At 38.0% G+C, this 57,671-nt stretch carries 45 protein-coding genes and 3 pseudogenes (2 of these 48 cut by a window edge); 25 read left to right on the top strand and 23 right to left on the bottom strand.

Annotation, left to right across the window (positions count from 1 at the left end):
* The 4 genes from Q1B07_RS06760 to Q1B07_RS06775 form a co-directional block, all read left to right on the top strand.
* Window positions 1–1,313: the 3' portion of an ATP-dependent helicase gene (locus Q1B07_RS06760; protein ID WP_299089778.1), read on the top strand. The gene continues 607 nt to the left of window position 1, outside the view; 1,313 of the gene's 1,920 nt are visible here — the last part of the coding sequence; its start codon lies beyond the left edge, outside the window; it ends in the stop codon at window positions 1,311–1,313.
* Window positions 1,314–1,435: 122 nt separating this feature from the next.
* Complete coding sequence (gene hsdR / locus Q1B07_RS06765; RefSeq protein ID WP_299089777.1) at window positions 1,436–3,787, top strand: EcoAI/FtnUII family type I restriction enzme subunit R; 2,352 nt, start codon at window positions 1,436–1,438, stop codon at window positions 3,785–3,787.
* Window positions 3,788–3,808: 21 nt separating this feature from the next.
* Entirely contained in the window at window positions 3,809–5,236 is a 1,428-nt protein-coding gene (locus tag Q1B07_RS06770; RefSeq protein WP_299089776.1) for a class I SAM-dependent DNA methyltransferase, read from the top strand.
* The gene (locus Q1B07_RS06775; protein ID WP_299089775.1) at window positions 5,233–6,528 is read left to right on the top strand and encodes a restriction endonuclease subunit S; all 1,296 of its coding nucleotides are present in this window, start codon (window positions 5,233–5,235) and stop codon (window positions 6,526–6,528) included. The genes Q1B07_RS06770 and Q1B07_RS06775 overlap by 4 nt, the downstream gene beginning before the upstream one ends.
* A 243-nt stretch (window positions 6,529–6,771) precedes the next feature.
* Here Q1B07_RS06775 and Q1B07_RS06780 read toward each other — a convergent pair whose 3' ends face one another.
* The 4 genes and pseudogenes from Q1B07_RS06780 to Q1B07_RS06795 all read right to left on the bottom strand — a co-directional run.
* Window positions 6,772–7,341: a permease gene (locus Q1B07_RS06780; RefSeq protein ID WP_299089773.1), complete on the bottom strand. Its 570-nt coding sequence runs from the start codon at window positions 7,339–7,341 to the stop codon at window positions 6,772–6,774.
* A 108-nt stretch (window positions 7,342–7,449) separates the two neighbouring features.
* Window positions 7,450–8,046 carry a TetR/AcrR family transcriptional regulator gene (locus Q1B07_RS06785; RefSeq protein ID WP_299089772.1) on the bottom strand — a complete coding sequence of 199 codons (597 nt, stop codon included), beginning with the start codon at window positions 8,044–8,046 and terminating at the stop codon, window positions 7,450–7,452.
* Window positions 8,047–8,065: 19 nt separating this feature from the next.
* Entirely contained in the window at window positions 8,066–8,779 is a 714-nt protein-coding gene (locus Q1B07_RS06790) for an MBL fold metallo-hydrolase (RefSeq protein ID WP_299089770.1), read from the bottom strand.
* Between the two features lie 214 nt (window positions 8,780–8,993).
* Window positions 8,994–9,143 (bottom strand): annotated as a pseudogene (locus Q1B07_RS06795) (SDR family oxidoreductase); the annotation flags it as partial.
* 449 nt (window positions 9,144–9,592) lie between these two features.
* On the opposite strand from Q1B07_RS06795, the gene Q1B07_RS06800 reads away from it, so the two are divergent.
* Window positions 9,593–11,092 (top strand): malate:quinone oxidoreductase, encoded by a 1,500-nt coding sequence (locus tag Q1B07_RS06800; protein WP_299089768.1) that lies wholly within the window; start codon window positions 9,593–9,595, stop codon window positions 11,090–11,092.
* A 185-nt stretch (window positions 11,093–11,277) separates the two neighbouring features.
* Here the strand turns inward: Q1B07_RS06800 and Q1B07_RS06805 are convergent, their stop codons facing one another.
* The 4 genes and pseudogenes from Q1B07_RS06805 to ahpC form a co-directional block, all read right to left on the bottom strand.
* Entirely contained in the window at window positions 11,278–11,877 is a 600-nt protein-coding gene (locus Q1B07_RS06805) for a hypothetical protein (protein ID WP_299089766.1), read from the bottom strand.
* A 480-nt stretch (window positions 11,878–12,357) separates the two neighbouring features.
* Window positions 12,358–13,086 (bottom strand): annotated as a pseudogene (locus Q1B07_RS06810) (YetF domain-containing protein).
* A gap of 123 nt (window positions 13,087–13,209) precedes the next feature.
* The gene (gene ahpF, locus Q1B07_RS06815; protein ID WP_299089765.1) at window positions 13,210–14,739 is read right to left on the bottom strand and encodes an alkyl hydroperoxide reductase subunit F; all 1,530 of its coding nucleotides are present in this window, start codon (window positions 14,737–14,739) and stop codon (window positions 13,210–13,212) included.
* Window positions 14,740–14,753: 14 nt separating this feature from the next.
* The gene (gene ahpC, locus Q1B07_RS06820) at window positions 14,754–15,317 is read right to left on the bottom strand and encodes an alkyl hydroperoxide reductase subunit C (RefSeq protein WP_299089762.1); all 564 of its coding nucleotides are present in this window, start codon (window positions 15,315–15,317) and stop codon (window positions 14,754–14,756) included.
* 595 nt (window positions 15,318–15,912) lie between these two features.
* On the opposite strand from ahpC, the gene Q1B07_RS06825 reads away from it, so the two are divergent.
* The 9 genes from Q1B07_RS06825 to Q1B07_RS06865 all read left to right on the top strand — a co-directional run bounded on the left by Q1B07_RS06825 (window position 15,913) and on the right by Q1B07_RS06865 (window position 25,319).
* On the top strand, window positions 15,913–16,215 hold the full coding sequence (locus Q1B07_RS06825; protein ID WP_299089761.1) for an urease subunit gamma: 303 nt from the start codon (window positions 15,913–15,915) through the stop codon (window positions 16,213–16,215).
* A gap of 15 nt (window positions 16,216–16,230) precedes the next feature.
* Window positions 16,231–16,551, top strand: a complete 321-nt coding sequence (locus tag Q1B07_RS06830) for an urease subunit beta (RefSeq protein WP_299089851.1) — start codon at window positions 16,231–16,233, stop codon at window positions 16,549–16,551.
* A complete protein-coding gene (gene ureC / locus Q1B07_RS06835; RefSeq protein WP_299089760.1) occupies window positions 16,552–18,261 on the top strand; it encodes an urease subunit alpha in 1,710 nt (569 codons plus the stop codon).
* 12 nt (window positions 18,262–18,273) lie between these two features.
* Window positions 18,274–18,720: an urease accessory protein UreE gene (gene ureE / locus Q1B07_RS06840; RefSeq protein ID WP_299089759.1), complete on the top strand. Its 447-nt coding sequence runs from the start codon at window positions 18,274–18,276 to the stop codon at window positions 18,718–18,720.
* Window positions 18,713–19,399 (top strand): urease accessory protein UreF, encoded by a 687-nt coding sequence (locus Q1B07_RS06845; RefSeq protein ID WP_299089758.1) that lies wholly within the window; start codon window positions 18,713–18,715, stop codon window positions 19,397–19,399. The genes ureE and Q1B07_RS06845 overlap by 8 nt, the downstream gene beginning before the upstream one ends.
* Before the next feature lie 26 nt (window positions 19,400–19,425).
* Window positions 19,426–20,040 (top strand): urease accessory protein UreG, encoded by a 615-nt coding sequence (gene ureG, locus Q1B07_RS06850; protein WP_299089756.1) that lies wholly within the window; start codon window positions 19,426–19,428, stop codon window positions 20,038–20,040.
* Window positions 20,037–20,852 (top strand): urease accessory protein UreD, encoded by an 816-nt coding sequence (locus tag Q1B07_RS06855; RefSeq protein WP_299089753.1) that lies wholly within the window; start codon window positions 20,037–20,039, stop codon window positions 20,850–20,852. The genes ureG and Q1B07_RS06855 overlap by 4 nt, the downstream gene beginning before the upstream one ends.
* 333 nt (window positions 20,853–21,185) lie before the next feature.
* Entirely contained in the window at window positions 21,186–24,383 is a 3,198-nt protein-coding gene (locus tag Q1B07_RS06860; RefSeq protein WP_299089751.1) for a DEAD/DEAH box helicase, read from the top strand.
* 210 nt (window positions 24,384–24,593) lie between these two features.
* Window positions 24,594–25,319 carry a DsbA family oxidoreductase gene (locus Q1B07_RS06865; protein ID WP_299089749.1) on the top strand — a complete coding sequence of 242 codons (726 nt, stop codon included), beginning with the start codon at window positions 24,594–24,596 and terminating at the stop codon, window positions 25,317–25,319.
* Between the two features lie 162 nt (window positions 25,320–25,481).
* Here Q1B07_RS06865 and gnd read toward each other — a convergent pair whose 3' ends face one another.
* The 6 genes from gnd to Q1B07_RS06895 form a co-directional block, all read right to left on the bottom strand.
* Window positions 25,482–26,885, bottom strand: a complete 1,404-nt coding sequence (gene gnd, locus Q1B07_RS06870) for a decarboxylating NADP(+)-dependent phosphogluconate dehydrogenase (protein WP_299089850.1) — start codon at window positions 26,883–26,885, stop codon at window positions 25,482–25,484.
* Window positions 26,886–26,973: 88 nt separating this feature from the next.
* On the bottom strand, window positions 26,974–28,320 hold the full coding sequence (locus Q1B07_RS06875; protein ID WP_299089747.1) for a GntP family permease: 1,347 nt from the start codon (window positions 28,318–28,320) through the stop codon (window positions 26,974–26,976).
* Between the two features lie 18 nt (window positions 28,321–28,338).
* Window positions 28,339–29,883, bottom strand: a complete 1,545-nt coding sequence (gene gntK / locus Q1B07_RS06880) for a gluconokinase (RefSeq protein WP_299089745.1) — start codon at window positions 29,881–29,883, stop codon at window positions 28,339–28,341.
* A complete protein-coding gene (locus Q1B07_RS06885; protein ID WP_299089743.1) occupies window positions 29,876–30,607 on the bottom strand; it encodes a GntR family transcriptional regulator in 732 nt (243 codons plus the stop codon). The genes gntK and Q1B07_RS06885 overlap by 8 nt, the downstream gene beginning before the upstream one ends.
* 199 nt (window positions 30,608–30,806) lie before the next feature.
* The gene (locus Q1B07_RS06890) at window positions 30,807–32,327 is read right to left on the bottom strand and encodes a BCCT family transporter (RefSeq protein ID WP_299089742.1); all 1,521 of its coding nucleotides are present in this window, start codon (window positions 32,325–32,327) and stop codon (window positions 30,807–30,809) included.
* Between the two features lie 54 nt (window positions 32,328–32,381).
* Window positions 32,382–33,053, bottom strand: a complete 672-nt coding sequence (locus Q1B07_RS06895; RefSeq protein WP_299089740.1) for a hypothetical protein — start codon at window positions 33,051–33,053, stop codon at window positions 32,382–32,384.
* Between the two features lie 196 nt (window positions 33,054–33,249).
* Here Q1B07_RS06895 and Q1B07_RS06900 point away from each other — a divergent pair, with 196 nt between their 5' ends.
* The 3 genes from Q1B07_RS06900 to Q1B07_RS06910 all read left to right on the top strand — a co-directional run bounded on the left by Q1B07_RS06900 (window position 33,250) and on the right by Q1B07_RS06910 (window position 36,612).
* The gene (locus tag Q1B07_RS06900) at window positions 33,250–34,443 is read left to right on the top strand and encodes a sugar diacid recognition domain-containing protein (protein ID WP_299089739.1); all 1,194 of its coding nucleotides are present in this window, start codon (window positions 33,250–33,252) and stop codon (window positions 34,441–34,443) included.
* A gap of 153 nt (window positions 34,444–34,596) precedes the next feature.
* Window positions 34,597–35,739, top strand: a complete 1,143-nt coding sequence (locus Q1B07_RS06905; RefSeq protein WP_299089738.1) for a glycerate kinase — start codon at window positions 34,597–34,599, stop codon at window positions 35,737–35,739.
* 201 nt (window positions 35,740–35,940) lie between these two features.
* A complete protein-coding gene (locus Q1B07_RS06910) occupies window positions 35,941–36,612 on the top strand; it encodes a YdeI/OmpD-associated family protein (protein WP_299089737.1) in 672 nt (223 codons plus the stop codon).
* Window positions 36,613–36,665: 53 nt separating this feature from the next.
* Here the strand turns inward: Q1B07_RS06910 and Q1B07_RS06915 are convergent, their stop codons facing one another.
* The 4 genes from Q1B07_RS06915 to Q1B07_RS06930 all read right to left on the bottom strand — a co-directional run bounded on the left by Q1B07_RS06915 (window position 36,666) and on the right by Q1B07_RS06930 (window position 41,152).
* A complete protein-coding gene (locus Q1B07_RS06915) occupies window positions 36,666–38,606 on the bottom strand; it encodes an ABC transporter permease (protein WP_299089734.1) in 1,941 nt (646 codons plus the stop codon).
* Window positions 38,596–39,357, bottom strand: a complete 762-nt coding sequence (locus tag Q1B07_RS06920; protein WP_299089731.1) for an ABC transporter ATP-binding protein — start codon at window positions 39,355–39,357, stop codon at window positions 38,596–38,598. The genes Q1B07_RS06915 and Q1B07_RS06920 overlap by 11 nt, the downstream gene beginning before the upstream one ends.
* Before the next feature lie 102 nt (window positions 39,358–39,459).
* Entirely contained in the window at window positions 39,460–40,464 is a 1,005-nt protein-coding gene (locus Q1B07_RS06925) for a sensor histidine kinase (protein ID WP_299089727.1), read from the bottom strand.
* Complete coding sequence (locus tag Q1B07_RS06930) at window positions 40,457–41,152, bottom strand: response regulator transcription factor (RefSeq protein WP_299089725.1); 696 nt, start codon at window positions 41,150–41,152, stop codon at window positions 40,457–40,459. Before Q1B07_RS06930 ends, Q1B07_RS06925 begins: the two co-directional genes overlap by 8 nt.
* Window positions 41,153–41,283: 131 nt before the next feature.
* Here Q1B07_RS06930 and Q1B07_RS06935 point away from each other — a divergent pair, with 131 nt between their 5' ends.
* The gene (locus tag Q1B07_RS06935; protein ID WP_299089723.1) at window positions 41,284–41,706 is read left to right on the top strand and encodes a DUF1801 domain-containing protein; all 423 of its coding nucleotides are present in this window, start codon (window positions 41,284–41,286) and stop codon (window positions 41,704–41,706) included.
* A 272-nt stretch (window positions 41,707–41,978) separates the two neighbouring features.
* Here Q1B07_RS06935 and Q1B07_RS06940 read toward each other — a convergent pair whose 3' ends face one another.
* Window positions 41,979–43,415, bottom strand: coding sequence for a Na+/H+ antiporter NhaC family protein (locus Q1B07_RS06940; RefSeq protein ID WP_299089849.1), 1,437 nt, complete (start codon window positions 43,413–43,415; stop codon window positions 41,979–41,981).
* A gap of 145 nt (window positions 43,416–43,560) precedes the next feature.
* Window positions 43,561–45,084, bottom strand: a complete 1,524-nt coding sequence (locus Q1B07_RS06945; protein ID WP_299089721.1) for a DHA2 family efflux MFS transporter permease subunit — start codon at window positions 45,082–45,084, stop codon at window positions 43,561–43,563.
* 253 nt (window positions 45,085–45,337) lie between these two features.
* On the opposite strand from Q1B07_RS06945, the gene Q1B07_RS27025 reads away from it, so the two are divergent.
* Together Q1B07_RS27025 and Q1B07_RS27030 are read left to right on the top strand one after the other, a co-directional pair.
* Complete coding sequence (locus tag Q1B07_RS27025) at window positions 45,338–45,502, top strand: DUF488 family protein (protein ID WP_366945153.1); 165 nt, start codon at window positions 45,338–45,340, stop codon at window positions 45,500–45,502.
* Window positions 45,465–45,698 (top strand): annotated as a pseudogene (locus Q1B07_RS27030) (DUF488 family protein). Before Q1B07_RS27025 ends, Q1B07_RS27030 begins: the two are co-directional and overlap by 38 nt.
* A 199-nt stretch (window positions 45,699–45,897) precedes the next feature.
* Here the strand turns inward: Q1B07_RS27030 and Q1B07_RS06955 are convergent.
* A complete protein-coding gene (locus Q1B07_RS06955) occupies window positions 45,898–47,391 on the bottom strand; it encodes a peptide MFS transporter (RefSeq protein WP_299089718.1) in 1,494 nt (497 codons plus the stop codon).
* 358 nt (window positions 47,392–47,749) lie between these two features.
* On the opposite strand from Q1B07_RS06955, the gene Q1B07_RS06960 reads away from it, so the two are divergent.
* The 5 genes from Q1B07_RS06960 (at window position 47,750) to Q1B07_RS06980 (ending at window position 55,719) form a co-directional block, all read left to right on the top strand.
* On the top strand, window positions 47,750–48,589 hold the full coding sequence (locus Q1B07_RS06960) for an oxidoreductase (protein ID WP_299089717.1): 840 nt from the start codon (window positions 47,750–47,752) through the stop codon (window positions 48,587–48,589).
* 731 nt (window positions 48,590–49,320) lie between these two features.
* Window positions 49,321–50,505, top strand: a complete 1,185-nt coding sequence (locus tag Q1B07_RS06965) for a ParM/StbA family protein (RefSeq protein WP_299089716.1) — start codon at window positions 49,321–49,323, stop codon at window positions 50,503–50,505.
* A 9-nt stretch (window positions 50,506–50,514) separates the two neighbouring features.
* Window positions 50,515–51,129, top strand: coding sequence for a hypothetical protein (locus Q1B07_RS06970; protein WP_299089715.1), 615 nt, complete (start codon window positions 50,515–50,517; stop codon window positions 51,127–51,129).
* A gap of 806 nt (window positions 51,130–51,935) precedes the next feature.
* Window positions 51,936–53,684: an ABC transporter transmembrane domain-containing protein gene (locus tag Q1B07_RS06975; protein ID WP_299091311.1), complete on the top strand. Its 1,749-nt coding sequence runs from the start codon at window positions 51,936–51,938 to the stop codon at window positions 53,682–53,684.
* Window position 53,685: 1 nt separating this feature from the next.
* Window positions 53,686–55,719 carry an ABC transporter ATP-binding protein gene (locus tag Q1B07_RS06980; RefSeq protein WP_299091309.1) on the top strand — a complete coding sequence of 678 codons (2,034 nt, stop codon included), beginning with the start codon at window positions 53,686–53,688 and terminating at the stop codon, window positions 55,717–55,719.
* A 345-nt stretch (window positions 55,720–56,064) separates the two neighbouring features.
* On the opposite strand, the gene Q1B07_RS06985 is transcribed toward Q1B07_RS06980, so the two are convergent.
* Together Q1B07_RS06985 and Q1B07_RS06990 are read right to left on the bottom strand one after the other, a co-directional pair.
* Window positions 56,065–57,351, bottom strand: coding sequence for an MFS transporter (locus Q1B07_RS06985; RefSeq protein ID WP_299091307.1), 1,287 nt, complete (start codon window positions 57,349–57,351; stop codon window positions 56,065–56,067).
* A gap of 83 nt (window positions 57,352–57,434) precedes the next feature.
* Window positions 57,435–57,671: the end of an N-acetyltransferase gene (locus tag Q1B07_RS06990; protein WP_299091305.1), read on the bottom strand. Its footprint extends 267 nt past the window's final position; 237 of the gene's 504 nt are visible here — the last part of the coding sequence; its start codon lies beyond the right edge, outside the window — the gene reads right to left on this strand; its stop codon occupies window positions 57,435–57,437.

Raw genomic sequence — 57,671 nt, forward strand, 5'->3', positions numbered from 1 at the left:
AGACATATATGTTATTTAAGAAGTTTCCTTTTATTGCAAAACATTATCGAACGATTTACCCTTATATCTCAATAGATGAATTTCAAGACACAAATTTTGCACAGTATCAAATGATTAAGCAACTTACTAAAGATAAACACAATAATTTGTTTATCGTAGCAGACGATGACCAACTTATTTACCAATGGAATGGTGCAAGTCATAAAAGGCTTCAAGAATTTAAAGAGGACTATGGAGCAGATTTAATACAACTCACCGATAATTTTAGGTGTCCATCTATAGTTGTGGAAGTAGCAAATAACCTAATTAAACATAATAAAGGACGCTTAAACAGTAAAGAGCCTATACGTGCTACAAAAGATGTTGAAGAAAATTCAGATGTATTACGATTAGAGAGCTTTTATACCTTTGAAGATGAAGTTGAATGGATAGTGAATGATATTAAGGAACGAAAGGCAGCTAACCAAGAAGGTACATCATATTCAGTGATAGCTCGTTCCAATAAGCTATTAAATGCAGTCTATGAAAAATTAAAAAGTAACGAAGTACCTGTGGTTATATCAAAAAGAAAAAATGAATTTGAGAGTCCTCTATTGTATTGGATGCATAGTTTACTACGACTAGCCAATAAGAGAAATGATACAAGATATTTAAATGAAGTGGTGAGCTCCTTTGAATTTTTCACAAAATTTCACATTGATATTGAGGAAATTATAGCTTGGAGTGATTCAAGGGATGGAGACTATCTAAAGGGATTTTATAACTGTATAACACCCTTTGATATAGAAAAACAATTTTTAGAGACCTTTAGACTAGATTTAGTTGAGGGGAAGAGCTTTATTGATTTTATCGAACAATCAATGAACTGGCTAGAAAAACGAATTGATAATACTGACGAGGAACTTAAACTTCTATATGATGAAGAACGTGAAGTATGGAATCAATTTATGGGGAACTTTTATTATAAGTATGGAAACACCCCTGTTACTTTAAGCACATTTTTACAAGAATTAGATTTATCTTCTAAACAGAAAGAGCCTGATTTAAGTTATGTACAATGTTTAACCATTCATTCGGCTAAGGGTAAGGAATTTAATCATGTTTATTTATTAGGTTTAGTTGAAGATGAACTTCCATCATATATGAGTAAGAAAAAGGGGAATAACAGTCTAGAAATTGAAGAAGAAAGACGTGGCTGTTTTGTAGCTATTACAAGAACAGTTGAGACTCTCACATTAACTTTTTCTGAAAGATACAATGGTTGGTCAAAAGAACCATCAAGATTTTTAAAAGAAATGGGTGTTTTAAAATAGGTAGTCATTACTTGCTGCCTATTTTTTTGGTATATAAATTCCAATTGAGCCCATTTACTTATATAATCTAATTAACAGTATAATGTTGTGGGTTTATTTTTTTCGAATGGGGTGATGAACTAATGAATAAGAGAGAGTTATCAGAACGTGATATATGTTCAAAATATATTACGCCTGCTCTAACTGAAGCGGGATGGGACCTTCAAAAACAAATTAGAGAAGAAGTTACATTTACAGATGGTAGAATTATTGTTCGAAAGAAAATGGTCACAAGAGGAGAACGGAAAAGGGCCGATTACATCTTATATTATAAGCCTAATTTACCTATTGCAATTATTGAGGCAAAAGATAACAAACACAGTATTGGTTCGGGAATGCAACAGGCATTAAACTATGCTGAGATTTTAGATATCCCATTTGTATTCTCCTCTAATGGTGATGGCTTCCTTGAACATGATAGAACAAAAGATTCAGGCAAAATAGAGCAAGAACTTTCCCTAGCAGAGTTCCCTTCACCTGAAGAGTTATGGAAACGGTATAAACAATGGAAAGGTATAGACCAAGGAGCCGAAGAAACAATTACTCAGGATTATTACTTTGACCAAGGTGGAAAAAGTCCACGTTATTATCAACGCATCGCTATAAATAGAACTGTAGAGGCAATTGCTACTGGTCAAGATAGAATATTATTGGTTATGGCGACTGGAACTGGAAAGACATATACTGCTTTTCAAATTATATATAGACTATGGAAGTCCAAATCTAAGCGACGAATTTTATTCCTTGCTGATAGAAATATATTGGTTGACCAAACAATGGCAAATGATTTCAAACATTTTGGCGATAAAATGACAAAGATAAAAAATAGAAATATTGATAAAGCACATGAGATTTATTTAGCCTTATACCAAGGGATATCAGGAAAAGAAGAACTGAAAAATGTGTATAAAGAGTTTTCTAGGGATTTTTTTGACCTTATTGTAGTAGACGAGTGTCACCGTGGAAGTGCCAAAGAGGAATCGGCTTGGCGTGAAATTTTAGAATACTTTAAGCCTGCAACTCAAATAGGGCTAACTGCTACACCAAAAGAGACAAAAGAAGTTTCTAATATAGAGTATTTTGGTGACCCATTATATACTTATTCATTGAAGCAAGGCATAGAGGATGGTTTTTTGGCCCCATATAAAGTCATCAGAGTATCGATTGATAAGGATATAGACGGATATAGGCCAACAAAAGGGAAAACCGATAAACATGGGCAGATAATTGAGGATAGGGAATATAACATTAAAGATTATGATAAAAATCTTGTTTTAGAAAAAAGAACAGAGCTTGTTGCTAAAGTTGTTTCTGATTACTTGAAAAAGAATAAAAGTCGTTTTGCTAAAACAATATTCTTCTGTGTAGATATTGACCATGCAGAGCGTATGAGACAGGCATTAGTAAACGAAAATGCTGATTTAGTATCAAGTAATCCTAAATATGTTATGCGAATTACGGGTGACAATGAAGAAGGAAAAGCAGAATTAGATAATTTCATTGACCCTGCTTCTACCTATCCTGTTTTAGTTACAACAAGTAAGTTAATGACAACGGGTGTAGATGCACAAACATGCCAGTATATCGTCTTGGATTCTAATATTTCAAGTATGATTGAATTTAAGCAAATTGTTGGTCGTGGTACTCGTATTAGAGAGGATTACGGAAAACAGTATTTCACAATTATTGATTTTAGAGGAGTTACTAAATTATTTGCTGATAAAGAGTTCGATGGGGAACCTGAAAATATTAAAACAACAGGCGGAAATATACCACCAGAAGATGATGAAAATCCTGGTGGAGATGAAGGTAGTGATGATGGAGGAACCACTGGTGGAGGAACAGGAACTGGTGGAGGAGTAATTATAGAGCCAAGGGCAAAGTATTACATTAATGATGTTGAAGTAAAAGTTCTTAATCAGAGAGTACAGTATTATGATAAGGATGGTAAATTAATTACGGAATCCCTGGTAGACTATACTAAGAAAAACGTAAAAAAAGAGTTTACTACCTTGGATAGTTTTTTAAATCGGTGGAATTCCGCGGAAAAGAAAGAAGCCTTATTAACAGAACTTCAGGAACAGGGCATACTCTTTGAAGAATTAAAAGAAGAGGTCGGAAAAGATTTAGACCCATTTGATTTAATATGCCATATTGCATTTGATATGCCTGCTCTTACTAGAAAAGAAAGAGCAAATAATGTAAAAAAGCGTAATTACTTTACTAAATATGGTGAAGGAGCTAGAACTGTACTAGAGACATTACTTGCAAAGTATGCTGATGAAGGTTTAGAAAACTTAGAAAGTCTTGAAGTATTAAAGCTTCCAGATTTACAAAAGTACGGTTCACCACTTGAGATAGTTAAGAAGTTTGGTGGAAAAAAGCAATTTTTACAAGCGATTAAAGAACTAGAAAATGAAATTTATACTGCCTAGAATTGAGAGGAGAAATATGATATGTCTATATCATCTGTAATTAAGTCAGTACAAGATATTATGAGGAAAGATGCTGGTGTTGATGGTGACGCACAGCGGATTTCCCAGTTAGTTTGGATGGTGTTCTTAAAAGTATTTGATGCTAAAGAGGAAGAATGGGAGCTACTGTATGACGATTATGAGCCAATTGTTCCAGAGGACTTAAAATGGAGAAATTGGGCTGCAAATGAAGAAGGGATTACTGGGGATGAGTTACTAGACTTTGTAAATAACAAACTCTTTAAGGAACTTAAAGAAATGGAACTCGATGAGAATAGTAGTCCAAAAGCATTTATCGTTAGGGCAGTTTTTGAGGACTCATATAATTACATGAAATCTGGTACTCTTATGAGACAAGTAATAAATAAATTAAATGAAATAGATTTTACCTCACAAAAAGACAGGCATATGTTTAATGATATATATGAAACTATATTGAAGGACCTTCAAAGTGCTGGGAATTCAGGGGAATATTACACTCCACGACCAGTTACACAGTTCATTGTTGATATGGTAAACCCTCAACTTGGTGAAAAAGTTTTAGATTTTGCCTGTGGCACAGGAGGATATCTAACAAGCTCATTGGAACATTTAAGAAAACAGATTAAAAGTGTTGAAGATAATCGTATACTACAAGAAACAATTATGGGGATTGAGAAAAAACAGTTACCTCATCTCCTAGCAGTAACTAATATGATTCTTCATGATATAGATGTTCCAAACATAAGGCATGATAATTCATTAACAAAGAATGTTAGGGATTACAAGCCTTCAGAAAAAGTCGATGTTATTGTTACCAATCCTCCATTTGGTGGAATAGAAGAAGATGGTATTGAAATAAATTTTCCACAACAATTCAGAACTAAAGAAACAGCTGACCTTTTTATTGTATTACTTATGTATCTATTAAAAGAAAATGGTAGAGCAGGAATTGTTCTTCCTGATGGATTTTTGTTTAGTGAGGGTATCAAAACTACAATAAAGCAAAAGCTTTTAGAAGAATTTAATTTGCACACTATCGTTAGACTACCAAAAGGAGTTTTCTCTCCTTATACAGACATCAATACCAACTTACTATTTTTAGAAAAAGGTAAATCAACTACTGAAACCTGGTTCTTTGAGCACCCACTACCAAAAGGATATAAAAATTATACGAAGACCAAACCAATAAGATATGAAGAGTTTGCGTTAGAAAAAGAGTGGTGGAAAAAGAGAGAAGAAAATGAATTTGCATGGAAAGTCTCAATTGATGAAATAAAGAAAAATAATTATAACTTAGATTTTAAACATCCAAATAAACAAGATGATGAAGAAATAAAAGATACTAAAGAATTATTTATGGATTTATTAAAGCTGCAAAAACAGTCGCTTGGACTTTTAGAAGATATGCAAAAGGATTTAGGATTATGAGAAAATTTTTAATTGGAGATATTTTAACAAGGGTGAAAGATGTTGTATTAATTGAAGATGATAAGCAGTATAAAAGGGTAACAATAAGATTATATCATCAAGGTGTAAATTTACGAGATATTGAAAAAGGTGAAAATATAGGTACAAAGAGGCAATACTTGGTAAAACCAGGTCAATTTATAATGTCGAGAATTGATGCTCGAAATGGGGCTTTTGGAATTATACCAGAAGAGCTAAATGATGCAATAATAACAAATGATTTTTTGACTTTTAAGGTAAATAGTGAAGTTGTTAATATTGAATATTTTAACCTACTTTCCAAAACAAAAGATTTTCTTTCTTATTGTATAAATGGTAGTACAGGAACTACTAATCGAAAAAGATTAAAGGAAGATTTATTTCTTAATTTTGAGATTGAGCTACCAAGTAAAGAAGAGCAAGATTCCATCATTCACAAATATAATAATATAAGTACTAAACATAGATTACTTAGTGAAAACTTCAGGGAACAAAAAATATTACTGGAGAGACTAAGAACAAGTTATAAAATAGACGCTATAAATGGTAAGTATACTAAAAAAGGTGAAAGCCATGAATCCTCGATAGGTCTTCTAGAAGAGATTAAGAAAGAAAAAAATAGATTAATTGAGAGTGGAACAATAAAAAAGGAAAAACCTCTTCTACCAATTGAAATCAGTGAGCAAGAATATGACCTACCAGAAGGATGGACTTATGCAAGATTAGGTGATTTATTAAACCCTATTAATGGTAAGGCTTTTAAGCCCTCTGATTGGTCTGAAGAAGGATTGCCAATAATTAGAATACAAAATTTAAATAATCCAGATGCACCTTTTAACAGATGTAATTTTTCAGTGGATTCCAAGTATCATGTTAAGAAGGGTGATTTATTAATAGGATGGTCTGGAACACCAGGTACATCATTTGGTGCATTTATCTGGGATAGGGAAGATGCTCTATTAAATCAGCATATATTTAAAGGTGTTATATATGGTGATTTAGTTGACAAATACTTTATGCAATATGCAATAAATTCAAAGTTAAATGAGATGATATCTAAAGCTCATGGTGGAGTTGGACTTAAGCATATAACAAAAGGTAAATTTATGAATTTAGTAATTCCTTTACCTCCTTTAAAACAACAATTAGAGGTTGTAAGGATGATAAAAAAAGCTGAGTATATGTTCGAGCAGCTAGAACAAAACCTTATAAAATCTGAAGGATTGGGGAATTTGTTATTAAATTCTCTCCTTAGTTTAGAACAAAAAAGGTAGAGGTACGCCACCTCTACTTTTCTATGAGAATTAAAGTATTTCTAGCTTTAAATTTCTAGAAAATTACTTTTTTCTACTCTATCCAACGTTACGGTGAACCGTACCATAAGTAATTAAGATTTTTGGAAATATGAAGAAACTCAATATAATGATAAAAAATTTTCTAGGCAATAGTAGAAAAAGCTGAAATACACATGACTTTATTTTAAGAATAAAAACTGTATATTTCAGCTTTTTAAGTAATCATCCCCCCAACACACTCGTCACAAGTGATAGAGTTAACAAAACAGCCATAAGTCCACTTGCTGCAATCGCATGCTTTCTTTGCTTTCCTTTAGCTTTTGGAACAAGGGAGCGATGGTATAGGATAGAGCCGAAAATGATAAGGGCAAGCTCGAAAACGATGATGATCATTGGAAATGTCCATAATCCTAATCCAAGCAGCGGAAAGTTTCCGGCAGCTCCAGGGAGGATGGCCATATCTGCTCGATGAACGATTAGATCAAGAAGCCAATGGCTGAAAACGACCGATGAAATGGCAATGCCTCCTCGTTTTCCCCATATGCGCCAAGCAATTAAACCAGCAATGATCGACATGATGAGTGCACTTATGAAAGAATGAGTATAATGTGCATGTATGATCACTGCGCCATATCCGCCGCCATCGACTGGCTCTAAGCTTTCAATTCCAGCGATTAACAATGGAACAAACACAACATCTAATAATTGCGTACTTAACATAAGTGCCCATAAAGGAACTTCAGGTGTCTTTGCTTTTACGGCAGCTGCTACTCCAAAATGGCCTGCAAACATATTAGTTCATCTCTTTTTCAATGGAGGTCCGAATTTTGCCATCAAACACGCCGCAAACCACTGTAAAGAGAAGCATAAATAGGATAAAACTCATTTTTTATCACTCCATTATTTAGGATGATTTTCTATACTTTGCGACTTCATTTTATGAATGCCTGCAAGAAATGTATTAATGAGCAGGCTGATGCTGACATCAAGATCGATTGGGATGCCAAAGCCATTCTTTTGTTCAAGAGAAGCAAAGCCGTGTAAAATGCTGCGAAGCCCTCTGGATGCATGAATTGCTTCTTCATCCTCGAGTTCATAAGCATGTAACACTTGAACAACGAGGTCAACAATTTTTGAACTAATACGATTAAATTCAATATCGTGTACATCAGCATTTGCCCAAAGAGTTGCTTCATATAAACCGGGATGAGCACGTGCAAAGCTCATATACGCTTTACTGATTGCATGAACAGCTTCATCCTTTGATCGTCCAATCGCAGCTTGTGATAACCGTTTATATAATTCCTCTAATCCATAAAGAGCTAAAGCCCTTTGCAAGCCCTGTAGGCCATCTACATGATTGTATAAAGAAGGGGGGCGAATCTTTAATTTTTTTGCTAGTGTTGCTAACGTTAAAGCGTGTACTCCGTCGGTGTCAACTATTTCTGTTGCTGCAGCTAAAATGGTGTTTAAATCTAATCCTGCTTTAGGTGACATTTTCGATCCTCCAATTTGTTCAACTAATTGTTTCCTCAAGCTTAGAAATGGCGAGTTCAATTATACTTGCAGGCTGCTTGATCATTTTTCCATGTCCTACCGCAAGAAGGGTTGGGTTTTGTTTTTTAATCTTCATCGCACTTTTTAGTGCATCCTCCTTATTCCAAGTCGCCATGGCAGGGAAAGGAAATAAAATTTGGAAATGCCCTGAAACGGCAACTCCCCCTCGAGTCTGAAAAGCATCTCCAGCAATGATTGCTTTCGTACGTTCATCAATAAAAGACATTGAGCCAGGAGTATGGCCTGGTGTACTGATCGCTTTTAATGAGCCAATTCGATCTCCTTCTTGAAGCAATACATCTGGTTGCGTTTTTATCTCTCCAGGCTTAAGAACTCCACCTTTTATAGGTGTTTTATTTTCATTTTCATCTAAAGTGCGATCTCCTCTTAACAAACGTTCGTCTCGTTTGGACATATAAACCTTTGCGTCAGGGAGCATCTCCTTTAGTTTATCCAATGAGCCGATATGATCCCCGTGTGCATGTGTCAAAACAATTCGTGTTAGAGGCTTCCCAATTTTTTGAGCTGCTTCAAGTATTGATTTATAGCTATTCGGCAGAGCAGTATCTACCAATGTCAGTTCATTTTCTTCTTCCACAAAGTAACAATTAACTGGAAAAAGTGTCGGGTAAAAATTTAATTGATGAATAAAACCTTCTTTAACAACCTTCATTTTTTTGCCACCTCTTTTAACTAATAACGTTAGTTTTATTTTAACTAATGTTATTAGTTTCAGCAAGCAAAAGTTTAGTGTAAAAGAATCTCTAATCCCTTTTAGACCACATCTCATTTAGATTCAATATGGAGTGTATGCAGTACCGTATCCATCAGTAAACAAGGCACTCAATAAAAAAACCACCAATCCAGTGGTCTTTCATCTAATATACTTAATAAGCCGTCCAACCGCCATCTACAGCAATTACTTGACCATTCACAAAGCTTGCTTCATCTGATCCTAAAAAGATGGCCAACTGGGCAATTTCTTCTGGTTGTCCAACTCGCGGATTAATCTTTAAACCTAATGCTTGGCGGCTTGCAATAAAGAGTCCGCCCTTACAAACGGAATCAATCCTCAGCTTTTTTGTGCCTATCAAGCGAATGCCATTATTGGCATCATTATCGATTGGTATAAACATGATTTTGCTTATAGTGCAAGCTATTTAAATAATCAGCTCGTTCAAATCTTAAAAATGAAAATAAACACTGAATAGGTTCACTAATAACCGTAAAACAAGGCAAAGAAATGAAGGTTTATCCTTATTTTTTTGCCTTGGTGGAAAGACTTCTCACTTTTTTACAAGCCTTAAATAGTTTATAATTATCAGATAATAGTAGAAATTTTGATGAATAAATCATTATAATAGATATGGTATGGTTTTTTATTGAGTCAGAGAAGGTATGTTTCTGGGTGGCGCCTTGCTTTTGGTGACACCAAAGCAGGAGCACCTGCTCTTTTTTGCAAATATAGGGGATAAGGAAGGGTAAAATGAGCAACATACAGAACAAAACAGACGTTATCTTAATTGGTGCCGGAGTCATGAGCGCGACTTTGGGATCATTACTGAAAGAGTTAGCACCGGAATGGGAAATGAAAGTATTTGAGAAGCTCGCAACTCCAGGAGAAGAAAGCTCCAATGAGTGGAATAATGCAGGAACGGGCCATGCTGCACTGTGCGAGCTTAACTATACATCCGAAAAAGCAGACGGATCTATAGACATTAGCAAAGCGATTAAAATTAATGAACAGTTTCAGCTTTCAAGACAATTTTGGTCTTATCTAGTAAATAGTAATCTAATTCGTAATCCGCAGGACTTTATTATGCCAATCCCTCATATGAGTCTAGTACAGGGGGAAAGCAATGTAGCTTTTTTGAAAAAACGTTTTGAAGCGCTGTCAAACAATCCTTTGTTTCAGGGGATGGAGTTTTCTGATGATCCTGAAAAACTGAAGGAATGGGTGCCGCTTATCATGGAGGGCCGTACAGCAAATGAACCGATTGCGGCAACCAAAATCGACTCTGGAACGGACGTCAATTTTGGTGCTTTAACACGCATGTTGTTTGACCACTTAAGAAGTAAAAACGTTGAAATTAACTACAAGCATAGTGTGAAAGATCTTAAACGTACTAGCGATGGCTTGTGGGAAGTGAAAGTGCATAATATGGATAGCGGGCAAACGGAATATCATACTGCTAAATTCGTCTTTATCGGAGGCGGGGGCGGAAGTCTGCCTTTACTACAAAAAACCGGTATTCCTGAGTCGAAACATATTGGGGGATTCCCGGTAAGCGGACTATTTATGGTATGTAACAATCCGGAAGTTGTAGAGCAGCATCATGCAAAAGTATACGGTAAAGCGAAGGTTGGTGCGCCTCCAATGTCTGTTCCGCATCTTGATACAAGATTTATAGATAATAAAAAATCCTTGCTGTTTGGACCGTTTGCCGGTTTCTCACCAAAGTTCTTAAAAACGGGATCGTATTTTGATTTGATAGGTTCTATTAAACCGAATAATCTCCTCACGATGTTAGCGGCAGGGGTAAAAGAAATGGCATTAACAAAATACTTGATTCAGCAGGTTCTTTTATCGAATGAAAAGCGTATGGAAGAATTACGCGAGTTTATTCCAACTGCCAAAAGCGAAGATTGGAGTATAGTGGTAGCCGGCCAACGTGTGCAGGTTATCAAAGATACGGAGGCAGGGAAAGGAACACTTCAATTTGGTACGGAAGTGGTTAGTGCTGCTGATGGCTCGGTAGCTGCATTACTCGGTGCTTCTCCAGGTGCTTCTACGGCCGTTCACGTTATGCTTGAGGTCTTAGAAAAATGCTTCCCAGAACGTATGATGGAGTGGCAACCGAAAATAATGGATATGATTCCTTCTTATGGCGTGTCACTCTCGGAAAACCCGGAGCTTTTCCAAAAAATTCATGCTTCAACAGCTCAAACACTTGGTTTAAGCGAAAAAGAACCAGTCTTTAATTAATTATTTGAATGAAGAGGCAAAGGTAGTAAATGAAAAAGTTTGTAAATAATAGAATAGCATTAAAAAGTAAACGTAGAACCTTTGATCTAACGCTGGATTGAAGGTTCTTTTTTTGCTTCATTCCATAAACGAATAGAAGGGTCGCTACCTAGGTAACGATCCTCTACTATTTAGAGATTTATGCTTTAAGCTAATCTTTTTACGATGTTTTCTAATTCCTTTGTTAAGGTACCATTTTTGTATTTTTCGATAAAACAGCTATATAAAACTTGGATGAGATCTTTTACAGTGAATGTTATATCCGGTTCTATGGCTGCCAAATCACTTAAAATGATTTCAAGCCTTAGCGCTTTTTTCCTTTTAATCGTACAGTCGATCCTCTTTTCTCCTTGAATCTCTCTTTGAAGATGCAGGATTTCTTGTTCACCTCTGTAATGGTAGACTTTGATAGGCTGCGGAATTCTTGAGTGTAACTCTCTGAATAAGCCGTAAAGGTTTTTTCGGTTGTTTGCCAGATAGAGAAAATCATCAAGAAGAATGCTGATCAGATTTGTTTGGGTAAATGGTTTGTCGATCACTTCAGAAATGTCTTCACAAAATAACTCACCTCTAAGAAATTCTGAAGCAGGAACAGAAATTGTATAGGTTAGGTCAGTGTTAGAAGTAAACCTTCGTGATACATTATGAATGAATTTGTCTAAAAGTCCTTTAGGATGATAGTTGAGTTCATCAAGTTCTTCTTCATAGATTGTATATATATGTTGATTAGAATAGGTCTTGCTCATCATCTCTCCCTACTTTCTAAATGATTCTATCAATTTGTTATATTGCTAGTCTATTCGAGAGAGGGAAGAGGTAGAACGTTTAAACGAATAAGTTTTTGTATAAACTAGTAGAAAAAAGGATGGGAGAGCAAGATGTCTACTAAAAAGAGAGGTAAGAAAAATAGTCTCGAGGGAATCGATAAAAAAGTAATCAAGCAATTTGCCTATGCAGCGAAAAAATCAAAGACCGTGTCTGCTTTTAAGGCAAGATAATAAGAAAAGCGTAAGGCGCTTAGCATTCGGCGACAAGCATAAGTCAAATCGGAATAGAAGGTGTTCTTTACCTTCAATTCCGATTTGACTAGACCCTAGAGCCGATGGCGCCTGGAACTGGACACCAAACTAAGTACAAATTTTATACTTTCTTAACTTACTAGCAAAAGTAAAAAATTGAGGCTTAATTTTCACCTGTATGATAGGGAAACTGGTGCCTCAATTTTTTTACTTATATAAAAACACATTCAATTTGTCGTTGTTATCAATTGTCGCTAGCAGAACATTTTTTATCTCTGTTTGATATAAACTCTCTATATTGGAAACCAGCCAGCTTTCATTCTTTTGAGTTTCTTTTAACTCCTTTTTCATTATTTTTCCTTCCTTAATGATTGTCTTTGGCAAATGAAAAGCATTCGTTTTGATTTGTCATGATTCATGTGTGACCGGCATATATTTTGGATCTAGAAAAATAGACATTTTCCCTTCCGCTTCCCAAAACGCTAAGGCGACCTTTTTTACATCTTCTATTTTTTCTTTCCGTAATTCTTCTAATAAAACATCAATTGATATTCTTGCATGCATTAATCCTTTATAATCAATTTCTCCGTTTTGAATGAGGGTGATCGGTTTATGATTTACCCAGTTTCGAACCAAAGGCCATTTTAGAATTAATAATATGCCGGCAAGGTATAAAATGACCAAAACACTTGTGGTAATCATTGACCCTTTTAATCCTAGTTCTTCGTCTGATAAAGGATGGGCGATAATGTTTCCAATGACTAAAGCAATAACGAAATCAAGGAGTCTTAATTGGGAAATCGCACGCTGGCCTAACACTTTCGCAACAATGACTAAAAAGAAAAATGAAACGACAGCTCGCAGGGCCCATTCCAATGCAGTAAGTGTTGGCTGACCATGAAAAAAATCCAAGTAAAACACATCCTTTGTCCCCATAAACTACCTTTAGTTTTCCAATTTTCATTTTTAATAACCGGCAATCAAAAATTAATTTTAGAAAAAAAGAAAGTCACTTTACTACCCGACAAATAGCAAAGTGACTTTTTAACATATTATCGATTAATTTCGAATGAGATAGTCGAATGCACCTAAGGCTGCATTTGCGCCTGAACCCATTGAAATAATGATTTGCTTATAAGGATTATTTGTACAGTCTCCAGCAGCAAACACGCCAGGGATGTTTGTTGCTCCATGATTGTCTACTACAATCTCACCGGTTCTCGTACGTTCAACAGTATCTGATAACCAATCTGTATTTGGTACAAGACCGATTTGAACAAACACACCTTGCAATTCAATATGATGTTCTTGTTCTGTTTCGCGGTCAACATAGGTAATACCGTTCACTTTGTCGGTGCCGGTAATTTCTTTTGTTTGAGCGTTCTTGATGACTGTTACATTTGGAAGGCTGTAAAGACGGTCTTGCAGGACAGAATCAGCCTTTAGCTCCGGCATAAATTCAAGAACTGTTACATGTTTAACAATTCCTGCAAGGTCAATAGCCGCTTCAATACCGGAATTGCCGCCGCCAATAACGGCTACGTGTTTTCCTGCAAACAATGGACCATCACAGTGAGGGCAGTATGCGACCCCTTTATTCTTAAATTCAGCCTCGCCTGGCACTCCAACATTACGCCAACGAGCACCTGTGGAAAGGATGACGGTTTTACTCTTAAGAACAGCACCGTTTTCCAATTCAATCTCGATAAGGTCATTCTTTTCTAAGCGTTTCGCACGCTGCAGGTTCATGACATCAATGTCGTACTCTTTCACATGTTCTTCAAGACTTGCTGCGAGTTTTGGACCTTCTGTATATTTCGTACCGATAAAGTTCTCAATGCCCAGCGTGTCCATAATTTGACCGCCAAAGCGTTCAGCAACAATCCCAGTACGAATGCCCTTACGTGCTGCATAGATAGCTGCACTTGCACCGGCTGGTCCGCCGCCAACAACAAGCACATCAAATGGATCCTTATCAGCAAATTCTGATGCATCTGGAGTACTGCCTACTTTAGCAAGGATTTCTTCCAGTGACATACGGCCGCTGCCAAATGATTCTCCATTTAGAAACACGGTTGGTACAGCCATGATGCCTTTGCTTTCAACCTCATCTTTAAACGCTGCACCATCAATCATCGTATGTGTGATGCCAGGGTTAAGAATGCTCATCAGGTTTAGTGCTTGTACAACATCAGGGCAGTTGTGGCAGCTTAGGCTGATGTAAGATTCAAAGTGATATTCACCTTGAATGCTTTTAATTTGATCAATGACCTTTTGTTCAACCTTTGGAGCTCTTCCGCTCACTTGCAGTAAAGCCAGCACTAGTGAAGTAAATTCGTGTCCAAGAGGGATACCAGCAAACGTTACCCCAGTGTCTTCGCCGATGCGATTCACACTAAAGCTTGGTGTTTTAGGCAATTCTGTGTTCTCAACTTTAATTTTTGGCGACATCGTCGCTAGTTCATCAATTAAAGCAAGCATGTCGCGAGAAACGTCATCGGAGCCTGCGCTAACTTTTAGCAGCACGTCGCCCTCCATCAGTTCAAGATATTGGGCTAATTGTGCTTTAATATCTGCTTCAAGTATCATGAATTTCGTGCTCCTTAAATTTTCCCTACAAGGTCAAGGCTTGGCTTTAACGTTGCAGCACCTTCTTGCCATTTTGCCGGACAAACTTCACCTGGGTTGTTGCGCACATATTGTGCTGCCTTAATTTTGTTAACGATCGTGCTTGCATCACGGCCAATGCCGCCAGCATTAATTTCAACAGCCTGAACGATACCGTCTGGATCGATAATGAAAGTACCGCGATCAGCAAGACCTTCTTCTTCGTTTAGAACATCAAAGTTGCGGGAGATTTTTTGTGAAGGGTCACCAATCATGATGTACTCGATTTTGCTAATTGCTTCTGAGTGATCATGCCATGCTTTATGTGTAAAGTGAGTGTCTGTTGAAACAGAGTATACTTCAACTCCAAGCTCTTTTAGTGTTGCGTATTGATTTTGAAGGTCCTCAAGCTCAGTAGGACAAACAAATGTAAAGTCTGCTGGATAAAAGCAAACAACGCTCCATTTTCCTTTAAAGTTTTCTTCAGAAACTTCGATGAATTCTCCGTTATGGTATGCATGTGCTTTGAATGGCAGTACTTCTTTTCCGATTAATGACATAATAAATTCCTCCTAGTGTAAATGTTGATGATGTTAGGTATATCGTCAAAGCGATGCCTAACAATTAATAATTATAATTTGTTTTTAATTATAATTAGTTATTTAAAATAATTCTAATACAAAAGATATTATTATATAAACCTCATTATTTTGTCAAGGATAAAGTTTGAGTTATAGATAAATCATCATTGGCAGTTGTTGTTAATGAAGAAGTGAGGCATTAATCCTGGTGAATAAAGCTTATATTTTCAATTAATATCAACATTTCTCAATTGATTATTCTTTTGTTGCTGAACCCTTATGTGAAATAGGAAAAAGATTGTTTGCGATCGAAATAAACATAATCAGATCTAGCAAGTTTATTTTGAGAAATAAAAAAGTAAAATAAAAATCGTGTTACAAAATCTAACATTGTTTTGGGAATGGATAAAAATACTATTTATACTATCTATATCATTGTTATGATGAAAAATTTTTCTACGGATGAAGTAATTTTTTTATTCTTTTTTCAAAGGTTCGGTGTTTTCGAGTTTCATATGGTCCGTTTGGGGCTTTCAAGATGTAATACAGAAATTTTATGAAAGAGGCGATAGTAATGAAATTGACCTCAAGGGAAATAGAGAAACTTATGGTTGTTGTTGCTGCTGATCTTGCAAGGCGCCGCCAAAAACGCGGGCTTAAGCTAAACTATCCTGAAGCAATGGCGATTATTACTTATGAAGTATTAGAAGGTGCACGGGATGGAAAAACAGTCGCTCAACTAATGCAAGAAGGAACAACAATTTTGACAAAGGAAGATGTAATGGAGGGTGTTGCTGAGATGATTTCGGATATTCAAGTGGAAGCAACTTTTCCTGACGGGACGAAGCTTGTCACAGTTCACAATCCAATTCAATAAAAGGAAGGGAAAATGATGATTCCTGGAGAGTACCTATTAAAAAAGGAACCGATTATTTGTAATAAGGATAAGGAAGTAACATTGATTACTGTACTGAATAGGGGAGACCGTCCCATTCAAATCGGATCGCATTTTCACTTTTTTGAAGTGAACAATATGCTTCATTTTGACCGGCAAAACGCCTTTGGGCTGCATTTAAATATTCCAGCAGGAACAGCCGTGCGGTTTGAGCCTGGAGATGAAAAGGAAGTAGAGCTTGTCGCTTTTTCAGGTGAAGGAAAAGTATATGGTTTAAATAACTTAACAAACGGCTCTGTGAAAAAGGAGGGGAAGTAAATGAGCTTTTACATGTCCCGAAAGCAGTATGCTGATATGTTTGGCCCAACTGTAGGAGATGCTGTTCGATTAGCGGATACAGACCTTTTTATCGAAATTGAAAAAGATTATACAACATATGGAGATGAAGTAAAGTTCGGCGGTGGAAAGGTCATAAGGGATGGAATGGGTCAGCATCCTTTAGCAGGCAGAGACGAAACCGTAGATTTAGTGTTAACAAATGCCATTATTGTTGATTACACAGGGATTTATAAAGCAGATATTGGTGTAAAGGATGGGTTTATTTCGGCTATTGGAAAGGCAGGAAATCCATTATTAATGGACGGAGTCAATATTGTGGTTGGAGCGGCAACAGAAGTGATTGCGGCTGAAGGAATGATCGTGACAGCAGGAGGAATTGATGCACATATTCATTTTATTTGCCCTCAGCAAATTGAAACAGCAATATCTTCAGGCGTAACAACAATGATCGGCGGTGGAACCGGACCTGCTACAGGAACAAATGCTACAACCTGTACACCAGGAGCTTGGAATATTCATCGGATGCTCGAAGCAGCAGAGGAATTTCCTATCAATCTAGGATTTCTTGGAAAAGGAAATGCCTCTGATGAAAAGCCATTAAGGGAGCAAATTGAAGCAGGTGCAATTGGTTTGAAGCTGCATGAGGATTGGGGAACAACCGCCTCGACTATTGATGCAAGCTTGAGAGTTGCCGATCAGTATGATGTTCAGATTGCGATTCATACGGACACACTTAATGAAGGTGGGTTTGTAGAGGATACTTTGGCAGCAATAGGCGGTCGGGTTATTCATACATACCATACAGAGGGAGCTGGAGGAGGACATGCCCCAGATATTATAAAAGCAGCAAGTTATCCAAATATTTTACCTTCCTCAACAAATCCTACACGTCCATATACAGTGAATACTCTTGAAGAACATTTAGATATGTTGATGGTTTGCCATCACTTAGATCCAAGTGTTCCAGAAGATATTGCGTTTGCAGATTCCCGAATTCGAAAAGAAACAATAGCAGCGGAGGATATTCTCCACGATTTAGGGGTTTTCAGCATGATTTCGTCTGATTCTCAAGCAATGGGACGTGTTGGAGAGGTAATTACACGTACATGGCAAACAGCAGATAAAATGAAGCAGCAAAGAGGGAAATTAAATGAGGACAAGGGTGTCGGAGATAATTTTCGTGTTAAGCGTTATATTGCCAAATATACAATTAACCCGGCCATTGTACATGGGATCTCAGATTATGTCGGTTCTGTTGAGGTAGGGAAACTTGCTGACTTAGTTGTATGGGATCCGGCTTTTTATGGTGTAAAGCCTGAGTTGATTTTAAAAGGCGGTATGATTGCTCATAGTCTTATGGGAGATCCAAATGCAAGTATCCCAACACCTCAGCCTGTTTTATACCGGCCGATGTTTGCCGCCTATGGGAAAGCAAGGTTTAAAACTTCTATGACATTCGTATCGAAAGCAGCTTATGAAGAGGGTGTTCATGTAAACCTTGGTTTACAAAAGATGATCAAGCCTGTGTCAGGAATTCGGCAATTGACGAAAAAAGAGATGAAGTTTAATGGAGAAACACCAGAAATTGAGGTTGATCCGCAAACATATGAGGTAAAAGTAGATGGTGAGTTAATCACCTGCGATCCTGCAAAAAAACTTCCTATGGCACAGAGATATTTCTTATTTTGAGGTGAGGAATCGATGATTATTGAAAAAGTAATTGGGAATGTGGCAACGTTTGAAAAAAGAGCTCCCCATGTGGAGCGAGTGTATTTACAAAGTGATGATTTAGTGAAACGCATTCAGCGTGTTGTCACAGATCATGGGAACGAGATTGGCATTCGTTTAAAGGATCATCGTGAATTACTAGATGGTGACATTTTATTTATGAATGAACGGAATATGATTATAGTGTCTGTAAAAGAAGACGACCTCCTGGTTATTAAACCAATATCTATTCAGCAAATGGGGGAAATTGCTCATCAGCTTGGTAATCGTCATTTACCAGCACAATTTGAAGCCGGTGAAATGCTCGTTCAATATGATTATTTAGTTGAAGAATTGCTTATGGAATTATCTATTCCGTATAAACGTGAAAATCGAAAGGTGAAACAAGCATTCCGTCATATTGGACACCGCCATGACTAATGGATTGTATCCCCTTCTTCAACTTTGTGATTCAAACTTCCCGTCTGGGGCTTTTTCACATTCGTTTGGGTTTGAGACGTATATCCAGAATCAGATTATTACGAATAAAGAAACTTTTGCACAAGCCATCATTGTTTATCTTCGGAAACAGCTTATATATACAGATGGCCTTGCTTGCAGGCTTGCGTATGAGGCTTTAGAACAAAACAATCTAGCAAAAATCATAAAGCTTGATGAACTCTTATTCGCCTCCAGCCTTGCACAAGAAACAAGAATGGGGAATAAACGAATCGGAGAAAGAATGGCAAAGCTATGTGTTGAACTATATCCGTCACCTGTTCTTATCAAGTTTGTGCAGTGGTTAAAAGACAAGAAAGTATATGGTCATTCTGCACTTGTTTTTGCGATGGTCACTCATCATTTAAACGTGACAAAAAAGACGGCAATTGAAACCTATTTGTTTGCAGCTGTTTCTTCCCTAATTCAAAATGCTGTTCGCGGTATACCGCTTGGGCAAACTGATGGTCAAAAGATATTGGTAGAGATCCAGCCTTATTTACAGGATGCTGTGAAAACGATCTGTCAATTATCTATCGATAATTTAGGGGCAGTGAGTCCAGGATTGGAAATCGCACAAATGCGTCACGAACGCTTACATGTCCGATTATTTATGTCTTAAATGTATTTGAAAAAGGAGAGGGTAAAATGGAGCCGATACGTATTGGAATTGGCGGGCCTGTTGGAGCAGGAAAGACGATGCTTGTCGAAAAATTAACAAGAGCTATGCACAAAGAGTTGAGTATGGCAGTCGTAACAAATGACATCTACACAAAAGAGGATGCTATGTTTTTAATGAAAAATGGAGTATTACCTGAAGATCGAGTCATTGGCGTCGAAACAGGAGGATGTCCGCATACAGCCATTCGTGAAGATGCTTCAATGAATTTTGCTGCAATCGATGAATTAAAGGAGCTTCATCCTGATGTGGAATTGATTTTTGTTGAAAGCGGCGGTGACAATCTTGCTGCGACGTTCAGTCCAGAGCTCGTTGATTTTTCTATTTATATTATTGATGTGGCACAAGGAGAAAAGATACCGCGAAAAGGCGGACAAGGAATGATTAAGTCAGACTTGTTTATTATTAATAAAATTGATCTTGCCCCTTATGTTGGGGCGAGCCTGGAGGTAATGGAGCGCGATACAATTGCAGCAAGAGGGGATAAACCATATATTTTTACGAACTTAAAAGATGAGGTTGGTCTTGATAAAGTAATAGATTGGATTAAAAAGCAGGCCCTATTAATTGGACTTGAATCATGAGCCATACGGGGTTTTTAGACATTACGGCTAAGAAAAAACATCGAAAAACAGTGATATCCTCTTGTTATTATGAAGGGGCACTGAAAATAACCCGACCGGTATATCTTGAGGACAACAATCCTTCTATTTTTTTAATTCATGTTGGAGGAGGATATGTGGATGGAGATTCATATTTGACGAATCTCATCATTGAAAAGAACGCGGAACTTTCAGTTACAACACAATCCTCTACAAAGGTTTATAAAACCCCAAAGCAGCCCGTTCTTCAGCGAATGAATATTAAATTAGCACAAGGAAGCATTCTTGAATATTTGCCAGACCCTTTAATCGCATATGAAGGAGCCCGATTTACTCAAGAAACAATCGTACAGCTTGAAAGCGGTGCATGCCTTTTTTACAGTGATATTATTACACCAGGATGGGCAAAGGACGGAAGTTTTTTTCGCTATAAATGGATTCGTTCTAAACTAAAAGTTTATAAAGGGGAAAAACTAGTATTACTAGATCATACATGGTTAGAACCCGACGGTGATATGAGCGGGATCATGCAAATGGAAAAGTATACGCATTTTGGGACTTTTCTAATTATTCATGACCATGTAGATAAAAGCTTCCTTAACGATTTATATGAAAAGCTAGAAACATTATTTCCAGATGTACATTTTGGGCTTTCAGCTTTACCAGAAAGCGGCGTTATCCTGCGGATCCTTGCATTTACTACAGGTATAATTGATAAAATGATTCACTATGCCCATTCAATTGCTAGAGGTAAACTGTTAGGGAAAGAAAATATTGTATGGAGAAAGTATTGAAAGAGCATCTTTCCTTTCGAGGAAGGGTGCTTTATTTTTAAAGTTAAAGAATGCATAAAATTTTGTACTTAGTTTTTGTATATAGCTCCAGGCGCCATCGGCTCTAGGGTCTAGGCAAACATGAATTTAGGTAAAGAACACCTTCTATTCATGTTTGCCTTATGCTTGTCGACGATAGGCAGGCGCCTTGCAGTTTTGTTTTGAAATTCGGAGGTTGGTAGAGTGGACGAGGTAGGTTTATTAGCCTTATGGTATAATCAGGATAATAAGATTTAGATGGATTTCATATCTAGCCTTGAAAAGCGATATTTTAGGTAGAAGTAGGCGAGACATTTGGAGATTGAATTAAATCATAAAATAATTGAAGAAATGTGCGGTACTGTCTCCTTGAAACGAGGGGACTCTTTTTATCGAGCTAATAAAGTAATATTTAAAAGTTCCACTTCCAATCGGTGTGAAGCAATCGTTAAAGGAACAGAGGATTTCCATGTCACGATTAGTAAGGAGTCTAATGGAAAGATTTTGACGGAATGCAGCTGTCCTACGTTAGCTTCGTTTAAAAATGATTGTCAGCATATTGCGGCCGTTTTACTAGCGATTTATGGAAAGCAACATCATGGAGCTCCTGCTCAATCCTCAACAAATCAAGAACTGGCAGAAGGGCTCATGACTATTTTCAATAATCGTCCTTCTCGATCTAGCGGCAGCCAGCTACATTTTGAAAATCGGCAAGTTCTTGATTTAGGGTTTGCATGTAAACCCGTCACAGTAAGAAATGGACAATACATGCTTGCCGTAGAAATGTCGATTGGCGATATCAAGATAAAACATATTCGTGATTTTCTAAAGCATGTAAGAGAAGGAGATCCTTGTCAACTATCGGCCACCTTAACGTACGATCCAGATCTTCATTGCTTTCAAAAGGAAACAAATGATGTGATACAGCAGCTCATCCAAGTGAGCCATGATGAAAGAATATATATTGGTGAATTACCGGAAACCCCTGAAATAACAACCAGCAATCATATGTTAGTTGTTCCGCCGTCTTCCTGGGAACGATTTTTACGACACATGAAACTGGCTCCTTTCGTAAAGCTGGAATATGGCCAGAAAACGTTTCATGGCCTCCAACAATCTGATGAACATCTCCCTTTAGCGTTTTATTTTTCAAATCCAGAGGGAAAGAGCTATCAGCTAAGGATTGAAGGGATGGAGCAGTTCATTCTTTTAAAACCATATAGCGCTGCTCTTTATGATGGAAAAGTGATTCAGTTAAGAAGGGAGGACTGCAACTATCTGTCTGATTTGAAGCAGCTGCTTGATGCTTCTGGAACGAATCAAATTCCAATTGCTCAAAACCAGCTCAACTATTTTATAGAAAAAGTAATTCCCGGATTGAAAAGATTAGGCAGCTTCCATTTATCTGGGGAACTATCCAAGCATTTTGAAAAGACGCCTTTAATTGCCAAATTATACTTAGACCGTGTGAAAAATCGCCTTCTAGCAGGTTTGGAGTTTCACTATGGAAATATTGTGATCAATCCTTCTGAGAGTCGTGAAATCAGGACAGGAACCTTCTTTATAAGGGATATAGAAAAGGAAGAGGCCATTTTAGAATGGATGGAGAAGAGTTCGTTTGCTGAAACTGAGGGCGGATATTTTTTGCATAATGAAGAGCTTGAATATATGTTTTTGTATCACCATCTTCCAAAGCTACAAAAGCTTGTGCAGGTTTATGCAACAACAGCAGTGAGGAACCGTGTAATCAAGGGAAACCATCAGCCGAAAATCAGAGTAAGGATAAAAAAAGAGCGGACCAACTGGCTGGAATTCAAGTTTGAAATGGATGGCATACCCGATCAGCAAATACGTGATGTTTTAGCGGCTTTAGAGGAAAAACGGAAATATTACCGATTGCGAAATGGATCATTGTTGTCATTGGAGTCACGGGAATTTGCAGAAATTCAACGGTTTTTGCAGGCGGCTCCTATACAGAATGAAGACCTGGAAGCTGGTTTACAGGTACCGATTACACGTGGCTTTCAGCTTCTTGATTCTGCAGATGATCAGGTATTTTCTTTCGAAGCATCCTTTCACCAGTTCCTGGAATCACTCCAAAATCCAGACAAATTGACGTTTACGGTACCAAAAAGCTTAGAAACCATATTACGAGAGTACCAAAAACAAGGCTTTAGATGGATGAAAACAATAGCCAATTACGGATTTGGGGGAATTCTTGCCGATGATATGGGATTAGGGAAGACACTGCAAAGCATTGCGTTCATTGTGTCAGAGCTTACTGATATCCGCCAACAGAAACACCAGGTACTAATTGTTTGCCCTTCATCTTTAACATATAACTGGCTAGGCGAAATTAAAAAGTTTTCTCCTGACATACAAGCGGCAGTTGTTGATGGCAACAAAGATGAACGGGCTAAACAATATAAAGACCTGAAGGGGATAGACATTGTCATAACTTCTTATACGTTGTTGCGGAAGGATATAAAGTGGTTTGAAAAGCAATCGTTTCACACAGTGTTTTTTGACGAGGCACAGGCATTTAAAAATCCTATCACACAAACAGTGAGAGCAGTAAAGAAGATCCAAGCAAAACATCGCTTCGCCCTTACTGGTACACCAATAGAGAATTCACATGAGGAGCTGTGGGCGATTTTCCATGTTGTTTTTCCAGAACTATTCTTAGGGTTGAAGGAGTATAGTAAGCTTACAAAGAAAAAGATCGCTCGGAGGGCCCGTCCATTTATGCTTCGCAGGGTAAAAGAGGATGTCCTTTCAGAGCTTCCTAAGAAAAGTGAATCGCTGGAAGCAGTAGAGCTATATCCAGAGCAAAAGAAGTTATATACAGCTTATTTAGCGAAACTAAGACACAAAACATTGAAGCATTTAGACAAGGATACCATTCGAAAAAATCGAATCAAAATTCTTGCCGGTTTAACTCGGCTGCGACAAATTTGTTGTCATCCAGCCTTGTTTGTTGATGGCTATAAAGGCAGGTCAGCTAAATTTGAACAGTTAAAACAGATCATTGAGGAGTCAAGGTCTGTCGGCAGAAGGGTGTTAATTTTTTCCCAGTTTACAAAAATGCTGAATCTAATCGGGAGAGAATTAACCAATCAAGGATTACCTTATTTTTACCTTGATGGACAAACTCCATCAGAGGAACGAGTGGATATTTGCCATCGGTTTAATGCAGGGGAACGTGACCTCTTTCTCATTTCCTTAAAAGCAGGGGGGACAGGTCTTAATCTGACTGGAGCTGATACTGTTATTTTATATGACACATGGTGGAATCCAGCAGTCGAGGAACAAGCAGCTGACCGCGCTCACCGGATCGGACAGCTAAATGTCGTTCAGGTGATTAAGCTTGTTACACGTGGAACAATCGAAGAAAAAATGAGCGAACTGCAAGATAAAAAGCGACAGTTGATAGAAGAAATAATCGATTCAGATGAAAAAGCTAATGCCACTCTTACGGAAGAGGATATTCGGGAGATATTGATGATGAATTGACATTACGGAGAATAGCAAAGAGCCCTTCTCAGTACCAAAGGGAGTGAGAAGGGCTCTTTCAATTGGATACGCTTCCTTATACTTTTTTTGTTAAGATAGCTTTTGTGACTTTATTATCTTGAAAAAGGATATGCCTCTTTGAGCATGTATTTTTGAGCTTTTTCATGTTCATGCTACAATGGTTGATACCTAAAGGAAAGAGGTGTAACAATGAAAATTGAAGTATGGTCTGATTTTGTCTGTCCATTTTGTTATATAGGGAAAAGAAGATTAGAATTGGCTTTAGAACAATTTCCACATAAAAATGAAGTTGAAGTTGAATTTAAAAGTTTTGAATTAGATCCAAATGCACCATTGTATTCTGGAAAAAGCATTCACGAAGTAATCGCAGCAAAGTATGGGATGAGCGTTGAACAAGCTAAACGGAATAACGTACAATTAGGTCAACATGCAGCTAGTGTCGGTTTAACATTTCATTTTGAGGAGATGAAGCCGACGAACACGTTTGATGCCCATCGTTTGTCAAAGTTTGCAAAAGAACATAACAGAGAAAAGGCAATGACAGAAAATCTGCTTTATGCATACTTCACAGAATCTAAAAATATTAGTGATATAGAAACACTTGCAGATATTGCTGAAGCTTCAGGGTTAAAGCGACAAGAAGTTTTAGAAGTTCTTAAAGATAAAACAGCATATGCAAATGATGTTCGAATCGATGAAGAAATTGCAGGGCAGTATGGGATTTCTGGTGTTCCTTACTTTATCATTAATCAAAAATATGCCATTTCAGGCGCACAACCACTTGAAACCTTTGTTGGCGCGCTTCAAAAGGTGTGGGAAGAAGAAAACCCAAAACCTAAATTCCAGGAACTATCCTCAGATGGAGCGAACGGAGCCATATGTACGGATGGCAGCTGTGAAATACCACCAAAATAAAAATTGTAATATCGTTTTATATAATCTGGATAATACAGGGACTTAATTGAACGGTTCCAACTAAATAAGGATTCAAAAAGAGGCAGTTCCAAAAGGGTTTCAACCCTTTGGACTGCCTCTTCATTACTAAATGATTTCTACACGATCGTTTTACATGACGATTTATTGCCAATTTGTATGGAAAACACCTTCCATATCATTTCTCTCATACGTATGGGCACCAAAATAATCACGTTGTGCTTGCAGTAAGTTTGCATTTGATTTTCCTGTCCGGTAGCTATCGTAATAAGTGAGGGAAGAACTTAAGCATGGAAGCGAAATACCGGAATTGATGCCCTCGCTAACAACTTTTCGTAAGCCCGTTTGATAGGCTTTAGCCTTTTCTGCAAAATAAGGAGCGGTTAACAAATTATTCAAATTTGTGTCTTTCTGGAACGCTTCGCTTATTACATTTAAAAATTCTGCGCGAATGATGCAGCCGCCGCGGAAAATAAGGGCAATATCTTTTAAAGGTAAATTCCAGCCGTAAAGCTCGGAAGACATTTTGTATTGCGTAAATCCTTGCGTATAGGCACAGACTTTCCCCATGTATAAAGCTTGTTTAATGTACTCTATCCACACCTCTTTATCTAAGCTCTCCTGATTTATCTCAGGACCAGCTAAGGTGGTTTCGGCATACACTCGTTCGTCTTTTAAAGAGGAAATGTAACGGGCAAACAATGATTCGGTAATGATCGAAGAGGGGATGCCATGATTAATTGCTTGAATGCTCGTCCATTTTCCTGTTCCTTTTTGACCTACCTTATCAAGAATAACATCGATCAATGGCAGGCCAGTTATGTCATCTTTTTTCTTTAAAATTTCTGCCGTAATTTGAATTAAATAGCTTTTTAGTTCGCCTTGATTCCAAGATTCAAAGATCTCAGCAATTTCATCAACAGGTAATTGCAATCTTTCTCTTAAAAAAGTATAAGCTTCTGCGATTAATTGCATATCCGCATATTCGATGCCGTTATGGACCATTTTGACAAAATGGCCGGCACCTTTTGGACCGATATACACACAGCAAGGAGTATAGTCAACCTGTGCAGCTATTTTTGTCAGAATTGGTGCTGCTTTTTCATAGGCATCTTTATCTCCGCCAGGCATAATCGATGGTCCTTTTAAAGCACCGACTTCACCTCCGGAAATTCCAATTCCTAAATAATGGATTCCTTTCGCTTTTAATTCATCATATCTGCGTTCCGTATCCTCGTAATGGGAGTTGCCGCCGTCCATAATAATATCTCCAGCCTCTAGAAAGGGGACTAATAAACTGATCACCGAGTCGATCGGTTTCCCGGCTGTCACCATAAGAAAGATCTTTCTCGGTGTTTTTAAGGACTGGACAAAATCTTGAATCTCGTAGTATGGATCGAGTGAATGATTTGAGCTTTTTTCCATCAGCTTATCGGTTAAATCTCTTGTGTAATTATAGACGGCCACTTGTTCACCTTTACTAGCCATATTTAACGCGATGTTACTGCCCATTACTCCTAAACCGATAACACCAATTGTATTCATGATTGATTCTACTCCTTTGAATTCAGATTAATAGGCAGTAAATCCTTTACTTAATCGGTAGTGGATTTACTGCCTAGATTGGTATTGTTGCTTATACAAACAAACTTAGTAGTAGGATAAACAATAATCCAGCTACTGAAATAATCGTTTCAAGCAATGTCCATGTTGCAAAGGTTTCTTTCATGCTTAAGCCAAAGTATTCTTTAAACATCCAGAAGCCGGCATCGTTTACATGGGAAGCAATTAAGCTTCCTGCTCCTGTTGCAAGGACGACTAAAGCCAGGTTTGCGTCAGATTGTCCTAACATTGGAATCACCAAGCCAGCAGTCGTTAAAGCGGCAACAGTGGCAGAGCCTAAAGCGATACGTAAGATCGCTGCGATGATCCAAGCTAGCAGGATGGGCGATAATGTTGTTTCCTTGAATAACTCAGCCACATAGTCACCAACACCGCCATCAATTAATACTTGCTTGAAGGCGCCGCCTCCTCCGATAATTAACAGCATCATTCCAATATGCAAGATCGCTTGTGTACAAGATTCCATTACATCTTTTATTGGAATTTTTCTTGCTAATCCCATCGTATAGACGGCAACTAATAAGGAAATTAACATAGAAGTTGATGCATCACCAATAAAGCGAATGACCGCTAGGAAACTATTATCCTCAATTCCTAATGTTTTTTGAAGCAACGTAATAATCGTCGCAATTGACATTAAAATAACAGGAAGCATCGCTGTAAATACGCTGACGCCAAAGCCTGGTGTGTCTTCAAGCTTAAATACTTTTTGTTCGCCTAATGAGGCAATACTTCCTGTTTTTGTAAATGATTCAGGTACAAGCTTTTTAGCAAGCTTTGTAAAGATAGGTCCAGCTAAAATAACGGTAGGAACCGCAATAATAAATCCATAAAGTAAAACTTCACCAAGGTTTGCGCCAAATTCACCAGCAATAACAGTTGGCCCTGGGTGAGGCGGCAGGAAGCCATGGGTTACGGATAAAGCAGCAACCATGGGAATTCCAAGATACAAGATTGAAATTCTTAATTCTTTTGAAATAGCAAATACGATTGGAATTAACAATACTAATCCTACTTCGAAAAATAATGCGATCCCAATAATGAATGAAGATGCAACAACAGCCCATTGAATATTTTTTTCTCCAAATTTGTTAACAAGGGTCATCGCAATCCGTTGCGCACCGCCAGCATCTGCGATTAACTTGCCCAGCATAGCTCCAAGTCCAAAGATTAAAGCTAAATGACCAAGTGTCCCGCCTAATCCGGCTTCAATTGTTTTTACAATTTCCTCCAGCGGCATACCAAGGGCTAAAGCTACCCCAAATGAGACAATAATTAACGAAATAAATGTATTTAATTTTAAGCCCATGATCAAAATCAGTAAGGCTATGATTCCTATTGCGACAATAACTAAAGGCATCGTTATTCCTCCTAATATTTATCTGGTTGGGTTGATTAAACTTCTTTGATATTTTGCAATGCGTGAATAATCTTCTGTTAGTACTCTTGAAAGGTTAATAAAGATTGGCAGAAGCTCCCTGTATTCTTTTGCCGCTTCTTCTTTAGGCGTGTGTTTGTAAGTGCTGCCAACCATGTCTGATACAACCTCAAAGGAATCAATTTTTCCAGTTGCATAAAGGCCTAAAATACATGCACCTAGACATGAACTTTCATAGCTTTCTGGAACAACTACTTCTGATTCAAAAATATCGGACATCATTTGCCGCCAAACATCAGACCTTGCGAAGCCCCCAGTTGCTTGAATTCGTGTTACAGGTCCGTCCATGCATTCGGTTAAAGCTAGAAACACGGTGTATAAATTGTAAATGACTCCCTCTAGTGCAGCGCGAATCATATGTTCCTTTTTATGTGACATCGTTAATCCGAAAAATGAACCGCGTACATCTGGATTCCATAGAGGAGCGCGTTCACCGGCTAAGTATGGATGAAAAATTAATCCATCAGCTCCAGGTCGTACACGTTCAGCAATCTTTGTTAAGACCTCGTACGGGTCGATGCCAAGTCTTTTTGCTGTTTCTATTTCTGAAGAAGCAAATTCATCCCTTATCCAACGAAGGACCATCCCGCCATTGTTTACCGGTCCGCCAATGACCCAGTGTTTGTCTGTTAGGGCATAACAAAATATTCTTCCTTTTTCATCTGTTTGCGGCTGGTCAATAATGGTGCGAATCGCACCGCTTGTCCCAATAGTGATCGCAATTTCACCTTTTTTTATAGCGTTTACACCGAGATTAGAAAGTACTCCATCACTTGCACCGATGACAAATGGGGTTGTGGAATCGATCTCAATTTGACGTGCTAAATCCGGATCACAGTTGCTAAAGGCCTTTGTTGTCGGAACAAGCTCAGATAAATGATCTGGGGTTACACCTGCAATCTTTAACGCTTCTTCATCCCAATCCAATGTTTTAAGATTCATCATGCCCATGGCTGATGCGAGGGAATGATCGACTACATATTGGTTAAAAAATCGATGGAAAATATATTCTTTAATGCCAATGTATTTTTTTGCTTTGTCAGCAATTTCAGGACGTTCATTCACAATCCAAGCAATTTTGGTTAATGGGGACATCGGATGAATCGGTGTTCCTGTACGCTTGTAGATTTCATGTCCATTTAGTTCATTCTTTATTTTATGAGCCCATGCTTCACTGCGGTTATCAGCCCAAGTGATACATGGTGTCAGTGGTTGATCATTCTCATCCATAACAATGACACTATGCATGGCACTGCTAAATGAAAGAAACGAAGGCTTTTTTTCTGGATGATTTCTCGTTAGATTTGAAATGGCTTTCAATACAGCTTGAAATATTTCCTCTGGATCTTGCTCAGCTGTGGAGATATCCGGTGTATAGAGGGGATACCCTATATTTTCGGTTTGGATGACTTCACCCTTTTTTGTAAATAAGACCGCTTTCGTGCTTGTCGTGCCAATGTCTATACCTAACATATAGCTACTCATTTTCTTGCTCTACTCCTTTAGATCGCATTTGTTGAGACATCCATAGGTCTTCTACTTTCCCTTGAACATCATCAAAGTTTTCGTGCAAGGACTTAACCATAAGTGTCCGGTCCTTGGTTTTGATTGCTTCAATATAAAGCTCGTGGTTTTGCAAAATTCGGGTAAAATCTTCGTACTTTTCTTTAAAACGGACACGCATGGATAAAAGAATGAAGCTCTCCATGACGGGTTTTAAATTATCCCAAATCATTTGGATATAAGAATGATTAATCGCTTTAATAATCGTTTCATGGAATAGGACATCTTGATAAGCAAATTCATCAGCATCCTGGTATTTTATTGCGACCTTCATCATTTCAAGGATTTTGCTAAGTTCCATTACTAATTCACTAATATCCATTTTGACGAGCCGTTCAAATACAAATGTTTCAATTAGTAAACGTACATCATAAATTTCTTCTACTTCTTTTTCTGTTAAACCAATGACGACTGCACCCATTCTTTCTAAACGAATCATGTTTTCGGATGCAAGTATTTTTAGCGCTTCACGAACGGGTGAGCGACTTACAGCAAAATCTGCAGCTAATTTATTTTCAGATAGAATGGTGCCGCTTTCAATCATGCCTGAAATAATCCGCATTCTAAGCTCTGAAGTAACACGAGTGCCAGCAGAAGCTTTTGAAAGCCATTTTGCAGGGTAAAGATATTCCTTTGAATCAGTCATATATTCACCTACTCAATTTAAATTCAAGTATACTTGTATACAAGTATTATATATGAGATTCATATTTTTGCAAGCCCTTTTATGAATCAAAATATAAAAAACATCAAAATTCGACAAAATCTACGTCGTGCTGCTAATAGGTGTGAAATTAAAAAATCACCCCGATGAACAACGCTGTTGGGGTGATTTTTAGTACCTTTTAAGATTGCTTAGCTCCCCGGTTACCGCTTCTTTGCAGATGAACTTCATTTTTTAACCCTCTTAGTAATGAATAACTCATGATCACCATGATAATAGCAAAGGGGAGGGCTGCTGCGATGGACGCAGTTTGCAATACGTTTAATCCGCCTGCTAACAGTAATACAGCCGCAAGGGCAGACTGAATGACGCCCCATGTCACTTTAATTTTGTTCGAAGGGTTCAATGTACCGCCTTCACTAAGCATACCTAGAACAAAGGTAGAGGTGTCGGCAACAGTTATATAATAAATCGCTACGACGGCAAAGCCTAAAATGCTTAATAGGGAAGTAAGCGGCAAATAATCAAAAAATATAAAGATTGATAATGAGACATTGTCTTTAATATAGTTTGCCAAATCATTGTTTCCTATGCTCTGAACAATATCAAGCGCCGAGCCGCCAAATATGGACATCCAGGCAAAAGTTCCGAGAGTTGGAACGATTAATACACCAATGACAAACTCCCGAATCGTTCTTCCTTTTGAAACCCGGGCAATAAACATGCCGACAAATGGAGCCCAAGCAATCCACCAAGCCCAATAGAATAACGTCCATGAGGCAATCCATTCTCCCTCGCCAAAGGGCTTTAGCCTTAAGCTCATGTGGATAAAATCACTGATATAAATACCAGTTGTATTGAAGAGCACTTTAATAATTGTCATCGTTGGGCCGACGATTAAAATAAGCAGCATGAGAGCAAATGATAAGATCATAGCTGAATTTGATAAATATTGAATCCCTTTTTCTAAGCCTGTGTTGATGGAGATAATAAACAGAACGGTGGCAACAGCAATGACGACCAATTGAATCACTAATGTATTTGGAACGGCAAAGATATCGTGCATCCCTGCAGTTACCTGCATGGCGCCAAGTCCTAAAGAGGTTGCTATACCAAAGACCGTCGCAAAGATTGACAGCACATCAATGGTTTTTCCAATTGGCCCGTAAATCCGATCTCCCAATATCGGATGAAACGCTGAACTGATGGCAGCAGGCAGCCTTTTGTTATATTGAAAAAAGGCGAGTGCCAAACCAATAACGGTATATATGGCCCAAGGATCAAGACCCCAATGGAAAAATGTATATTTCATTGCAGTATTGGCAGCATCAACCGTGAAGCCTTTACCAACAGGAGGGTCTGTGTAGTGGGTTACAGGTTCAGCAACACTCCAATACACAATTCCAATTCCCATTCCAGCACCGAACAGCATCGCGAGCCAAGAAGCGGTATTAAAATCAGGCTTATCTGTTTTTCTACCAAGTCGAATATTGCCGTATTTAGAAAACATTAAGTAGATCGAGAAGATGACAAAAAATAATGTGGCTCCAAGATAAACCCAGCCAAGATAATCAATTGAACCATTGTAAATCAGGTCAGTTACCTTCGCTAAATTGTCTGTAAAAAAGACTCCCCAAATAATAAAGATGAGAGTAAGTAAAAGTGAGATGGTAAAAACGCTGTTTTCTTTTAATATATTCATGAAAACCTCCTCGTATTGAATAAAAACGGTATGAGCTTCCTCTCAAACATAAATTTACTTTTCATTGAGGTTATATAGAAATGTCCACTTTTCTGTGTTCATCAGCTCTTCCTGCGGCACCTCTAAACCGTTTCCTAGGAATACCGTTTGTCCTTGTATAGCGACCACCATCGCTTCAATGAGTACTCCGTTTTCATTTGTTTTATAGACATCTCCTAAAATTGGCAGCGGTTCAGTGGCCATTTGATTTAACGCAGTGGTACCAAGGTTTGTTAAGTCTTCAGCTGCCATATTTTCTACTTCGAGATAGTCGATCTGACGGCTGTTGTGGCTTCGGCCTGGAACCATTAATAAATACTCATTGTGCTTGATCCCGTTTGAATTACTTGTGATGACCCCTTTATGATCAACGGTTTCAACAACTTCAATTTCATTTAATGAATAATGATCCAAAGAATCGGGAGTTGGGTTGGTAATTAAGATATAGTCCCCCGGCTCAGCATTTCGATCTTTTCTGAGCGTATAAATCTTATGATTGTAAGTAAAGCAGTCAAGTTGCTGCGGTTTGTATTTTTCTACATTCGCTGCGGTAGTTAAATTCTGTGTTAAATCCCTCAGCCTAATTAAATGTACGGATTGTTTATAGAGCGGCTTTACCCCGTATACCCTGTGCAGCTCATTATGATAATAGACAAATTGTCCTTTTCTTACATGGTATAGTTTCAATGATTGCGCTCCTTTCCTATATTGGTGCATTTCTCGTCATTTTAAGTGCATCCAAATGATTGGTTACTTAAAACATATAAAATGCAGGCCATAGCTATCATGTTTTTTCCTGCTATTTTTAGAATGGCTTATTTTTGCAAAAACATGCTGTTGAAAAAAGAAGGATAAAGAAAGGTGAAGAATAGAAGCATTGTTCTTGTCATCTATTTCATTTATTGTTCATTTGCACTATGGTACATTAGAAGAAATGAAGCAGGAAGGATGGCGAAAAAGGATGCATTTTTTAACCTACGACCTGGCTCAGGAAATTGTTGAGCGGACGATGAAAATATTAAAGACGAATATAAATGTAATGAATGATAAGGGGATTATCCTAGGGTCAGGTGAAAGGGAGAGGATAAATCAGCTTCATGATGGTGCTCTTCTCGTTCTAAAAAACGGAGAAAGTATTGAAATTGATCAGTCTAAGGCAACCGAAATGAAGGCGACAAAGCCGGGAATTAATATGCCGATACGCTTCGGTAACCAAATTGTTGGAGTTATAGGGATAACAGGAGAGCCTGAGAAAATCAAGAATTATGCTCAGCTCGTAAAAATGGCTGCAGAACTTGTATTAGAGCAATCCTTTTTATTTGAGAGGTTTCAATGGAAGCAAAGAATGCAGAGCGAGATTGTGAATCAGCTAGTTTCAGAAGAGGGTTTAAACGAAGCGTGGATTATAGAGCGTGCCGGGTTTCTAGGAATTGATTTAGAACAGCCTAGAAGCGTGATTGTAATAAAACCATTGGATCGTTTAGAAAACTATGGTCAAAAAATAATAAGGACAATTCAATATGAACTGGACAAAACAGATTTAATCGGTGTCACGTTAACTAATGAAATCATTATTTTAAAGGCATCAACAGAAAAAACAAAAAGGGAGCTAAGCCAATTCTTAAAGCGGTTGCAAAAAGTATTGGATGGAGATCTCCTTATTGGGGCCGGGCGTCCTGTCGATAGGATAAAAGAATTAAAAACTTCATTTGACCAGGCTAAAAGAGCAATCCTGGTTGGGAGTAAACTTCAGCCAGACGCCAGTTTCTATCATTACGAGGATTATCGGTTAGAAGCAATGCTGGTAAAAACGGCGCTGGATGAGCAGGACAAACACACCTACTCCTTTTACGAAAAGCTGCTTGATAAGGGGAAGAAGGGAGACCTGGTCCAAACCTTGGAAGCATACATAAGAGAGAATGGGGAATTAAACAAAATTGCTGAAAGCCTGTTTATTCACCGGAATACCTTAAGATACCGGCTTGAAAAAATAACTGAATTGACTAAGAAGGACCCGCGGAATATACGGGACTTGATGGAATTGTATACAGCAAAGCTATTTCATGATATTTGCTAATTTGTGCTTATGCACAATTTATACAATTTATTATTCTGCTATTTTGTCACCATTTACAATGCAATAATGATAGCAAACGTTTACGATTAACGTATAACAAATGAAGTATTTTGCGGATGTTGCAAATCTCTTATAGAAAGGGAGATCAAAAATATGAAAATTGTCATTGCCCCTGACTCTTTTAAAGAAAGCTTATCGGCACTAGAGGCAGCCAATGCAATCGAGAAAGGCTTCAAAACGATTTTTCCGAATGCTATATACTATAAAATGCCGATGGCGGATGGCGGTGAAGGAACCGTTCAGTCTTTAGTAGATGCTACAAACGGCAAGATGGTGGAGCGAATTGTCACCGGCCCGCTTGGTGAACCAGTTCATGCATTCTTTGGATTAATGGGAGATGGAAAAACAGCTGTGATCGAAATGGCTGCTGCCTCAGGGTTGCATCTTGTTCCTCTTGAAAACAGAAATCCATTAGTCACTTCGACAAGAGGAACGGGAGAACTAATAGCAGCTGCATTAGATTTAGGAGTAAAGCATTTAATCATTGGAATTGGCGGGAGCGCCACAAATGATGGGGGGGCCGGAATGGTTCAGGCATTGGGTGGCAGACTGCTGGATGACAGAGGAAACGATATTGGTCCAGGAGGCGGCGCTCTCTCGAAAATCATGACAATTGATGTAACCGGTCTTGACGCTAGATTAAAAGACGTTCAAATTGACGTAGCCTGTGATGTGGACAACCCGTTAACTGGCTCAAGAGGCGCTTCAGCCATTTTTGGCCCCCAAAAAGGGGCCACACCTGAAATGATCGATTTGCTTGATAAAAACCTATCCCACTTTGCTGATGTCGCAGAAAGAAGTATTGGCAAACCATTTCGCGATTTAGAGGGTGCCGGTGCGGCAGGAGGTCTTGGAGCCAGCTTGCTAGCTTTCCTACATGCAGATCTAAAAAGAGGAATTGATATTGTCCTTCATGCTGTAAATTTTGATGAAGTCGTTAAGGATGCAGATCTTGTCATTACAGGGGAAGGTCGGATTGATGGTCAAACGGTATATGGAAAAACTCCTATTGGTGTAGCTAAAGCAGCAAAAAAATATGGTGTCCCTGTGATTGGTCTTGCCGGTTCAGTATCTAAAGACAGTGATGCCGTGCATGAATATGGAATTGATGCTCTTTTTAGCATTGTTCCAGGTATCGTATCACTTTCTGATGCATTTGAACATGCTGCAGAATATATGGAAAAAACCGCAAGAAATATTGCGGCGGCTATGAAAATCAGTCAATCATTTAATTGAAGTCTCATATTAGTTAATGGAAAAGTAATACAATGATATGACTAAAAAGTTCAGACTAATGGAAAAATAAGAAGGAACTCCTATCATTCATTAGAATGAGCTTTTTGCTCGTGCTGTATTATTTGTCTGGTTTCAACTTGCTAACCAATAGGAAACAACTTAAACTAAGGGAAAAAGATTACTTTTAACAGGTGGGTAAACATGGCAAAATCAATCGTTGAAAAACTAAACTTGCAAAAATATAAAAAGGCAGCGGTTTTAAATTTGCCGGAGGGTGCGGAATATTTAGCAAAGTTAGAAGGTTATGATACTGAGCTTGCTGGGAGCGGATATGATCTGATATTTGCTTTTGTATTGGATATGGAGTCTCTAAAAGACCTCGTATACAAGGTGATTGAAAAGAACTTTTTAAATAAAAACGGTTATCTTTTTTTGGCCTATCCTAAAAAGGGGAATAAGGTATACCCGACCTATATTCACCGCGATGATTTATTTCCCAGCCTAGGTGTTGATGAGAGCGGGTTTATTGGCACGAGCTCAATTAAATTTGCCCGAATGGTCGGGCTGGATGATGTTTTTACCGTTGTTGGCTTAAAGGAAGATTCGAAAAGCAAAAATAAGACATCAACAAAAGCAAGCCAATGTGTGGATGATTATATCGAGATGATTCCTGATGTGGAAAAGGATTTGCAAGATACGCCTGACTTGCTTGCTTTCTATCAATCCTTAACCCCGGGCTATCGGAAAGACTGGGCCCGATATGTATATAGTGCGAAACAAGAAGCAACAAGGAAAAAACGACGTGAGGAAATGAAAAGTATACTTGGGGCAGGGTATAAGAGCCGGGATCTTTATAGAAGAGAACATTCATAATTATGATAACAAAAAGCACCATTTCAACATGTGGTGCTTTTTGCTGTTCATGTTTATAATGCTTCCTTAATCATTTTTTTATAGTAAAGAACGGAAAGGATACCAAAGATAGAGTACAATCCTGTGTAGATGACCATTACAATAATCATCGGTGTCCAAAGCTCAGTTCCGAATAAAAACCAGCCGGATTGAACGGCGAAATAACTATGCAAGAGGCCGATTATTAATGGGATCCCAAAGCTGTAAATTTGTTTGGCTTGGATGCCTCTCAGCAGGTCTCCGCGCGTAAATCCTAGCTTTCTTAAAATCGTATAATTTCCCTTTTCATCTTCACTCTCATCCATTTGTTTGAAATAAAGGATACAGCCTGATGTAATGAGGAAGGTTAGCCCTAAGAAAGCGACTATGAACATGATCAGTCCCATGTTTTGCTTTTGATCATTACTCATATTAAGGCGTGAAGAATGGTTTTCATCATAGTTTGCAGCTTTAAATAAGTCATTTGCCTTTTTAAGCTGGTCTCCATTTTTAATGTCTATACCGATATATAGGAAGGTTTCTTTTTGAATTTCCGGGTCCATGTCCTTTTTTAAGCGTTCAAATACGGTTTCATCTACAATGGCAACAGGCAGCCCGCCACCCGTAAATGTATAGGGAAGGAGAAAATCTTTTCTAAGCCCTAAATAGTTTTGCTTAATTTCCCCATTTTCTCCTTTAATGATTATTTTGCCAGAATCTTTTAAGGTCATAAATTTTTGCATCAAATCATTGTAGCCGGAAAAAACCGTGTCTTCTGCAGCCAGATCTAAATCTGGGACAGATTGATCACTTATGACAGCGAGCGTCATGATATTTGGGTCAAATGTTACTTCACTTAGATTGATATCCAAAATGTTTCTTGCATCGATGTTTGCCTGAATGACCTCAATAACCTTCTTATCGTAGGCTATCTCATTCTTCTTTAATGTCTCTTCAAATTGCTTTGCATCTTCCATATTTGTCATGGCAAAATGGGAGGGGACATTATTTTCGGCTGATTTTTCTGCTGAGTAATACGAAATATAGCTTAACGATAGCAGACCGATTGCCAGGGCTGATACAGTCGTAATAATCGTTAATAATAAGGCATTCGATTTCATGCGAAACATAATCGATGAAAGGGATAATACCTCATTAATGTTTAAGTAGCCGCCTTTGCTTTTTCGTATCACATTGGCAATAAAGCTAACGGAACCTTTATAGAAAAGATAGGTTCCAATAATGACGGAGCCAAGGATAAAGATCATGGCTAAGAATAATTCATTCATGGTTGTAAAGTCACCATCAAATAACTTTGATGAAACAAAATATCCTAAGATAATGAATGCCAACCCGATGACCCCAATGATAATTTCAAGCACGGACATCTTTTTAACTTTGCCTTCTGTTGAAGAGGTCACTCGAAATAAGGCTAAAATGCTTTGTCTTTTGATGAATAGATAATTCATGATCATGATTAACAAGTAGATCACACAAAAAACGATCAAGGTTTGGACAAGGGCTTGCTGTGAGAATTGCAGAGTCGCAATTGCCTCAACACCCGTTATCTTAAATAAAATCATGATGATTAATTTTGAAACAGAAAATCCGACAAAAATCCCGATCAGTAAAGAGCCGAAGTAAAGAATTAGGTTTTCAGCACTTAGGATGCGAAAGATTTTATTTTTTGTCATACCGATTAATTGAAATAAGCCGATTTCTTTACTGCGCCTTTTAATAAAAATCGTATTGGCGTACAAAAGAAAGATGGCAACAATCGCAACAAGCAGAATGGATGCTGATCGTATCGCTGCCGCCCCTTTAATTGAGCCTTCCACTTCATCCATTGACGGGTCATATTGCAGGGTGACAAAGGCAAAATACAGGGCAACACTAAAGACTAACGCAAAAACGTAAAGATAGTAGTTTTTTAAATTCTTTTTTAGGTTACGAAGGATAAGCTGATTAATGTTCATATTGAACACCGCCTAAAACACCTTGGGTTTTCATAATATCCTTAAAGAAGCTTTGTCTTTCCTGTGCTCCTTTCGTAAGCTGAGTATAAATTTGCCCATCCTTAATAAAAATGACTCTGCTGCAATAGCTGGCAGCGACCGGGTCATGAGTGACCATAATGATCGTAGCCTCGCGCTTTTGGTTTAATTCACTCAGTTTGTTTAATAAATCAGAAGCGGATTTTGAATCAAGTGCACCGGTTGGTTCATCGGCAAAAATGATACTTGGTTCATGAATAAATGCCCGAGCCGCAGAGGTACGCTGCTTCTGCCCGCCTGAAATTTCATTTGGATATTTATCTTGAAGCTCATAAATTCCCAGTTCCTTAGCTAATTCTTGGAATTTTTGATTTGCTTCCTTCCTGGATGTATTGGAAATGGATAATGGTAAAAGGATGTTTTCTTTCACTGTTAGTGTGTCTAATAGATTGTATTCTTGAAAGATAAACCCTAAATGATGTTTACGAAATTCAGCCAGCTGCTTTTCCTTCATTTTTGTCATTTCGATATCTTGAATTTTGATCGTACCGTTACTGACCTGATCAATGGAGGAAAGAACATTAAGCAACGTTGTTTTACCAGAGCCTGATGCTCCCATAATACTGACGAATTCTCCTTTTTTAATGCTGATATCGATTCCCTTCAATACTTCTTGCTTATTAAATTTATTTCCGTAGCTTTTATGAATTTTCGTTGCTTCTAAAATATTCATCCCAACTAACTCCTTTTTCTTTGATAGTTTTATCATAATAGGGATCGGATTCCTTTTCCTTTGATTGGGCGAACAAAAAAACAAAAGCATGTGACAATTTTGTCACATGCCTGCAATATTCACAAAGTCATTTTTCTTTGGAAAGGATAACGTAAAGGTTGTTCCAGCATCTATTTCTGATTGCACCTCTATATGGATCAGTAATGGCTCTGCAGCTTTTTTTGTTAAATAAAGCCCCATACCTGTTGAAGCATTGTCAGCATGGTTTGTCGTTGACGTAAAGCCTTTATCAAAAATCCTCGGTAAATCCTTTGGGTCAATCCCTCGGCCAAAGTCTTGAATTTCTAATTTCGCTCTGTCATTCTCCTCATAGCTCTTAATATTAATATCACTTGCTTCACTATATTTAATAGAATTGCTCAATAGCTGTCTGATCATAAAGGCAAGCCATTTGGCATCACTTAGCACCTCTGTTACTTCAAGCTGGATGTCAAAGCCAATCCCTTTTCGAATGCACCACGATTGTAAGGTTTTAAGCTCTTTAAAAATCAATTCTTTTAGATTGATGGTTTCTACATATAAATCATTTTCTATAAATGAGATTCTCTTATGGTGCAGCTGCTGATCGAGCAGCAAATGAATTCGCAGCCATTCATAGGTTAACTGAGATTTTAACGGTTTATCATCAATTCGTTCAATAATTAAATACATAGCTGTTAATGGTGTTTTCACCTCATGAATCCAAGCCAAAAGTTCGTCCTTTTCCATCTCTAACACTAGCTGGTTTTCTGAAGCAAGCCGTTTTAATCGCTTTGTTTGATCGGTCATGCTTTTCTCAATGATTTTTTCAAATGGACGTTCTGGTTCAATGATGCTTGTTAAATCAAGATTGTTTTCCCATTCCTCTAAGCTTTTATAAAACTTGGTTTCTTTATGATAGCGGACAACCAAAAAGAGAATAAATATGATCATTGATAAAAAAACGATATAGAGTATGGGCTTGAATGGGATCGCATTGTCGAGATAAGCGACCAAAATAATCACAAGCTGCTGGATGATGAAGAGCAAAATCCAGCTGCGCCGTTCAATAAGGAAGTTTTTAATCATATCCTTCTTCCTCTTCAGTCGCAATATAGCCTTGTCCAACCTTTGTTTCAATAAAACGTCCTAGGCCAATCTCATCCAGCTTTTTTCGCAGCCTGTTTAAGTTGACTGTTAACGTATTATCACTGATGAAACGTTCATCATCCCAAAGGCTTTTAATTAATTCTTCACGACTAACAATCTTATTTTTATGTTCAATTAATTGCTTTAAAATGAAAAATTCATTTTTTGTTAGTTCAATGGTGCCACCCTCATTGGTTACAAGATTTTTTTCAAAATCGATCGTTGCCCTGCGCCAGGTTTTGAGAGAGATGGGTTCAGTATTGTAATTATAAACACGGCGGAGAATCGCTTGAATCTTCGCAATTAATACATCAAAATGAAAGGGCTTTTGGATAAAATCATCGGCCCCAAGCTGCATTGACATGACCATATCAGTAGGATGGTCACGAGATGATAAAAAGATGATCGGAACATTTGAATGAGAACGAATCATCCGGCACCAATGAAAACCATCAAATTTTGGCAGCTGAATATCGATAATCACTAAATCAGGCTTTATCGCTGTAAATTCTTGAAGCACTCTGCTAAAATCAGTGATCCCATACACATCATAAGACCAACCTGTTAACCGATCTTTTATTTCTTTAAACAATGTTTCATCGTCTTCAATCAAAAGCAATGTAAACAATGGAATTCACCACACTTTTCCTTTCTTTACATAAAGTGTATAGCAAAATTTCCATTCTTGCTATAGGAGGAGGTATGATAAAGGAAATCGAATAGTTAAAATGTAACAATAATGAAAGTGAGGTTACCTTTATGTATGAATTAAAAACAAAAGAAACAGACAGCAGTGTCATTGAGTTTATTGAACAGGTTGAAAGTCCAAAGAAACGTGAGGATGCTTATAAATTATTGGATATTTTTACAGAAACGTCCGGCTATGAAGCGAAGATGTGGGGGCCAAGCATTATCGGTTTTGGAAAATATCATTATAAATATAAAACAGGTCATGAAGGTGATGCGCCACTTGTTGGCTTTTCGCCGAGGAAGGCAAAAATCAGCCTGTATTTTGCAACTGGTGACACAGAGCGAGACGAATTATTAAAGGATTTTGGGAAGCATACAACAGGAAAAGCCTGTGTGTATATCAATAAAGTGGCTGATGTTGATATAGAAGTCTTAAAGAAGCTTATTCTTCAATCCATAAAGTTTTTAAAAGAAACCTATCCAGATCAATAACAAAAAAAGCGAAACGCTGCTGTTTCGCTTTTTGTTATTGCTTAGGAAATTATAAAATTCTTGGACTGTGGATAGCGCTTTGACATCCAGCTCCAGCGCCTAGCCCCTCGAGGTCATAAGCCAATTTAGAATTGAAGGCAAAGAACGCCTTCTATTCTAAATCGTCTTATGCTTTTCGGGGCTGAACGAGGCGCTTGCGCTTTTGTTCGTAACATTGATATATTTAAATGAAGCTGACTATTTCACAGGAAATAATCTGGAATGTTCCCATTTCAAATAAAAAAGAAGGCTGTCACAAGATATAAAACCGTGGCAATTGCACAGCCTATGGAGGCAATTTTCAATTTATACCTGGCATAATCGACGAGCGGCATTTCGAGAATGGATGCGGTCGTAATTGTTGTGTCCCCTAATGGTGAGGTTAAAGCACCAAATGAGCCGCTGGCAAATACTGCTCCTACTGTAAGTGGTATCGATGCTCCTGTCGCAGTTGCTAATGTCATTCCCAATGGCATAAACAATCCCCATGTTCCCCAAGAAGACCCGATAAAATAGCCGACAGCCGAACCAATAAGGAAAATGATGGCCGGGATGACATAGTCCGGTAAAAATGTCCCTAAGGTTGCGCTAATAAAGGTTGTAAATCCAAGATCCTCCGCTGCTAATGTTAGTGACCATACAAGCACAAGCAGTATGATTGCCTGCATCATTTGATTTCCGCCATCAAAGAAATGATAGAGAATTTCGTCTAACGGTTGCTTGCGGAATATGTAAAAAACGAATGTTAACACAAGGGTTATAAATATAGCTAATAGCATAATAAATGTTGAATCCGCCTTTGAAAAAGCTTCGAAAATGGTTTTCGCTCCTTTTGCAGTGCCATCCTGCCATAAAAGAAACAAAGAGAGGCCGAGGAGCAAAATAAGCGGAATGATTAAATTCCATGGTTGAGCCTTTACCATGGATAATTCCTCTTTTATCCCCATCCCGTGATAGGGGTGGGCTTCATGTTCATGATCCAGGTTTTTTTGAGCTTGATGATTGTTTTGTTTCTTTTTCTTTTTAGAAGATGGCAAAAATGTTTTCAAGAGCCCAATTACTAACATACTAATGGCAAAGTAGTTAAACGGAATACTAAGCAAAAACACGTGATATGGGGACATGTCTAATTGATGCTCCTGAACGCCTGCTTCCACTAACGATACCATAAAGCCAACAAATGCAGTGGCAACAGGTAAGAGTACAATGACTGAAGCGGTGGAGACATCCATAACAAATCCAACCTTTTTCTTTGATAATCTCCTTTTTTCCATGATGGATTGGACAATGGGACCAATCATCATAATCCGAAACATCGGCATCATAAAGGTAAAAGGCAGTGTCAGCCAAATAAGGCTTAGCAGACCGCGCTGTGACTTAATTTTTGCGCCAACCCACTCAGAAAAACCTTTCATTCCACCAGAAATTTTCATCATGCCAACGAGACCGCCAAAAAGATAAAGAAATCCGATGATATTAATATTCGTAGGGTCTGATAATGTCTTTACAATGTATTTTATTGTTTGTTGCAATCCATGTAATAAATCAAACGTAACCAGTAAAGAACCAAGGATAAGTCCCAAAACAAGACCAGGCAAAATTTTCTTTAACCAAATGGACATAGCTATAACAATAAGAAATGGCAGTAATGAAAACCAAGTTTGCTCCAATTTCCCACACTCCTTTACCATTAAATTCTCCATTTTTGCCTGCTTCATTCATGGATGGGAGGTATTTGTGCGAAAGGTTACCAAGGTAAAATGTGAAAAGGCCGTCCTTTAAGACAGCCCTTTCCATAATAATGGAAGTCTCACTTTATCGTTCATTTAAAGCTAGTTGATGTGTTTTTGCTTTTTGTCTTTTGATTGTTTCCTGTCCCTCATCTTCTTCAGGATTTACCCTTTTAATAAAAAATGCAAGAACAACGGCCAATACCGATAACCAAGTAGCGACGACGAAGGCATCGTTAATCCCTTGGATGGTTGCTTCTTTTACGATAAATGCCATTTGCTGTTTGGCATCTGGTGTGACACCAGATGCAGCGGCGAGTTCTGTTACATGCTTTTCCGTTTGATTGGACATGACAGTGACAAGAAATGCGGTACCGAGTGCTCCAGAAACTTGTTTAAACGTGTTGGACATTGCCGTTCCGTGTGCGTTTAATCGTCTTGGAAGCTGATTAAGTCCGGCCGTCATAATCGGCATCATTAGCAGCGACATGCCAAACATTCTGGCTGTGTAAATAACTAATAAAAAAGTATAAGTGGTGGAGTCTGTTAGCTCACTAAATTCCCAGGTGGTAACGGTGGTAATGGCCAATCCGATGACGGAAAGCCAGCGTGCACCAACTCGATCAAATATCCAGCCTGTAATCGGAGACATAATCCCCATTAATATCGCGCCTGGTAACAGCAATAGTCCTGATTCCAAAGGAGTAAAGCCCCGGATTGTTTGCAAATAAATCGGCACCAGAATCATGCCTGCAAACATTGCCATTGTAATAATGACATTAATGATCGTCGTAAGAGTAAACATATTATATTTAAATACTCTGAACTCCAGCATTGGATGATCAACCGTCATTTGCCGCCAAATAAATAACGCTAATGCGATCACTCCTACTAGTATCGAGGTGATCACTTCGATACTTCCCCATCCTGAGTTACCGGCACTGCTAAATCCATATAATAAGCCGCCAAAGCCTAATGTAGAAAGGGCAATACCAGCTATGTCAATGTTCGGATACGTTTGCTTTGTGACATTTTTTAAGAGAAGAATGGCGATGATGAAATCAATCACCGCAATGGGTAGAACGATATAGAATAAGACCCGCCAAGAATAACTTTGCACAATCCAGCCTGAAAGAGTCGGACCAATTGCAGGTGCAAATGTCATCGCAAGCCCAATTAGGCCCATTGCCTGTCCTCGTTTAGCAATAGGAAAGATCGTTAAAATTACCATCATTAATAAAGGCATAAGGATGCCCGCACCTGCAGCCTGGACAACTCTCCCGATTAAAAGAATGGTGAAAGTAGGAGAAATCGCGCAGATGAAAGTGCCAATTGAAAACAATCCTATTGCTGTTAAATAGAGCTGTCTCGTGGTAAAACGTTCAATTAAAAAGGCGGTAACAGGGATTAATACGCCATTAACAAGCATATAACCTGTTGACAGCCATTGCGCTGTATTTGCGGATATATGTAAGTCTTCCATCATTTCCGGCAAGGCTACATTCATTAATGTTTGGTTTAAAATCGCCACAAATGAACCTAAAAGCATAACGGTAAGAATGGCGCCTTTTTTTATTTTCTGGTCGGATACACTTCCTTCAGTGGTCATCTTTATTTCCTCTCCTTTTACCGATCTTTTCAAGTTTTCTCTTTCTGTAATATGTTTTCATCTTTATGAATGAAATATGTTAAATGTTTTAACCCGATCAGTTAATCATTTACCTTAGTTAATATTTCGATGTACGAAATATTAACGTTATACCATTATACTCCCCTATAAGTGAATGTCAATCAGGGAAAATTTTTCATCCCTGGGTTAATAATGAGATAATAATGCTGAATGAAAGCTAGGAGGGGGTTAAATGCCGGTAAAAATCAAGCGTGCTTATGAAAAGTCGTCTAAAGGGGATGGCATCAGAGTCCTAGTCGATCGGATATGGCCAAGAGGACTTTCAAAGCAGGAAATAAACATCGATCATTGGATGAAGGATGTTGCCCCCATCGAATCAGTTGCGGAAATGGTTTAACCATGAACCCAGTAAGTTTGGGGAATTCAAAGTTAAATATAAAGAAGAATTACGTAAGGATAAAAAGGACTTGGTGTAGGAGCTGCAAGAAATGGCCGCTAACCAGACCATTACTTTGCTATATGCGGCAAAGGATCAGGAGCATAATCAAGCAGTGGTCCTGAAGGAAATAGTGGATAAACAGGAGGACATGTAGGTAAAAACAAGGGTCAGAGAGCCTAATATTGAGGTTTGTTGACCTTTTCAGTTAAGGTTATATAATCGTTTCCTGTTATAAACGCTCTCGGCCAATTTGTAGATGAGTGATAAAGCACCATTTTACTTGAAGTGAAAAAATCCCCTGGTAAGAAGTGCAGCAGTCAGCACTTCTTGCTTAGGGGATCGATAAGATTAAATTAACGGACACCTTTCATAAAGCCTTGAATTTTTGGTGAAAGGGAGAAAAGCAGGATACTAAGAACGATTGCAGCTCCTCCGATTGTACCGAAATAAACCATTTCTGTTTCAGGTGTATAGAAACGAACAATTTGTGCATTAATCGCTTGTGCAGCGGCATTTGATAGGAACCATAAGCTCATTGTTTGTGCCGAGAATGCAGCAGGAGCTAATTTTGTTGTAGCAGAAAGTCCGACAGGTGATAAGCAAAGTTCACCAAGGACGACAATAAAGTAACTTAGGACAAGCCATAAAGGATGAACTAATGCATCCTCCCCGCCAATATAGGCAGGTAACAGAATAACGAGAAATGACAAACCAGCAAATAGTAAACCTAATGAGAATTTTTTAGGAATGGAAGGCTGGCGATTTCCAAGCTTTACCCATAACCATGCAAAAACGGGTGCCAAAATGATGATGAATAATGGGTTCAGTGATTGGAACCATGCTGGAGAAATATGAATACCAGCAAAGTCTAATTGTGTTCGTTTATCAGCATAGTTTGCTAAAATAGTTGAGCCTTGCTCTTGGATTGCCCAGAACATGACAGAAGCAATAAACAATGGGATATAGGCAATAATTCGCGAACGTTCAACTGCCGTTGTTTTAGGGCTTCTATACATCACGATAAAGTAGATCGTTGGGATCAAAATCCCTAAAATACCGACTAAAGCAATAAAACTATTAATCGTTAATATGCCTGCTGGTATAGTGATGGCAATAATAATTGCGATAATAGCAGCGCCTAATCCAATGATGGTATAGACCTTTTTCTTTTCAGATGGAGACATTGGATTTGCAATTAACGTTCCTGCAAGACCAAGATTTTTTTTCTTAGTAAAGATAAAAACTAATAATCCAAGGAACATTCCAACTGCGGCAATTCCGAAGCCCAGGTGGAAATTGTATCTCATTCCAACTGTACCGACAATTAATGGAGCTAAAAATCCGCCAAGGTTAATACCCATATAGAAAATACTAAAGCCTGAATCACGGCGATTGTCTTCTTCACTATATATTTCTCCGACAACGCTCGAAACGTTAGGTTTTAGTAAGCCTGTCCCAAGAACGATTAAAACCATTGAGACGAAAAACATAGGTACACTTCCAGGTACTGCTAGTACAATATGACCTAGCATAATTAGGATTCCGCCATAAAAAACAGCATTTGATGTCCCGAATACCCGGTCTGCAAGCCAACCGCCAATGATGCCGGACATATACACTAATGAGCCATAAATCGACATGATGGCAAGAGCGGTGTTTTCTTCAATACCTAAGCCGCCTTTTGAAACTTCATAATACATATAAAAGACTAGGATTGCTCTCATTCCATAGTAGGAGAAACGCTCCCAAAATTCAGTAAAGAAAAGTGTGAAAAGTCCCTTAGGATGGCCAAAAAATCCTTTCTGAGGGACGCTTGCCACAATTTTCTGTTTATTTAAATTTGACATTACTCAACCTCCTTTGTTCTTTTAATATAATACTTTTATGATTCGATATTGTCAAAAAAAATAGAAACAAGTCTATTTTACTAGTTTTTCCCCTTTTTAGTGAAAATTGAATAGTTTTAATATTTTATTAGAATAATAGAACTTCTCAAGAAGATCATTTTGAAATTTTTTATGTAAAAAGAACTAGGAGTTTATAATCAATACTTGAAAGCGCTTTAAAAATATTCCTGTAGAATAATAGAATAGTAGTAAAAGTAACAATAACAGAATTTTTTCAAGTGTAGATAATTACTTTCGATAAGAGTTATATCCGCTTTATTTCTATAAAATAGAAATAAATAGTTAAAGGAGAAGATAGATGGATAAAAAAATTGCTGTTGTGACAGGCTCTTCAAGTGGTTTTGGTTTCATGACATCGTTAGAATTAGCGAAATGCGGTTATTATGTTATCGCAACGATGCGCAATACAGAAAAATCTCCTCAGCTATTGGAACGCGCGGAACAACTTGGTGTAAGGGATCTGATTTATGTACTTGAATTAGATGTCACTTCACAGGTTTCGATTCATCATTGGAGAGATTTCATGAGAACATTAGGGCGAATTGATGTGCTGGTTAATAACGCTGGATTTGCTGGTGCGGGTTTTGTTGAGGAGATTCCACTTGATGAATATAGGAAGCAGTTTGAAACGAATGTTTTTGGGGTTATTGCGGTAACTCAGGCAGTCTTGCCACTAATGAGAGAACAACGAAAAGGGAGAATTATCAATATTAGCAGCATAAGCGGACGAATTGGCTTTCCCGGCTTATCGCCATACATTTCTTCCAAGCATGCATTAGAGGGCTGGAGTGAGGCATTGCGATTTGAAATGAAGCCTTTTGGCGTCGATGTTGTCTTGGTAGAGCCGGGTTCTTTTCAAACAAGTATCTGGACATCGGGTAAACATGTAACGAAGAAATCGTTGGACGTGAAGTCTCCGTATTATGAAATGATGAAAAAGCTAGAAGAACATATTGAAAAAGGGGCAAGCAAGTTTGGTGATCCAACCGAAGTTGCTCAATTAATCGCAAAAATTGCCCAAAAGAAACAGACTAGAATGAGGTACATGATTGGAAAAGGAGTAAAAACAGCTGTTTTTGTAAAAAACATACTTCCCTGGAAAGTATGGGAGAGAATTTTTTTACGGCAGTTAAAGTGAGTTTTGTATTGGTAAAAGTGAGACTGCTGCTTAATTAGGTTGCAGCAGCCTCACGAAACGTGGTGATCTTCAGTGAAAAAGGTAGGGAAATGTCAATCTTTGTCCCGCGGTATAAAGCACCGTCAACTATATTTGTTCCTCTGTACTATCCTACCCGAGCTAGCCTCCTTTTAAGAGAATAGTTCGTTTAAAAACTTGGTAAAGTATTTCCTTTGCTATTCCAGCACCATTATCTTCGAATTCAAGTCATGCAAAATTTTCTACTTACTACTCTCCTAATTAATAGCCATCAATAGAATTAAATCTCTCATATATGGTTAACACTCACTTGTATTTTTTGTGTGGTCAATCATCTATATTATCATTTCAAAGTTTCGACAAATGCAAGCGCACGGGAAAGAATATAAGTAAAAAGAGTGATATTTTTAGGCCGAAAAGCAGCAAAACTCGTTGTTTACAAAAATGTATACATGTAAACAAAATGTAATCGTAATGTGTGCAAAGGTGTAAACATGTGTACAAACCTGTATGCATGTTGATTTAAAGGGATGTGTACAAAATTGTTTGCATGTATTCTCTTTTGATTACATGTAAACGTTATTTGTATACATGTTTACGATATGAACACAACGAAAGTAATATTGACGCTTTGAGTGATAAGCTTTACCCTTAAATTAAACTGGTGATCGTTCTTCTTGAACATCATCATTTTAATAGAAAGGAATGATTGGATGAGCGTAACGCGTATTGCAGCAATTGATGTAGGAAATGATTGTGTAAAAGCTTTGTTTGGAAAATTGGATCATAACTTGTACATACCAAATGTTATAGCAAGAGACACCGAAGACCGACCAGTTATTGGTATTGAAGAATTAAATGATAAGGATCCGCTAGATGGCATTCATATTAGGGTTCACTCCCCTGCTTTAAAAGAAAATAATGCTATTTATCGTGTTGGGAATCTTGCAACCAAAAGTGATCATGCGAATGAATTAGATCCTGGCAGCAGCAAATCTGAAGAGGATCAAACTCTAGTTATGTTGTTTGCTTCATTAGCATTAGATGCAGTAAGAGAAGAAAATTCTAATTTATTTAAAAAGACAAACAATGTCATTGATGCGAACTACACACTTGGAACAGGACTTCCCCTTCGTGAAGTAAAAGAAGGTAAGGATGTTGGCTATCGCTCACAATTACTAAGCTCTGTTCACCAAGTTGAATTTTTAGTTACACCAAAATACCAAGGACTAAAAGTAAATATAAGATTTGATGAGGTTAAGGTGTATCCAGAAGGATTTGCTGCCTATATTAATCTTGTAATGGATAATGACTTAAATATCATTAACCGTGATTTGATTGACAAACGCATTCTTATTCAAGACATCGGCGGTTTATCAACAGATATCGCTGTCATCAAGAATCGTAATGTAGATGACGATAAGGCACAAGGCTTTAATCTTGGTGTTTCTGAATCGTTAGAAGCAATAAGAGAAGAAATTCGCTCAAAGCATGGAGTTGAATTAGACAGCCGACGAGATGTTGTTGAAATCATTACTCGAAAAAATGACCGCAACCATATTATGGTAAAAGGGAGCCGGACAAGCGTTCATGATATTACAGATCGTATTTTGCTAGAATTAGCGAAAAAACAATATCGTCATTTGCGCAATGTGTGGCAGAAAAACTCGCAAACAGAAATCTGCTACTTTGTTGGCGGCGGAGCGATGGTATTAAAGGACTATATCAAAATGTTAAATAATAGCTTGGATGGCTATAACATTGAATTCTTTGAAGATGAACAAGAGAGCATTTGGATGATGGCAAATGCCTATTATAAATTAATCTCTGATTATACTAGAAGAAACAATCCGAATACAAAGGGTAAAAAGGCAGAGAAACAAACAGTAGAAAAATAGGGTGGTTTCATGAATAAAAAGGGCTCGGCATCCATACAAAGGGGACAAGCAATTACTTTTCGCCTTCCTTCAGACACTCCTGATCATCTTTTAAAACAGCTTCAAATGTTAAAGGATACAGAAAGACGAAACTTTTCTAGTAAAATAGCTGAGTTTGTTTTAGAAGGGGTTGGCAGCTCTCAGTCAAAGGATCGCGAAACAATAACACTACCTCTGCCGAAAAAACTAAGCAAAGACCAACGGAACTGGTTAAAACACTCTCATTCAGAAGCGTTATTAGGCAGCATTGTCTATCAGCTGTTAGCAGACCCGGTCCGGGCAACATCGATTTTAGCTTCACTGAACAGCAATGCGTTGGATATTAATGAAGCACTGTATTTGCAAGAATCTGAACCGATTGACATAAAAGATGATAACATCTCACCAATCTCCTCAACTGAAATGGAAGAACTGGAAGAGGAGGCTGCCCTGTCTAGAGCTGATGAAATGGAGTTGGATTTAATAAACTTCGATTGGGAGAAGGTTAGACAAGAGCAAGCCTCTGCTGAAGAGGAAGATCAAGACGAGAAAGAAGAAGATGTGGATGATCTTCTTGGAGGATTTCTTGCCAATATGAATAAATAAGAAATCTGTAATTAGATTGAAGCTTTTTAGCATAAGCAAAAACGTATATGAATATATGTGTTATAGATCATTTCCGGGGGAATGATTTTGCTAAAAAGATATTGACAATAATAATTGGAAAATTATACAATGAAATAAGAATATTAATTTACAAGAAATGGAGGGTTACAAAAATGGAAAACGTAATGGGAAACAAAGGTTACCAAATTTCATATTTTATATGTGACCCGCAAAGGATTGTAAATCGTTAATTCTTATTTGTGAGCAAATCCTATTTGTCATTAATCGCAGGTCACTACTATAGTGGCGTGCGTTTTTTATTGTCTTCTTTTTTAGGCATCGTACGTTTACCGTACGGTGCCTTTTTGTCTTTATTAAGAGGGCAAATTCCGAGCATTTAGCTCGTTTAGATAGATATTTTTTTGAAGGGAGCTTTGAAAATGGAAAAAGAAAAGATCATTCGCATTCATTTAGATTGGATGAAAGGTGGCTAAGGGCCATAAATTGAAATTTTATTTTTAGTTTTGGTGTTTAGCTCGAGTGCCTATGAACTTCACACTTAAAAGGTGGAGGCAACTGTTAATAGGTTGCTGGTGTAAGGCGCTTGCGCTTTTCTTATAATATCAGAATTTATATATTTTCTTAACATAGCTTGCGTTTCTGAATCTAGCTCCAGGCGCCATCGGCTCGAGGTCATAAGTCAAACAGGAATTGAAGGTAAAGTACACCTTCTATTCCTGTTCGCCTTATGCTTGTCGCCGATAGGCAGGCGCCTTGCGCTTTTTTTATAAGGGAGGGACCTTTCTGTGTTCTCAGTACTTGGAAAATTAAGCTGGTTTTTTAAACAGTATTGGAAGCGTTACACTGTAGCAATAACGTTATTGATTATCGTTAGTGTATTAGATGTTATTCCTCCGAAGATTATCGGAATAGCGATTGACGATATGCAATTTGGTCAAATGACGGGCGAAAGGCTTCTTGATCTGCTTCTCTTCTACGGTGCACTACTCATTTTGAGCTATGGGATCACCTATGTGTGGATGTACCAGCTTTTTGGAGGAGCCCATTTGATTGAACGAATATTAAGATATCGCTTTATGAGACATCTACTCACGATGACTCCAAGCTTTTATGAAAAAAATCGAACAGGCGATTTAATGGCAAGAGCAACGAATGATCTAAAGGCGATATCCTTGACTGCAGGATTTGGGATTTTGACTTTGATTGATTCGACAATCTTTATGATTATTATCATTTTTGTCATGAGTGTGACGATTAGTTGGCAGCTGACTATTGCTGCGCTTTTGCCTTTGCCCTTGATGGCGTTGGCGATTAATTTTTATGGAAGTCTTATCCATCAACGCTTTACTGTAGCCCAAAATGCCTTTGGCGATTTAAATGACAATGTTCTGGAATCAATCGCTGGTGTCAGGGTCATCCGTGCATATGTGCAGGAAAAAGCGGATGAAAAACGTTTTAAAGACATGACAGAGGATGTTTATCAGAAGAACATTGAGGTAGCAAAGGTTGATGCATTATTTGAACCAACGATTAAAATCCTAGTTGGATTAAGCTATGTGATCGGACTTGGATATGGGGCCTATTTAGTCTTTCATCAAGTGATTACGTTAGGAGAATTAATCAGCTTTAACATTTATTTAGGAATGTTGATTTGGCCGATGTTTGCAGTAGGAGAGCTGATCAATATTCTGCAGCGCGGTAATGCTTCCTTGGATCGCGTAAATGAAGTGCTTGCTTATGAGCCTGATGTTAAGGATCATGAAAATCCTGTTGAACTGGATACAGCAGATTCGATCGTGTTCTCTAATGTCACGTTCCGCTATCCTTCATCAACAACCGATAACTTAAAAAATCTTACTTTGCATGTAAAAAGAGGCGAAACAATTGGTGTTGTTGGTAAAACAGGCAGTGGAAAGACAACGTTGTTGAAACAGCTTCTGCGGGAATATCCATTAGGAAGTGGAGAAATACTCGTATCGGGAACTTCTCTAGAAAAGGTTGCAATTGACACAGTCCATTCTTGGGTTGGTTATGTACCGCAGGAACAAATACTTTTTTCGAGAACGATTCGTGAAAATCTTCAATTTGGAAAAGAGAACGTAAGCGAGGAGGAAATTGATCGCGCCCTGCATTTAGCGGCGTTTGACCAAGATTTATCTGTTTTGCCGAAAGGCCTTAATACGCTTGTCGGTGAAAAAGGTGTTGCCTTATCAGGCGGTCAAAAACAAAGGATATCTATTGCCAGAGCGCTCATTAAAGATCCGGAGATTTTGTTGCTGGATGATGCAATGTCTGCTGTTGATGGAAAGACAGAGGCGAAAATCATTAAAAATATTCGTAAAGAGAGAGCTGGAAAAACAACCTTTATTAGTGCACACCGTTTATCAGCCGTTCAGCATGCTGATTGGATTATTGTCATGGATGAAGGGAGAATCGTGGAAGAGGGCACACATGAACAGCTCCTTAAGCAAGGGAAATGGTATAAAGAGCAATTTGATCGGCAACAGGCTGATTCCTATGGAGAGGTGAGTTAAAATGAAACAAAAAACAACAGGAAGACGCCTTTTCAACTACGCCCTGCTTTACAAAAAAACAATTTTGATTGCATTGGCGATGTTGGCTCTAGCTGTTACAGCCGAGCTAACAGGACCATTTATCGCAAAGAGAGTGATCGATCACCACATGATGGGAATTGAAAGCCCATGGGTGGAAGTAAAAGAAAAGGATGAACAAACCGTTCTTTATCATGAGCGGTATTACAAAAGAAGCAGCAATATAACCGATGAAACGGCTGTAGGCGATGCCAAGCTGCAGATTGTTCAAGTCGGCAGGTCCTTCTACGTTACGGAGGAGCATCTTAGCTTTGATGGAGAAAGGTCAATAAATGGCAATGAATTAACCATCGTTAAAGGTAATGAGCAAGCCAGCTTTGAAGTGGACAGATTAAGCCAGCAAGAATTAATGGCTTTCTATCAACCAGAAATTCGTCCGATTATTCTGTTGCTTGGCTTTTATGTCGGTCTGCTTTTGGTTGCAGCATTTTTCCAATATGGAAAATCGTTAATGCTCCAAAAAGCTGCAAATCGTATAATCCAGAAGATGAGAACAGATGTATTTGAGCATATTCAGCGAGTGCCCATCAACTATTTTGATAATAGGCCCGCTGGGAAAATTGTTTCACGTGTAACAAATGATACCGAAGCAATTAGAGAGCTTTATGTAAAAGTACTTGCGACTTTTTTCACTAGCGGAATTTATATGACAGGTATTTTTATTGCGTTGTTTTTCCTTGATACAAAGCTTGCCCTCATCACTCTGCTATTGGTACCGATTATTTTGGTTTGGACGTTGCTCTATCGAAAGGTAGCTTCTAAATATAATCACTTAATTCGAACAAGAATAAGTGATATAAATGGAATCATCAATGAATCGATTCAAGGAATGCCAATTATTCGAGCATTTCGACGCAAAGAACAAACGACAAAGGAATTTGAACAGTTAAATGAGGAGCATTTTGTTTATCAAAATAAACTGCTCAGTTTAAATGCATTAACATCGCATAATTTAGTTAATGTTCTTAGAAATGCCACCTTTGTTGTGCTCATTTGGTATTTCGGAGGACAATCGATTAGCGCAGCAGGAATTGTATCAATTGGTATGCTTTATGCTTTTGTTGACTATCTTAATCGTTTATTCCAGCCGGTAACGGATATTGTTAATCAGCTGGCACAGCTAGAGCAAGCGAGGGTTGCGGCTGAGCGAGTATTTGAGCTTTTAGATGAAAAAGGTGTCCCTGTTGATGAGGGAAAACTTCCAAGATATGAAGGAAATGTTCGATTTGATCAGGTATCCTTTTCCTATGATGGTGAGCATGATGTTTTGAAAAATATCACCTTTGCGGCGAAAAAGGGTGAAACGGTTGCTTTAGTAGGGCATACCGGTTCAGGAAAAAGCTCAATTATTAACCTGTTATTTCGTTATTATGATATTGATCGCGGAACGATTACGATTGATGGTAAAGATACAAGTAAACTGCCGCGTCAGCAGCTTAGAAAGCATATGGGGATTGTGCTTCAAGATCCGTTCTTGTTTACAGGGACCATTGCTTCAAATGTAAGCTTGGATAATCCTGAAATTGCTAAAGAACAGGTCATAAAGGCGCTTAAGGATGTAGGAGCTGACCGGTTTATTGAAAAGCTTCCGAACAAATATGATGAGCCTGTACTTGAAAAAGGCAGCACCTTATCAGCCGGAGAGCGGCAGCTTATTTCCTTTGCGCGGGCGTTAGCATATGACCCGGCTATTCTCATTTTAGATGAAGCAACAGCCAATATTGATACCGAAACAGAAGCTTTGATTCAAGAGGCCTTGAAGATTGTCAAAGAGGGCAGAACAACGTTTATTATTGCCCACCGTCTTTCAACGATTCGCAGTGCTGATCAAATCCTTGTATTAGATCACGGTGAAATTGTTGAAAGAGGACGTCATGAGGAGCTGCTGAATCAAAGAGGAAAATACTATCAAATGTATCAGCTGCAGAAAGGGAAAGAAGTTTCAAGGGTTGGATGATTAAGATAGAGTCGTGATAAATAAACCGTTCAACAATGTTTACCTTCCAGCAAATGCGGGAAAGTTTATTAAAAAAGCGGGAGGTAACGTTTATGAAAAGAGCGTTTAAAAATGTCATGAAATGGGCTCCTATCATTTATCCAATTGTCAAAAAGTTTATAAACAAACGGAAGGCTAAACGAATTTAAATTTTCGTGCGGAAAGATAAGTAAAGTTATGATGCCGAAAGGAGCCAGGTAAAAGTGAACTGGCTCCTTCATTATTAAAAGGAATGTATAAAATTTTAAGCTAGTTTTAGTGTCTAGCTCCAGGCGCCTTGCGCTTTTCTTATGAAAGCTTCAAGATTCATGACTTATAAGGTGTTTCTTCAATCGAAATAGGCAAGGCTGTCTGTGGTTCAGGTACACGAGAGAGAATAAGAAAACCAATAATAAATAAAATTACTAAACTGAATACACCGCTATTTGTATCTCCAGTAAGCTGTGCAGTTATCCCTACTAAAAGCGGCCCCATAATTGATGCAAATTTGCCAAAGATTGTATAAAAGCCAAAGAATTCGTTTGCATTTTCCTTTGGAACCAGCTTTGCGAAATAAGATCTGCTCAATGCTTGGATTCCTCCTTGAGAGGTGGCTACCAGCATAGCTAAAATCCAAAAGTCTAAAGTTGTCTTCAGAAAATACGCATATATGCAAACGATCATATAGATGATAATGCCAACATACAGCATTTTCTTCCCTGTGAATTTCTCAGCCAGCCGGCCATAAAGAATAGAAAATGGTGCGGCAACAACCTGTGTAACGAATAATATGATCAATAGATTTGTAGAGCTGATCCCCAAATCCGAACCATAAGCTGTGGACATCGTAATAATCGTTCCAACTCCATCAATATAGAAAAAATAAGCAAGCAGGAATAAAAATAGTGCCCGATATTTGCGAATTTCGGTGAACGTTTTTCCTAAACGTCGGAAGCTGTTTGCAATTGGGCTTGGCTCACGTGCAATAAAATAGCGTTGATGGACATTTTTTAATAGAGGGATGGTAAACCCTGCCCACCATAGAGCCGTTATGATGAAGGCGATTTCACTTGCAGTAGTAGTAGAAACAGGAATGACCTTGCTTTGCGCCAATATAATAATCGCAATGCTTATTATAAACGGAATCGTGCTGCCGATATACCCAAAGCTGAAGCCGCGAGCAGACACACGGTTCATTCGTTCATCTGAGGTAACATCAACTAAAAATGCGTCATAAAACACATTGGCACCAGCTGAACCAATTGCTGCGATTGTATAACAGATAAGCAAAAGCAACCACTGGTTACTTGGAATAAAGGCCAATAAACCCGTAAAGATTACACCTAAAGCCACGAAGAATGTAAAAAATCGCTTCTTAAATCCTTGATAATCGGCAATGGTACCTAAAATTGGACCAAGCATCGCTAAAATAAAAGTTGCGATGGCAATCGTATAGCCTAAATAGGCGGTAGAATCTGCAGAACTGATCCCTGCATTTTTCGCCGCTGCTTTATAAAATAATGGAAATACGGCTGTTGTAATAATAATCGAATAGGCAGAGCTTGCCCAATCATAAAAAATCCAGCTATTTTCCTCCTTCGTGAAACGCCTCATTCATAACCCCTCCTAAAGTCACCGGTTACTTATATTTTACAAGAAAAATAGCCTATATGACCGAAAATTAAAAAAATTAACACTTAGTTTACATTATTACTCATCCATTCTTCATATACACGGTCTTCCACATTTTTTTCTTCTACTAATTCTTTTTCCATTACCGTTGAAACGTCACGAAAGCCCAATTGTTCATATAAACGTTTTGCAGGATTGCCGCTAAAAACATTTAGGAGGATTTTTTTATAACCTTGACCTTTAAAGTCTTCAAGGGCTGCTTGCATAAGCTTTTTGCCAATTCCTAATTGTCTAAACGGGGG

It is taken from the genome of uncultured Metabacillus sp. (assembly GCF_947503125.1).
GTDB lineage: Bacteria > Bacillota > Bacilli > Bacillales > Bacillaceae > Metabacillus.

Excerpts from the sequence above, each read along its gene's own strand:
- hsdR (WP_299089777.1), top strand. The coding sequence starts at position 1,436 with ATGAATAAGAGAGAGTTATCAGAACGTGATATATGTTCAAAATATATT.
- Q1B07_RS06770 (WP_299089776.1), top strand. The coding sequence starts at position 3,809 with ATGTCTATATCATCTGTAATTAAGTCAGTACAAGATATTATGAGGAAA.
- Q1B07_RS06775 (WP_299089775.1), top strand. The coding sequence starts at position 5,233 with ATGAGAAAATTTTTAATTGGAGATATTTTAACAAGGGTGAAAGATGTT.
- Q1B07_RS06780 (WP_299089773.1), bottom strand. The coding sequence starts at position 7,341 with ATGTTTGCAGGCCATTTTGGAGTAGCAGCTGCCGTAAAAGCAAAGACA.
- Q1B07_RS06785 (WP_299089772.1), bottom strand. The coding sequence starts at position 8,046 with ATGTCACCTAAAGCAGGATTAGATTTAAACACCATTTTAGCTGCAGCA.
- Q1B07_RS06790 (WP_299089770.1), bottom strand. The coding sequence starts at position 8,779 with ATGAAGGTTGTTAAAGAAGGTTTTATTCATCAATTAAATTTTTACCCG.
- Q1B07_RS06800 (WP_299089768.1), top strand. The coding sequence starts at position 9,593 with ATGAGCAACATACAGAACAAAACAGACGTTATCTTAATTGGTGCCGGA.
- Q1B07_RS06805 (WP_299089766.1), bottom strand. The coding sequence starts at position 11,877 with ATGAGCAAGACCTATTCTAATCAACATATATATACAATCTATGAAGAA.
- ahpF (WP_299089765.1), bottom strand. The coding sequence starts at position 14,739 with ATGATACTTGAAGCAGATATTAAAGCACAATTAGCCCAATATCTTGAA.
- ahpC (WP_299089762.1), bottom strand. The coding sequence starts at position 15,317 with ATGTCATTAATCGGAAAAGAAGTACTGCCATTCAAAGCACATGCATAC.
- Q1B07_RS06825 (WP_299089761.1), top strand. The coding sequence starts at position 15,913 with ATGAAATTGACCTCAAGGGAAATAGAGAAACTTATGGTTGTTGTTGCT.
- Q1B07_RS06830 (WP_299089851.1), top strand. The coding sequence starts at position 16,231 with ATGATTCCTGGAGAGTACCTATTAAAAAAGGAACCGATTATTTGTAAT.
- ureC (WP_299089760.1), top strand. The coding sequence starts at position 16,552 with ATGAGCTTTTACATGTCCCGAAAGCAGTATGCTGATATGTTTGGCCCA.
- ureE (WP_299089759.1), top strand. The coding sequence starts at position 18,274 with ATGATTATTGAAAAAGTAATTGGGAATGTGGCAACGTTTGAAAAAAGA.
- Q1B07_RS06845 (WP_299089758.1), top strand. The coding sequence starts at position 18,713 with ATGACTAATGGATTGTATCCCCTTCTTCAACTTTGTGATTCAAACTTC.
- ureG (WP_299089756.1), top strand. The coding sequence starts at position 19,426 with ATGGAGCCGATACGTATTGGAATTGGCGGGCCTGTTGGAGCAGGAAAG.
- Q1B07_RS06855 (WP_299089753.1), top strand. The coding sequence starts at position 20,037 with ATGAGCCATACGGGGTTTTTAGACATTACGGCTAAGAAAAAACATCGA.
- Q1B07_RS06865 (WP_299089749.1), top strand. The coding sequence starts at position 24,594 with ATGAAAATTGAAGTATGGTCTGATTTTGTCTGTCCATTTTGTTATATA.
- Q1B07_RS06875 (WP_299089747.1), bottom strand. The coding sequence starts at position 28,320 with ATGCCTTTAGTTATTGTCGCAATAGGAATCATAGCCTTACTGATTTTG.
- gntK (WP_299089745.1), bottom strand. The coding sequence starts at position 29,883 with ATGAGTAGCTATATGTTAGGTATAGACATTGGCACGACAAGCACGAAA.
- Q1B07_RS06885 (WP_299089743.1), bottom strand. The coding sequence starts at position 30,607 with ATGACTGATTCAAAGGAATATCTTTACCCTGCAAAATGGCTTTCAAAA.
- Q1B07_RS06890 (WP_299089742.1), bottom strand. The coding sequence starts at position 32,327 with ATGAATATATTAAAAGAAAACAGCGTTTTTACCATCTCACTTTTACTT.
- Q1B07_RS06905 (WP_299089738.1), top strand. The coding sequence starts at position 34,597 with ATGAAAATTGTCATTGCCCCTGACTCTTTTAAAGAAAGCTTATCGGCA.
- Q1B07_RS06910 (WP_299089737.1), top strand. The coding sequence starts at position 35,941 with ATGGCAAAATCAATCGTTGAAAAACTAAACTTGCAAAAATATAAAAAG.
- Q1B07_RS06915 (WP_299089734.1), bottom strand. The coding sequence starts at position 38,606 with ATGAACATTAATCAGCTTATCCTTCGTAACCTAAAAAAGAATTTAAAA.
- Q1B07_RS06920 (WP_299089731.1), bottom strand. The coding sequence starts at position 39,357 with ATGAATATTTTAGAAGCAACGAAAATTCATAAAAGCTACGGAAATAAA.
- Q1B07_RS06925 (WP_299089727.1), bottom strand. The coding sequence starts at position 40,464 with ATGATTAAAAACTTCCTTATTGAACGGCGCAGCTGGATTTTGCTCTTC.
- Q1B07_RS06935 (WP_299089723.1), top strand. The coding sequence starts at position 41,284 with ATGTATGAATTAAAAACAAAAGAAACAGACAGCAGTGTCATTGAGTTT.
- Q1B07_RS06945 (WP_299089721.1), bottom strand. The coding sequence starts at position 45,084 with ATGACCACTGAAGGAAGTGTATCCGACCAGAAAATAAAAAAAGGCGCC.
- Q1B07_RS27025 (WP_366945153.1), top strand. The coding sequence starts at position 45,338 with ATGCCGGTAAAAATCAAGCGTGCTTATGAAAAGTCGTCTAAAGGGGAT.
- Q1B07_RS06955 (WP_299089718.1), bottom strand. The coding sequence starts at position 47,391 with ATGTCAAATTTAAATAAACAGAAAATTGTGGCAAGCGTCCCTCAGAAA.
- Q1B07_RS06960 (WP_299089717.1), top strand. The coding sequence starts at position 47,750 with ATGGATAAAAAAATTGCTGTTGTGACAGGCTCTTCAAGTGGTTTTGGT.
- Q1B07_RS06965 (WP_299089716.1), top strand. The coding sequence starts at position 49,321 with ATGAGCGTAACGCGTATTGCAGCAATTGATGTAGGAAATGATTGTGTA.
- Q1B07_RS06970 (WP_299089715.1), top strand. The coding sequence starts at position 50,515 with ATGAATAAAAAGGGCTCGGCATCCATACAAAGGGGACAAGCAATTACT.
- Q1B07_RS06980 (WP_299091309.1), top strand. The coding sequence starts at position 53,686 with ATGAAACAAAAAACAACAGGAAGACGCCTTTTCAACTACGCCCTGCTT.
- Q1B07_RS06985 (WP_299091307.1), bottom strand. The coding sequence starts at position 57,351 with ATGAGGCGTTTCACGAAGGAGGAAAATAGCTGGATTTTTTATGATTGG.